Origin of the sequence: Stenotrophomonas sp. Ste86 (assembly GCF_024519465.1) — a bacterium.
Classification (GTDB): Bacteria; Pseudomonadota; Gammaproteobacteria; order Xanthomonadales; family Xanthomonadaceae; genus Stenotrophomonas.
On record NZ_JALJRW010000010.1, the window covers coordinates 1 to 57,671 of the forward strand.

Sequence of the window (57,671 nt, forward strand, 5' to 3'; positions counted from 1 at the left end):
TTGGCGCTGGTCGGTGGGTCGGGCGCTGGGCGCCCATGCCCTTGGAGGCGAAATAAAGGAGGAGGCCGCTCCGCGGCCAGAGGACATTCGCCGGAAAGGGCATGGGGGCCCAGCGCCCGACCCACCGACCACCGCGCCTGGGAAGGGTCAAAGCGCGCTTCATGCTCGCCACGCGGAGGGCAGAAGAGCCGTTCCATTGACCCCGCGGCCGAACAACCGTCGCCGCTACCCGGGCGCGTGTTTGGTGTCGTATGGTTGGGTCAGGTCTTTGATGGGTCTGCCTGCATGCGTGGTGCCGATTGCGATGCTCGAGTGCTGGCGGAACTCATCCGCGACGGATTCGAGGCCTATCATGCGCGCTTTGCGGCGGTGACGCGGCGGGCGCGGGTGCGCTTTGAAACGCGTGACTGGGCCGGCGCGCGCGGTGACGCGGTGGAGCGGATCGGGCTGTATGACCACTGCATCGCGCAGACCGTGGATGCGTTGCGGCGCGCCGCCGGCGATGCCATTGGTACGCGCGCGTTGTGGCTGCAGATACGCCAGGCCTACGCCGTGCTGCTCGATACCCTGATCGATGCCGAGCTGTACAAGACCTTCTACAACACCCTGGCGCGGCGGTTGTTCGCCACGCAGGGCGTGGATGCGGTGATCGAGTTCATGGCGATGGACGTGGAGCCCTCCGACGCGATCACCCATCCGGTGGCGCGGCACAGCTATACCGTGTCGGCCAGCCGCCCCGCCGAAGCGCTGCTGCGGGTGCTGGGCGACTATCGCTTCGATGTCCCCTATGCGCACCAGCTGCGCTGCGCGGCGGCGATCGCGGTGCGGCTGCAGGATGACCTGGCCCATTGGGGCGACTATCCGGTGCGCAGCATCGAGCTGCTGGACACGGTGTTCTACCGCGAACGTCGCGCCTATCTGGTCGGCCGGGTATTTGGCGAGCACCGTTTTTCCCCGTGCGTGATCGTGCTGGTCAACGATGGGCAGGGCCTACGCGCGGAAGCGGTATTGACTGGCCGCCGCGATGTGGCGCATCTGTTCGGGGTCTCGCGCAGCTATTTCCAGGCCGACCTGGCCACGGTCGGCGACGCGGTGGTGTTCCTGCGCAGCCTGCTGCCGGCCAAGCCCATCGATGAGATCTACACCGTGCTGGGCCGCGCCAAGCAGGGCAAGACCGAGCGCTACCGCACTTTCTTCCGGCACTTCCAGGATCATCCGGGCGAGCAGCTGGTGCACGCCGATGGCACGCCCGGCATGGTCATGGCGGTGTTCACCCTGCCCAGCTATCCGCTGGTGTTCAAGCTGATCCGCGACCGTTTCGCCTGGCCCAAGACGATGACGCGCCACCAGGTCGAAGAGAAGTATGCCCTGGTGTTCAACCTCGATCGCGTCGGGCGCCTGCTTGATGCGCAGCCTTATCGCTACCTGCGCTTCCCACGCGCGCGCTTTGCCCCGGCGCTGCTGGAGGAACTGCTGCACCAGTGCAGCGCCAGCGTCAGCGAAGACGGCGATGAGCTGGTGATCGCGCTGTGCTACGTGCAGCGCCGCTTCCGTCCGCTCAACCTGTACCTGCGCGAGCAGGGCGGCGATGGCCGGCGCAACGCCGCGCTGGACTATGCGCAGGCCATTACCGACATGGCGCGCAACAACATTTTCCCCGGCGACATGCTGCCCAAGAACTTCGGCGTGTCGCGCCATGGGCGCGCGGTGTTCTACGACTACGACGAGCTGTGCCTGGTCAGCGAATGCAACTTCCGCGCGTGGCCGACGCCGCGCAACGAAGAAGACGCCTTGGCCGACGAGCCGTGGTTCCAGATCGGGCCGCGGGATGTCTTCCCCGAGCGCTTCTGGATGTTCATGGGCTTGCCGGCAGCCGAGCTGGCCGCCGTGCGCGAGCGCTTCGGGCATCTGTTCGACCCGGCGTGGTGGCAGGGCCTGCAGGCGCGCTTCGCGACGGGCGATTTTCCCGATACCCCGCCTTATGCGGCCAACCATAGGTTGGCATGATTGGCCGGCAGTGCCTGCCTGCGCTACGCTTCGGTGCATCCACAAGGAGCAGGTGCGATGCGTTCATTCCATATTCTTGCGCTGGCCCTCGCCGTCGGCGGTGTCGGTATGTCCATGGTCCCCGATGCAGCCTCGCAATCGCGGCGGGAGGTGCTGCAGCAGGCCGAGGCCAGCATGGTGCTGACTGGCCAGATCGACATCGACGCCGACGGTCGGGTCGAGGCCTTCCAGATGGACAGGCGCGATCAGGTCAATGACATGATCGTGCGCTTCGTCGAGGAGACGGTGCAGACCTGGCGGTTTGAACCTGGCCGCGTGGACGGGCGTGCGGTCAAGGCGCGGACCCCCGTCAGCATCCGCCTGGGCGGCAAGGTGCAGCCGGACGGCCGCCAGCAGGTTTCCCTGCTGGCAGCCAGCTTCGAGCAGTACGACGACACTTCCACCGACAACGTGACACGGCTGAAGCTGCCGCCGCCGGCCTTCCCCGAAGACGTGTACTACGCCGGCGGGCGCGGCGACGTGCTGCTGTTGCTGAAGATCGGTCGCGACGGCAAGGTAATTGACGTGGCCACCGAACAGGTCAACCTGCGCCTGGCCACCACCGAGGCCGGCATGCGCAAGATGCGCGACAAACTCTCGCGGGCCTCGATGGGGGCCGCGCGCAAGTGGACGTTCAAGGTGCCGACCACCGGTGAAAACAAGGACGATGCCAGCTGGACCGTGCGCGTGCCGGTGCGGTTTGCGTTCAATGATGGCCGGGAAGAGCGCTACGGCGTCTGGGATGCGTATATCCCGGGTCCGCGACAGCAGGCCCCGTGGCGCGCCGACAAAGCCCTGGCCGATGACAACGCCGACCTGCTGCCCGCCGGCGGCGTGTTCATGGCCGACGCAGCGCCCAAGGGGCCACAGTTGCTGACCCCGCTCGGTGGCTGATCCGGCGCGCCAGCGCTGGGCCGATGTCGACGAATCGACCTGCGTGGTTTGCTAGGCTGGTGGTCCGATCAAGACAAGGAGTCATGGCAATGTGGTCATCATTGCGTTGGATGTTGGTCGCCGGGATGGGCCTGGCTGGCGTGACCGGAAGCCCCGAAAGGGTCGAGGCGGCTCCCAGCATGCGGGCGTTGCAGGACCAGGTGGAATCGAGCATGCGGATTCACGGCAGCCTCGATATCGGTGCTGATGGACACGTGGTCGCGGTGCGCCTGAAGGACGAACAGGTGATCCCCGCCGGCGTGGTCGGCTTCGTCAAGGAATCGATGGCCGGCTGGGAATTCGAGCCGACGCTGCAGGATGGGAAGGCGGTGCCCATCACCACGCCGGTCTCGCTGCGCGTGGTCGGCAAGGTCCAGGGCGATGGCAGTGCACGGATCGAGATCCGCAGCGCCAGTTTCATGGACTATCGGGAAGACGATCTGACCCGGCCGGCGCGGCTGAGCGGTTCGGTGCCGACCTATCCGGTGCGCACCGCCGGTCGCGGTGCCGCCGCCGACGTGTTCCTGCTGATCCAGGTGGGCCGCGATGGCAAGGTGCGCAATGTCGCCGCCGAGCAGGTCAACCTGCGCGTGCTGGTGCCACCGCGCCAGCTCGACACGGTCCGCACTGCATTTGCCAACAGCGCCATCCAGGCGGTCCGTGACTGGCAGTTCCGCATCCCCACGCAGGGCCCATTGGCCGATCGCGAGACCTGGGTGGTGCGGTTCCCGGTGCGCTACGCCGACCAGCGTCCCTCGGGTGACGTTCCCGCATGGGAACCGTACCTGCCCGGCCCGCGCCAGCGGGCGGCGTGGCAGCAGCCCGAGCGCGTGACGGTAGCGCCGGACGCGCTGGGTGACGGCGTGTATGTGGCCGGCGACACCCGCGGCCCGGTCCTCAAGACGGTGCTCGGCCAGGGCTGAGCCGCCGTCGTCGACGTCGCTGTGGATCAGCGGCGCCGAGGTGGCCCCGGCGCCGCCCGCACCCTCACGCGTGCGGGTACACCACCGTGCGATTGCGGCCCTGTTCCTTGGCCATGTACAGCGCCTTGTCGGCAAGTCGCAGCGCCTGCAGCGGGTCGTCGTGGTAGCTGGGGTAGTGGGCTATGCCGAGTGACACCGTGACCGAGCCGACCTCTTCGAACACCTCGGCCGCCACCTGCAGGCGCAGGCGCTCGGCGATGCGTGCCGAGGCCTCGGTGTCGATGCCCGGCAGCAGGATCAGGAATTCCTCGCCGCCGTTGCGGCACAGCAGGTCGGTATCGCGCGAATCGTCGCGCATCAGCTGCGCGATGCGCAGGATCACCGCGTCGCCCACCGCATGCCCGAAGCGGTCGTTGATGGTCTTGAAGCGGTCGATGTCCAGCGCGATGATCCCGAACGGCTGCCCGCGCGCCTGCCAGTCCTCCAGCCCCTGCTGCAGCCCGCGCCGGTTCTGCAGGCCGGTGAGCGGGTCGGTCATGCTGGCACGGTTGAGCTTGCCGATACGGTCCTGCAGCAGGTTGAAGCTGTACAGCAGCGCCTGCTTGAGCTGTGCCACTTCGTAGTACCAGGCGCGGATGCTGCTGACATGGCGGATGGCGATGCCGGTGTCGCGGTTCTGCACGTTGCGCGCCAGCTGCCACAGCGGCAGCGAGATGCGCCGGGCAAACCACCAGGTGATCAGCAGCGACAGCACGCCCAGCGGTATGGCGTTCCAGATCACCGCTGCCATCAGCGTGGACAGCGCCGACAGCGTCGCCTCGGTCGGACGCTGGGCAACCACACCCCAGCCGACGATCGGCACCGGTGCATAGCCGGCCAGCATCTGCACGCCGTGGCTGTTGCGCACCTGCTGGGCGCCGGAGTGGCCCTTGCTGACCGCCTGCACCACCGGGTTTTCCATCGCGACCTGACCGACCCGGGCCGGCTCGATGTGGTACAGGATGCGGCCGTTGCGGTCGACCACGTACAGGTAGGAGCCATCGCGGTAGTAGTGCTTGCCCAGCAGCGTCTGCAGGATGCTGCGCTCGCGCAGGTAAATGGTGCCGCTGACGTAGCCCTTGTACTGGCCCTGCGCGCTGAAGATCGGGTGCGAGATCGCCACCAGCAGCCGTCCCGTGGCGGACTGGTAGGGATCGCTGATGAACGGCATGCGCCGCGCCAGCGCTTCCTTGTTGCCGCGGCTGTTGAGCACCACGCCCTGCAGGGCCAGGCTCTGCGGCGAGGTAGCCAGCACGGTGCCGGCCGGGTCGACGATCAGCACCGAATTGAAACTGTTGGTCTGCAGCTGCAGGCGCGCCGCCTCGGCTTCAAGTTCGCTGCGGTCGTGCGCGCGCTGGCCCAGCGTGGTGGCGCTGTAGGCCAGCTGCTGCTGCGCGGACTGGATGAAGTTCTGGGTGGTCTCGGCCAGCTTGCTGGCATACACCCGGTTGGCTTCCAGGGTATTGCCGATCAACTGCTCGCGCTGCACCCGGTAACTGGCGTGCAGCGTGTTGGCCAGCGCGATCAGGGCACTGAGCAGGGCCAGGGCAAGGATCAGCTTGCCCAGGTTGAGGCGGGTCGAAAACGGGCGCATGGGGGCGTTCAGACTGGCAGGGTGCAGCGCCAGCCGAGGGACGGATGGAACGGCAACGGTGGAGCAATCAGGAGCGCACGATTTCCCCGCTCCCGGGCGGACTACGGTCACGGCGCGGATTATTGCGGATTCCGCAGCTGCGTGGGTGAAGCGGCTGCGTGCCGCAGCACTCAGCGCTCCAGGCGCTTGCGCAGCACGCTGCGCACGTTGCCGGCCGTGGTGGCATCCAGCGGTGCCAGCACGCCGCGCACGTGTGCGGGAATATGCGCGCGGGTTCCCTCGCCGGCCTCGAACACGTAATGATCGAACACCTCCCGCCAATGCGAGCGTTGCGTGGGTGGCAGCTCGCGCAGGGCCAGCATCGCCAGCATCAGGGCATTCATCGGTGCATCCATCCACGCCGGTACCGGTCGCCACCAGGTGTTGACCAGGACGTTGAACGCCTCCAGGCCTTCCATGTGGTGCCACCACAACGAGGGAATGAACACCGCATCGCCCGGGCCCAGCTCGGCGACCTGGGCCTGTGCGAGCGCCTGGGGGAAGCGCGGGAAGCGCTGCAGGTCCGGCGCGGCGAAGTCGACCAGGCTGACCGCCTGGCCGGCCGGGGTGAAGTCCAGCGGCCCGATGTACAGGTTGTCGATCTGCCCGGGTGGGAACAGCGTCACCCGGCGCCGCCCGGCCGCCACGCAGGCCAGGTTGTCCGGCACGTCCTGGTGGGCGGCGATGCGCGAGCGGTTGCCGATCCAGATGCTGGTCAATGGATCGGGCACGCCGAGCGCGAGCGGATTGGCCGCCGCGAAGCCGGGCAGGAAACTGTCGAGCGTGGTGGAGGCGACGTAGATGGTGGGCGGGGCCGCTTCGCCCTGGTATTTGAGCAGCGTGTCCAGCACTACCTTCAGCGCGATCTGCTCGCGGCGGAAGTTGAAGCCGCTCATGTCCGCGTTGTAGAAGATCCGGCCCTGCGCCTGCGGTGCGGCCGTGGTGGCGGTGACCGGCATCTGGCCATGGTCGAACTGCTTGAGATGGCGCACCGCGGACGCCGCCGAGTCACGCGCGGCGGCCACCATCGGCCAGTGGGCGACCAGTCCGCGCAGCACCTTCGGGGTGGTCCACGACGGCAGAAGCGCGGGCAGTTGCGCCGGATCCAGATCCGGGATCTCGTCGATCGGGCCGGGCAGGGGGGACATGGACATCCTCGGGGGATGGAGGGGATGGCGCCCACCGTAGCGCACGGCAGGCGCGTGAAGCGACCGATCGCAAGGCGGAGCGGCCGCTCGCATGGAGCGGCCGACCGACGGGCGGCCCGGGTGGGATCAGAACTTGTAGCGCACGCCGAACATGTAACGCGGGCCGGTCTGGGTGGCGTAGCGCAGCATGTTGGTGTGGCGCGAGTAAGTGCGCATGGTTTCGTCGGTGAGGTTGATCGCTTCCATGCTCAGGGTGAGCTGGTCGCTGACCGCGTAGCTGATGTTCAGATCCAGCTGGCCATAGGCATCGGTGTAGTTGGGGTTCGGGCCCTGGCCACCGATGCCGTTGAGGAACGTGTCGCGCCAGTTGTAGGCCGCACGCACCTGCCAGTTGTACTTCTCGTAGAACAGCACCAGGTTGGCCGAATCGCTCAGGCCGATCATCGGGTACTGGTCGCCCAGGCTCAGGTTGTCGAAGGTCAGCCCGGACTTCACCTTGGTGTAGTTGGCGGCCAGCCCGAAACCGGTCTGCCCGAACAACTGCTGCACGCTCAGTTCCCAGCCGTCCAGGTGGTCCGAACGCTGGTTGGCCGGCACGGTGATGTCGAACCCGGCCACCGGGTCGCCGGGCTGGCCGACGATGGTGCCGGTGCGCTGCCCGGCCGAGTTGGTGCCGGTGGCGGTCACGCCCGGATCGCCGTCGTGGTTGGCGAAGATGTAATCGCGGATGCACGGCATGTCGGTGACGCCGCAGCCCGATGCCAACGCCTCGTTCCAGTAGGTGCCGCCCACCGGCGTATGCAGCCCGGCGCTGTTGTCGCGCACGATGGTGTTGCTGATGAAGTTCTTGATGTTCTTGCGGAAGAAGCCGACCGAGGCGTAGCTGGATTGGCCGTAGTACCACTCCAGCGACAGGTCGAAGTTGTCCGACAGCAGCGGCTCCAGGGCCGGGTTGCCGCGTGAGCCGGTGCCGCCCTGGGTGCGCACGATGTTGTCGAAGCGCCGACCGCTGTCGATCTGGGTCCAGCCGGGCCGGCCGATGCTGCGGCTGTAGCTGCCGCGCAGCGCGAGTGTTTCGGACAGGTCCAGCTTCAGGTCCACGTTGGGCAGCACGTAGTCGTACTTGCCCTTGCCGCCGATGAAGGTGCCCTCGGCGGCGTAGCCCAGGTTGAACTCATTGGCCGAGCCCCAGTTGATGCTGGTCGGTACGCGCACCAGCGCGGTCGATTCCACCTCGGTCTGCTCGTAGCGCACGCCGGCGGCCACATGCAGCGGCATCGACCCGTCGAAGGTGGTGCGGTACTGCAGGTAGGCGCTCTTGGAGGTTTCGGTGGTGCGGATGTCTTCGGTGTACTCGGTGGGCGCCAGGTAGCAGGTGGGGCAGGGCGGCTCGCCGTTGGCGGCGACCTGGCCGGCGCGCTCGCGCAGGCGGTCGAAGTCGAATACCAGGAACTGCCCGGTCAGGCGCGGATCGCTGTGGCCGGAGAACGCATCGAAGTACCTGGCCATGTCATCGGCGTACCAGATGCTGTCGTCGTAGTCGGCCGGACTGCCCAGGCCGCCCCACGTGTCGCGCTGCATGATCGCCGAGGCCGAGCGGTTCTCCACCTTGGTGTGGCCTACGCCGAAGTCCAGCGCGGAATAGTCGGCGAACTTGAACGTACCGCGGCCCTGGTACTGCTGCACCTTGGATTTGTTGTAGCTGTTCTGGAACACCGAACCGGTGACCAGCGCATCGGCGGCCTGCACGCCGCCCGGCGGCAGCGCGATGTTGATGATCGGCAGGTCGCCGCTGTAATCCACCGTGGTCTTGCCGCGCACGAAGGCGGCCACGCCGAGTACGCCAGCAGAGCCGTACGGGCCATCGGGCTGGGATTCGGCGGTGGAGTTGTGGACGTCGAAGGACAGGTCCAGCGCGTCGTTCACTTCCCAGTCCACGTTGAAGCCGAGCGAGTCCATGGTGTTCTTGGTGGCCAGCTTCATGCCGCCCATCGACACGTCCGAGTTGGTCATGTCCTCGCTGTAGATGATCGGCGCCGATATCGGGCCGTTGGTCCAGGTGCTGTCGCCGGGCCCGTAGTTGAACCACACCGAGAGTTCGCTGCGCTGCTGCTGCACCTTGTTTTCCACGTAGGTGTAATCGAGCGTGGTGGTGATGTTGTCCGCTGGCTTCCACTGGAAGGTGGCCTGGCCGTTGGTGCGCTGGCGCTGCACGCCATTGACGTTGTAGGCGGTGTTCTGCGGGCGCGCGTACACATCGCTGGGGCCGGGGCGGTTCTGGATGCGGTCCGCGTAGCCCTGGCCCGGCTGCGGCAGGGCGCGCCAGTCGCTGCTTTCATTGCCGTAGAAGGTGGCCCAGCCTTCGGCCACGGTGGCCTGGTTGAAGCCGGAGTCGCGCTCCTGGTAGCTACCGCTCAGGGTCACGCCGAAGCGGTCGTCGGCGTAGCGCTGGCTGAAGATGCCCGACAGTTCGCCGGTGACGCTGGAGCCCTGCAGGGTACGCGGCAGGTTGTCGTTGGAGCTGTCGTTGACCGCCTTCAGGCCGAGGCTGATCACCGGCTCGGATTCCAGCGGACGCATCGTCTTGATGTCGATGGTGGCACCGATGCCGCCGGTGGGATTGTCGGCGCGGGTGGTCTTGTACACCTCCACCGCCGAGATCGACTCGGAGGCGATGTTGGCGAAGTCGAACGAGCGCGAGCCGGACAGTCCGCCACCGCCGTTGCCGAGGTTGGAGGACGGCATCTGGCGGCCGTTGAGCAGCACCAGGTTGAAGTCCGGGCCGATGCCGCGCACGGTCACCTTGGAGCCTTCGCCGCTGGAGGTGCGGTCGATCGATACGCCGCTGATGCGCTGCAGCGATTCGGCCAGGTTGGTATCGGGGAACTTGCCGATGTCTTCGGCGACGATACCGTCGACCACGCCCTGGCTGTCGCGCTTGAGGTTCATCGACGAGGTGAGGCTGCCGCGGATGCCGGTGACCTGCACCGCGTCCAGCGTGGTCGGGTCGGGCGCCTCGCCCGTGGCCGGGCGGGTCGGATCCTGCGCCCAGGCAGGGCTGGCCAGCACGGCCAGCAGCGCGGAAGTGAGCATCGCCTTGCGGGGTACGACCTTGTACGTCTTCATGAAAGCTCCCTCCCCAGGGAAATCGATAATGGCGTCCTACGGCGTGATGGCACGGTTCAACCGCACACGGGCCGGATTGGGGGCCATCGTTGACAGCGTTGTCAACAATCGACCCTGCCATTGCGGATCCGCCCGGCACGGGCGCCACGTCCAGCGCTGTCATCCGGGCCGTATCGACGACCGGTAAAGCACCGTGGCGCAGGGCCTGCGGTGTGTTTCCTGCGGTATCCCGTGCTGCCGCTGCAGCACGCAGGCAGCGTTGTGCAGTGCAGAACGAAACTGCGCGGATGCCCGAAGCAGGCCGCCGTGCCGCCCATGTCCGGTCCGCTGACAGCGCTGGACAATCGATGACGAAGCGGGTTCCATGTGTGGCCGCCGAATGGCTGGCATACTCTTCAACAAGGACATGCAATGGACAACCCTGCTGCAGTGCGCGGGCAACACGTGCAAAGCAACCGCGTGGCGCTGACGGTGGTCACCGCGATCTTCTTCATGTGGGGCTTCCTGACCTGCCTCAACGACATCCTCATTCCGCACCTCAAGGCCGCCTTCGCGCTCACCTGGGTGCAGGCGATGCTGGTGCAGTTCACGTTCTTTGGTGCGTACTTCCTGATGTCGCTGCCGGCAGGGCGGTTGGTCGCGGCGGTGGGCTACAAGCGCGGCATCGTGGCCGGGCTGGCCATTGCCGGCGTGGGCGCGCTGCTGTTCTGGCCGGCGGCGCATGCGCATGTGTACGGGTTGTTCCTGGCGGCGTTGTTCGTGCTCGCCACCGGCATCACCGTGCTGCAGGTAGCGGCCAACCCGTACGTGGCGCTGCTGGGACCGGAGCAGACCGCGTCCAGCCGGCTGACGCTGGCGCAGTCGATGAATGCACTGGGCACCACGCTGGCGCCGCTGTTTGGCGGTCTGCTGATCCTGTCGGCCGAACCGCGCACCGATGAAGCCCTGGCGCTGCTGCCGCAGGCAGAGGCGCTGGCTTACCGCGCCGCCGAAGCGCAGTCGGTGCAGCTGCCGTACTTCGGCCTGGCGGTGGCGCTGTTCGTGCTGGCCGCAGCCATCTGGATGTTCCGCCTGCCGGCCATCCCGGGCGTGGAAGAAGGCGCCACCGGCGGGCGCATCCGCGACGCGCTGCGGCATCCGCACCTGCGCTACGGCGTGCTGGCGATCTTCTTCTACGTGGGCGCCGAGGTATCCATCGGCAGCGTGCTGGTCAACTTCCTGTCGATGCCGGGCATCGGCGAAGGGCTCACCGAGCAGGAAGCCACCCGGTATGTGTCGCTGTACTGGGGCGGTGCGCTGGTGGGGCGCCTGGTCGGCACCGTGCTGCTGGCACGGCTCGACCCGCGCCGCCTGCTGGGCATCTTCGCGCTGGTGGTGATGGCGCTGCTGGCGGTCACCATGCTGGCCGGTGGCGGGTTGGCCAAGTGGGCGGTGGTCAGCATCGGGCTGTTCAACTCGATCATGTTCCCGACCATCTTCGCGCTCGCCATCGCGCGGCTGGGCGCGTTGACCGGCAAGGGCTCCAGCCTGCTGGTGATGGCCATCGTGGGCGGTGCGGTGGTCCCGCTGGCGATGGGCTGGGTGGCCGACCACCACGGCCTGCAGCTGTCGTTCCTGCTGCCGATGCTGTGCTACCTGTACATCGTCTTTTACGCGTGGCGGGGCTCGCGCCTTTCCCCCTAGCGGTGCCGCACTGCTCAGCGGCGGCGCGGTGCGTGGGTGGATTCACGCACGAGCACCGCATGGTCCACGGTGACCATGCGGCCGCCGTCCGGGCTGCGGATGCGCTCGATCAGCTGCTCGGTAGCCAGCGTGCCCATGCGTGAGGTGGGCTGCCGCACGGTGGTCAGCGCCGGGTAGATGTGCCCGGCAATGGGCGTGTCGTCGAAGCCGCAGACCGACAGGTCCCTGGGGACGCGCAGGCCCCGTTGGCCGGCCACGCGATAGACCGCGGCCGCCATGTCGTCGTTGGCGGCGAAGATCGCCGTCGGTGGTTGCGGCAGGTCGAGCAGCGCGTTGGCCGCCTCGATACCGGATTCGAACGAGAACTGCCCGCTGGCCACCAGCGCCGGGTCGTAGGCGATGCCATGTTCGCGCAGTGCCTGGCGATAGCCGGCCAGGCGCCACTGGCAGGCGCCGTGCGCGCGCGGCCCCTTGATATGCGCAATGCGGCGGTGGCCTTGTGCAACCAGGTGGCCGATCAGCTCGACCACGGCGGTGGTCTCGTCCATGCGCACGCCGATGCGGCCTTCCGGATGGCGCGGGGCAATGCTGGCGAACGGGATCTCGTGCTCTTCCAGGTAGGCCAGCACCACCGCGTCGTCGGTCAGCGGCGGGATCAGCACCACGCCATCGGGACGCGAGTTCTCGAACAGCGCCGCCAGGTCGGGCAGGGTGCTGCGGCCGACGCCCACCGGCCCCAGGATCAGGTTGTAGTGGCTGGCGTGGCAGGCTTCCAGCATGCCGTTCTGGATTTCCATCAGGTAATTGCGCGAGGGATTGTTGTAAACCAGCGCCAATGCGTAGGAGCGCTGCCCGGCCAGGCTGCGCGCGGACAGGTTGGGCTTGTAGCCCAGCCGCGCCACTGCCGCGGCCACGCGCTCGCGGGTTTCGGTGCGCACGTTGGGCTCGTTGTTGAGCACGCGGGACACGGTCTTGATCGAAACGCCCGCAACCGCGGCGACATCCTCGATTCGACTACGCATGGTGCGGTGGATCCTATGTGGGAGCAGGTCGGCAGAGGCCGATGGTAGTGCGGCGGTGTCGAAACGGTGTTGCCGATGCAGGCGGATGTTGCCATGCCGCGATGGCTTGTGGCGTACCCGTCGATTTCGTGCGGCATCGCAACACTGACAGCCTGATCCACGCATGCGTTTGAGCGCCAGCCCCTGCTGGTGCGGGACCGACGTCGCCATGGCGACGCTGCGCGGTTGACAGCAATGGCCGTGCTTTGTATGACAGCGCTGTCAGCCAGGGGCGTTGAACCGATCCAAATGTCGTCGACACGACGTGCTGCGCGCCGCGCAGCGCGGCCGACGGCGGCAGCGCCCACCCCGATCGCGCGTCATTCCCACCGGAGGTAGATGTCAGTGAACAGCCCCAACAAGACCATCCTTGGTACCTGCCTGCTGTTGGCCCTGGCCGCATCGGTCGCCGCCGCGCCTGGCACTGGCGAGACGCTCAAGGACTGGCCGCGGGTGACCAGCGCGATCACGCCGGATGCCGCCATCGAAGCGCGCGTGCAGCAGATCCTGGCGCAGATGACCCTGGCGCAGAAGATCGGGCAGATGACCCAGGCCGAGATCAAGACCATCACCCCCGAGCAGGTCCGCCAGTACTACATCGGCTCGGTGCTCAACGGCGGCGGCTCGTGGCCGGGCATGGACAAGCACGCCACGGTGGCGCAGTGGCTGCAGCTGGCCGATGCCTACCGCGCGGCCTCGCTGGCCACCGACGCACGCACGCCGGTTCCGGTGATCTGGGGCACCGATGCGGTGCACGGGCACAACAACGTCTATGGCGCGACGCTGTTCCCGCACAACATCGGCCTGGGCGCGGCCGGCGATGCCGAGCTGGTCGAGCGCATCGGCCAGGCCACCGCACGCGCCACCCGCGCCACCGGCATCGACTGGGTGTTCGCGCCCACCCTGGCCGTGGCCCACGACCCACGCTGGGGCCGCACCTACGAGAGCTTCTCCTCCGATCCCGCCGTGGTGCGCGAGTACGCGCGTGCCTACGTCAAGGGCGCACAGGGTCGCTTCGCCGACGATGCCAACGTAGTGGCGACGGCCAAGCATTACATCGGCGATGGCGCCACCGACAACGGCCGCGACCAGGGCGAAGCACTGCTCGACAAGGCGGCCATGATCAACGTGCACGGCCAGGGGTATTACGGTGCGCTCGGTGAAGGCGTGCAGACGGTGATGGCCTCGTTCAACAGCTGGAATGACCGTGCCGGCCGCGTCGACTACGGCAAGATGCACGGCAGCAAGGCACTGCTCACCGATGCGTTGAAGGGCAAGATGGGCTTCGACGGGTTCGTGGTGTCCGACTGGAACGGCATCGCCCAGGTACCCGGCTGCCGCAACGACAGCTGCGCCCAGGCGATCAATGCCGGCATCGATATGGTGATGGTGCCCGACGACTGGAAGGCGTTCATCGCCAACACCACCGCGCAGGTGCAGCGCGGTGAGATTCCGATGGCACGCATCGACGATGCGGTCACCCGCATCCTGCGGGTGAAGCTGCGCGCCGGATTGTTCGAGCACAAACCCTCCGACAGCCGCCATGCCGGGGATGCCAACGCCGTGCAGGATCGTGCATTGGCGCGCCGCGCGGTGCGCGAGTCGCTGGTGCTGCTGAAGAACCAGGACAAGGTGCTGCCGCTGCGCCGCGATGCGCGGGTGCTGGTGGTGGGCAAGAGCGCCGACAGCCTGTCCGACCAGGCCGGTGGCTGGTCGCTGACCTGGCAGGGCACGGAGAACACCAACGCCGATTTCCCGAATGCCGATTCGGTACTCGGTGCGTTGCGTGCCGAGCTGGGCGCGCAGCAGGTGACCTACAGCGCCGATGGCACCGGGCTGGATGCCGGGCAGTTCGACGTCGTGGTCGCGGTGGTTGGGGAGACACCGTATGCCGAAACCAATGGTGACATCCTGTCCTCCGATTCGGTCAGCCACAGCCGCACCTACCCGCAGGATCTGGCCGTGTTGCGCGCGGCCACGGCGACCGGCAAGCCGGTGGTGACCGTGTATTTCTCCGGCCGCCCGATGTACACCAACGACCTGCTCAACCTGTCGCAGGCCTTCGTGGCAGCATGGCTGCCCGGCACCGAGGGCAAGGGCGTCACCGACGTGCTGGTGGCCGGCAAGGACGGCAAGGCGGCGCATGATTTCCGTGGCCGGCTGAGCTTCCCGTGGCCGGGCGTGCCGTGCCCGGCGCCGATCGACCGACCGGATCCCAAGCAGCCGCCGCTGTTCACGCTGGGCTATGGCCTGCATTACGGTGCGGCAGGGAATGTCGCGCGCCTGCCCGAAGCCAACCCGGACAACTGCGGCGACGTGACCACGCTGCCGATCTTCAACCGCGCCGACACGCCGCCGTTCTCGCTGCACGTTGCCGCCGCCGGCGCCACCCAGCCGCTGGGCAATGATCTCAATGCCACGCTGCGGTGGCCGACCGCAGCGCCCGTGGTGCAGGTGCGCACGGTGCAGGTGAACACCCAGCAGGACGCCAAGGAGGTCACGTGGCTGGCGCCGGCGCAGCTCATCGCCCGCAGTACCTCGCGGCGCAACCTCGGCGCACTGGCGCGCAACCACGGCGCGTTGCAGTTCGACGTGCAGCTGGTGCAGCGCCCGGCCGTGCCGGTGAAGGTGACCATGCAGTGCGGTACCGGCTGCGAGGGCGGGGTGGATATCGCACCGCTGCTGGCCAAACTGATGCCGGGGCAGAAGCAGACGGTGACCGTGCCGCTGGCGTGCTTCGCCAAATACGGCGTGGACTTGGGCGCGGTGGACGCGCCGTTCGTGGTGAGTGCGGACAAACCGTTTGCTGCAGCGTTCACCCAGGTGCGGGTGTCGGTGGATGCGGACAAGGCGGAGGGCGCGGTCAGCTGCCCGTGAAGCAACGGTAGAGCCGAGCCATGCTCGGCTGGCGGCCCAGGATGGCCTCTGCGCCACCTTCGTTTCATGCCGGATCGGAGAGCAGCCGAGCATGGCTCGGCTCTACCCTGGTTCGTTTCGTGCCGGATGGGAGAGCAGCCGAGCATGGCTCGGCTCTACCCTGGTCCGTTTCATGCCGGATGGGAGAGCAGCCGAGCATGGCTCGGCTCTACCCCCCGCGCGACGAAAAAGGCCCCGCAGTGCGGGGCCTTTTTCTATCTCGATGCCGCGCCGATCAGCGCTTCATCGAACCGAAGAACTCGTCGTTGGACTTGGTGTTCTTCATCTTGTCGAGCAGGAATTCCATTGCCGCCATTTCATCCATCGGATGCAGCAGCTTGCGCAGGATCCAGATCTTCTGCAGCAGTTCCGGTTCGATCAGCAGGTCTTCGCGACGGGTGCCCGAGCGGTTGATGTCGATCGCCGGGAACACGCGCTTTTCAGAGATGCGACGGCTCAGGTGCACTTCGCTGTTGCCGGTGCCCTTGAACTCTTCGTAGATCACCTCGTCCATCTTGCTGCCGGTATCGACCAGCGCGGTGGCGATGATGGTCAGGCTGCCGCCTTCCTCCACGTTACGCGCCGCGCCGAAGAAGCGCTTCGGACGGTGCAGGGCGTTGGCGTCCACACCACCGGTAAGCACCTTGCCGGAGCTGGGCACCACGTTGTTGTAGGCACGTGCCAGGCGGGTGATCGAGTCGAGCAGGATCACCACGTCTTTCTTGTGCTCGACCAGGCGCTTGGCACGCTCGATCACCATTTCGGCGACCTGCACGTGACGGGCGGCCGGCTCGTCGAAGGTGGAGCTGATGACTTCGCCGCGCACGGTGCGCTGCATTTCGGTCACTTCTTCCGGGCGCTCGTCGATCAGCAGCACGATCAGGTGCACGTCCGGATGATTGGTGGTGATCGCCGTGGCCACCTGCTGCATCATCATCGTCTTACCGGCCTTGGGCTGGGAGACGATCAGCGAACGCTGACCCTTGCCCTGCGGTGCCATCAGATCGAGGATGCGGCCGGTGATGTCTTCGGACGAACCGTTGCCACGTTCCAGGGTGAAGCGCTTGCGCGGGAACAGCGGGGTGAGGTTCTCGAACAGCACCTTGTTCTTGGACGCTTCCAGCGGCTCACCGTTGATGGTGTCCACGATCGACAGCGCGAAGTAACGCTCGCCATCCTTCGGGAAGCGGATGCGGCCGGACAGGTGGTCGCCGGTACGCAGGTTGAAGCGGCGGATCTGGCTGGGCGAAATGTAGGTATCGTCCGGGCCGGCCAGGTAGCTGGCTTCGGCCGCGCGCAGGAAGCCGAAGCCGTCGGGCAGGATTTCCAGCACGCCGTCGGCGGCGACGCCGTCGCCGTGGCGGGTGAGCACCTTGAGCAGGGCGAAGATCACGTCCTGCTTGCGGGCACGCGCCACGCCTTCGGAGATCTGCAGCTGCTCGGCGATTTCCAGCAGCTTCTGCGCCGGCATCCGCTTGAGGTCGCTCAGCGAATAGACCGGGAAGCCTTCAGGCACATTGGCCTGCTGGCTGCGCACGAACGGCTGCTGCGGTTCGTTGTTGTCCTGCGGCATACCGTCATCGTTGTAGCGATCGCCACCGCGGCTGCGGTCACGGCGATTGCGGAAACGGTCGCGGCGGTTGCCCTGGCCCTGACCTTGGCCTTGGCCCTGGTTCTGACCTTGGCCTTGACCCTGGTACGGGTTCTGCCCGCCCTTGGGTGCGTTGTTGCCGTTGCCGTTGCCGTTGTGGTTGCGCTGGCCACCGTCGCCGGTGTCCTGCTGCGCACCGCCCTGGCCCGACGAGGATTCGCCAGCGTGGGGGGCAGGTGCCTGCTGCGGTGCCGACGGCGCGGCGACCGGCGCCGGCGCGTCAGGCGCGGCAGCCAGGGGCAGGGCGGATTGATGCGTGGGAGAAGAACCGGTTTCGGCAGCGGTGTTGGCGGCGGCCTTGGCGACGCGCGGCTTGCGCACGCGCTTCTCGGCAGGCGCGTCGGCGCTCCCGGGTTCGGAAGTAGTGATATCGGACAAGTGCTGGATTCCTCGCTAGAAGGTGCGAGCGCCCGGCAGGGCGGCGAACGTTGGGAAAGGATCTGGAAGGAAACAACGTCCAGAAGATGCGGCGCGCGAATGCGGCCGGATATGCCGACACTAACACCGGCTCGCGGCAGCGCGCAAGCCGGGCGGGGCAGGGTCATTCATGCGGGCGCAGGCCCGCGTGGCAGCCGGAGGGGACCGGCTGCCTGCCAGGGTCAGGCCAGGGCCTTGTCCAGCATGCCGGCGAGCTGGGCCTTGCCCACCGCGCCAACCTGCTGCGCCTGGACTTCGCCGTTCTTGAAGACCAGCAGCATCGGGATCGAGCGCACGTGGTACTTGGCGGCCAGTTCGCGCTGTTCGTCGACGTTGACCTTGGCGATCTTGGCGCGCCCGTTGTAGGCGTCGGCCAGCTCGTCCAGCGCCGGGGCGATCATCTTGCAGGGGCCACACCATTCGGCCCAGAAATCGACCAGCACCGGCTCTTTGGAATCCAGTACTGCGCTTTGGAAGTCAGCGGTGCTGACATGTACAACCTTGTCGCTCATCTTGGTCTCTCGTCTGGAAATGCACCCGGCCGGGCCGGAGGAGGTTGAAGTTGGACGCCACCGACCGGTGCCGTCCGCGTCTGCTGCCTCGTGACCGCACAGGCGGTCAGCGGTGCGCCAGGTGGATGCCTGGTCGCTCACGGCGGGCAGTGTACCGCTAACGTCGCAGGCGGGCAGAGATGGGGTGGAACCGAGCATCCTGTGATTGGCGTCCCGGTTTAATCGGGCAACTGAGGAGGATATGTGGGTGCTGGAGAGGCAGTACCAGCGGGCGCGCGCGTCCCGTTCAACTGGCGGCAGGCGCGGTGAAACCGGTGAAAAAGCGCCCTCTTCGACCCTCTCGTCGACGGCCAGGTCCGGCCCATGGCCGGCGGTCTCGCCGACGGCTGCGACGCCAGAGCCCGGTTTGGCGCCGACATTGCGCTAAACTGCCCCACTGTGCGGCGCCCCAGGACCCGATGGTCCGGCCCCGCCGATCCCGGCGCAGGGCCCGCAATGGCGACGGTGCCCCCCAAGATTGCAAGCCTCCCGCGCACCGCTGCCGGGCAGGCCTTACCAAGACGGACACATGAGCGACAAACCGCTGACCGATTTGACCTTTTCCTCCTTCGAACTGCATCCGGCCCTGCAGGCCGGCCTTGAAGGAGCCGGATTCACCCGTTGCACGCCCATCCAGGCGCTGACCCTGCCAGTCGCACTGCCCGGCGGCGACGTCGCCGGCCAGGCCCAGACCGGTACCGGCAAGACGCTGGCCTTCCTGGTCGCGGTGGTGAACCGCCTGCTGACCCGCCCGGCACTGGCCGACCGCAAGCCCGAAGACCCGCGCGCGCTGATCCTGGCCCCGACCCGCGAACTGGCCATCCAGATCCACAAGGATGCGGTCAAGTTCGGTTCGGACCTGGGCCTGCGCTTTGCGCTGGTTTACGGCGGCGTGGATTACGACAAGCAGCGCGAGATCCTGCAGCAGGGCGTGGACGTGATCATCGCCACCCCGGGCCGCCTGATCGACTACGTCAAGCAGCACAAGGTGGTCTCGCTGCACGCCTGCGAAATCTGCGTGCTCGACGAAGCCGACCGCATGTTCGACCTGGGCTTCATCAAGGACATCCGCTTCCTGCTGCGGCGCATGCCCGAGCGCTCGACGCGCCAGACGCTGCTGTTCAGCGCCACGCTCAGCCACCGCGTGCTGGAGCTGGCCTACGAGCACATGAACGAGCCGCAGAAGCTGGTGGTGGAGAGCGAGTCGATCACCGCCGCCCGCGTGCGCCAGCGCATCTACTTCCCGGCCGACGAAGAGAAGATCCCGCTGCTGCTGGGCCTGCTGTCGCGCAGCGAAGGCGCGCGCACGATGGTCTTCGTCAACACCAAGGTGTTCGTCGAGCGTGTTGCCCGGTCGCTGGAAAAGGCCGGCTACCGCGTGGGCGTGCTGTCCGGCGATGTGCCGCAGAAGAAGCGTGAGAGCCTGCTCAACCGCTTCCAGAAGGGCCAGCTGGAAATCCTGGTGGCTACCGACGTGGCCGCGCGCGGCCTGCACATCGACGGCATCAAGTACGTCTACAACTACGACCTGCCCTTCGACGCCGAAGACTACGTGCACCGCATCGGCCGTACCGCCCGGCTGGGCGAGGAAGGCGATGCGATCAGCTTCGCCTGCGAGCGCTATGCGATGGGCCTGCCGGACATCGAGGCCTACATCGAGCAGAAGATCCCGGTCGAGCCGGTGACCAGCGAGATCCTGACCTCGCTGCCGCGCGCCGCACGCGCACCGGCCGCGCCGGGCGAGGAAGGCGACGACGAGAACGAGAGCGTTGGCCAGATCTTCCGTGAAGCGCGCGAAGCGCGTGCGGCGGAAGAACAGCGTCGTGGCGGTGGCAGCAGCAGCGGGCGCGGCGGCAAGCCTTCCGCCGGCCGTGGCGAGCGCCGCGCGCCCGGTGAGCGCAGTGCCGATGGCAAGCCGCGCCGTGAGCGCAAGCCGCGCGTGGAAGGTGAGGCACCGGTCGTCGTGGCCGATGCAGAGGCCGCGCCGCAGGTTGCGCCGACTGCGGCTCCGACCGCTGCCCCGACTGCCGAAGGCAGTCCGGCCGTGGACGGCGAGCGCGCGCCGCGCAAGCGTCGTCGTCGTCGCAACGGCCGTCCGGTCGAAGGCGCCGAGGGTGCGGCAGCGACCGGCCCGGTGACGCCGGTGCAGGTGGCGGCCAAGCCGATGCGCGGCACGCCGGCTGCCGATCCGAGCGCGTCCTTCCTGACCCGCATCGGTCGCAAGATCCGTCGGATGCTGTCCGGGTCGTAAGACCTGACGCCAGACCTGCGCGGTCCGAGGTCCCGCCCCCTTGGTAAGGGGGTTGTCGCGAAGCGACGGGGATCCGCTGCTGATACTGCGGGGCCCATGGTTGGCGCAGCCAACCGTGGGGCGACAGCGCGAATGCGATGTTGCGTCCCCCGGCCAACGGCCGGCACGATCGATGCACCCCCACCTGCACGTCGTCACCCTCGTCCTGCATAATCAGGGGATGAGCGTCCTGCGTTTTGACAATGTCAGCAAACAGTATGCCGGCGGCCACCAGGCCCTGGTCGACGTCAGCTTTGATGTCGCCCCCGGCGAAATGCTGTTCGTCACCGGTCACTCCGGTGCGGGCAAGAGCACCCTGCTCAAGTTGATCCACCTCGACGAGCGGCCCAGCCGTGGCGCGGTGATCTTCGATGAGCGCAACCTGCTGAAGGTGCGTGGCGGCAATATTCCGCGTCACCGGCGGCAGGTGGGGGCGGTCTACCAGGACCACCGCCTGCTGATGGACCGCAGCATCGCCGAGAACGTGGCGTTGCCGCTGATCCTGCGCGGCACCCGCCGCGCCGACATCGGCAAGCGCGTGCGCTCGGTGCTTGAACGCATGGGCCTGGGCCACCGCGAAAAGGCACTGCCCTCGCAGCTGTCGGCTGGCGAGCAGCAGCGCGTCGGCATCGCCCGCGCGATTGTCAGCGAGCCCAAGCTGCTGGTTGCCGACGAACCCACCGGCAATCTCGATCCGACCCTGGCGGCGGAAATTATGGCGCTGTTCGCCGAGCTGCCCGATCGCGGCACCAGCGTGCTGGTCGTCAGCCATGACCTGGCGCTGCTGCGGCACATGCGCAAGCGCGTGCTGATCCTGGACCACGGCAAGCTGATCGACGACATCTCGCCGCAGGACCTGGCCGAATGAACGCACCCCTCAACAAGGAAGCCGCGGCGCCGTCGCGCCTGGGCGTATGGTTGCACCACCATGGCCACAGCGTGGTGTTCAGCCTGGGCCGCGCCTGGCGCAAGCCGTGGGCGACGCTGCTCACCATCATGGTGATGGCGCTGGCCCTGGCGTTGCCGCTGGGCCTGTCGATCGCGCTGGACAACCTCACGCATTTCGCCGGCAGCGTGCAGCAGTCGCGCGACATCAACCTGTTCCTCAAGCCGGACGTTGCCGCAGCGGCGGCCGGGCAGGTGGCCGATTCGCTGCGCGGTCGTGCCGACGTGGGCAACGTCACCGTGCAGACCCCCGAGCAAGGGCTGCAGGAACTGCGCGAAGGGGCCGGGCTGGGTGAGGCGATCGATGCGCTGCACGACAATCCTCTGCCTACCCTGCTGATCGTGACCCCGACCGCCGGCACCGATGATGCGCGCCTGGCCACCTCGCTGGAGGGCCTGCCACAGGCCGACCTGGTCCAGCACGATGCGCTGTGGCGCAGGCGCCTGGACGCCTGGCTGGGCTTTGGCACGCGGCTGGTGCAGGTGCTGTCGGTGCTGCTGGGCCTGGGCGCGGCGCTGGTGGTGGGCAATACCGTGCGGCTGGACATCCAGGCGCGCCGCGACGAGATCGGCGTGCTGCAGCTGCTGGGCGCCAGCGATGGCTTCATCCGCCGCCCGTTCCTGTACCTGGGCGCGTGGTACGGACTGGGCGCCGGTGCACTGGCGTTGGGCCTGATCGGCGTGGCCGGGCTGGCGCTGCGCCCGCCGCTGGCCGCGTTGTCGGAAAGTTATGCCAGCCCGTTCGTGCTGCATGGGTTGGACCTGCTGCATTCATCGTTCGTGCTGGTCGGCACCGTGGTGCTGGGCTGGCTGGGCGCGTGGCTGGTGACGGGGCATTTCCTGCGCCAGACCCGACCGACCGAAACCTGAGGCCCGCATGCGCCCGCAAGCCCTGAAGCACCTGGTCGACGATGCACCGCGCGTGATGGTGGTCGACGGTTCCAAGCTGGTCCGCAAGTTGATTGCCGATGTGCTGCAACGCGAACTGCCGGACGTGGACGTGGTGGGCTGCGCAAGCATCGAAGAGGCGCGCAGCGCGCTGGCGGCCGGGCCGGTGAACCTGGTCACCACCTCGCTCACGCTCAGCGACGGCGATGGCCTGGCGCTGGCACGTCTGGTGCGCGAAACTGCCGGGCAGGCCTATGTGCCGGTAATCGTGGTGTCCGGCGATGCGCAGCAGCACCTGGAGCAACGCCGCTTCACCGAATACGTCACCGACTATTTCGACAAGGCACTGGGGCATGAAGCGCTGGCCACCTTCATCCGTGGCTACGTGCAGCCGGAGACCATTCCCGGCGCGACCATCCTGTATGTCGAGGACAGCCGCGTGGTTGCCGAGGCGACCAAGCGCATGCTCGAACGCCAGGGCCTGCGCGTGCTGCACGTGATGACCGCCGAAGAGGCCTTCGCGCTGCTCACCGCCGAATCGCTCGGGCGCAGCAGCCACCGCATCGACCTGGTGCTTACCGACGTCACCCTCAAGGGTGAGCTCAGCGGCCTGGATGTTGTCGAGCGCGTGCGCGTGGACTTCGGCTACGGCAAGCGCCGCCTGCCGGTGCTGGTGATGACCGGCGACGGCAACCCGCTCAACCAGTCCGGCCTGCTGCAGGCCGGTGCCAACGATCTGGTGCAGAAGCCGATCGAAGAACGCCTGCTGGTGACCAAGGTGCTGTTCCAGCTGCGCCTGGCCCGGCTCAACGACAAACCCGTGGTGCGATGAACGACGAGGCAACCTCGAGCATCCAGCTCGAACCGAGCTGGAAGGCCCGTATTGGCGAGTGGCTGCTGCGTCCGGAGATGCGTGAGCTGTCCAGCTTCCTGCGCCAGCGCAAGGCCGCCGGTGCGCATGTATTCCCGCCCGGCCCGCAGATATTCGCGGCCTTTGACGCCACCCCGTTCGAGCAGGTCAAGGTGGTGATCCTCGGCCAGGATCCGTATCACGGTGTTGGGCAGGCCCATGGCCTGAGTTTCTCGGTGATGCCCGGCGTGCCGGTGCCGCCGTCGCTGCTCAACATCTACAAGGAACTGGAGGCCGACCTGGGCATCCCGCGCCCGGACCACGGGTGCCTGCTGCCGTGGGCGCGCCAGGGTGTACTGCTGCTCAATGCGGTGCTCACCGTGGAAGAGGGGCAGGCCGGCGCGCACCAGAAGCGCGGCTGGGAAGGGTTCACCGACCACGTCGTGGACACCCTCAACCGCGAGCGCGAGGGCCTGGTGTTCATGCTGTGGGGCAGTTACGCGCAGCAGAAGGGCAAGGTGATCGACACCGGTCGCCACCGCGTGCTCAAGGCGCCGCATCCGTCGCCGCTGTCGGCGCACCGCGGCTTCCTCGGCTGCCATCACTTCTCGATGGCCAACGCGTACCTGCAGCGCCGTGGGCAGACCGCGATCGACTGGTCTTTGCCGCCGCGCGCGGCGCTGTAACCCGCGCTGGCCCCCGGCCGACGGCCGGGATGCGCGGCGATCACCACGCCGCGACGATTATCTCAATCGGTCAGCATTTCCATGATCGCGCGCGCCACCTGGCGTTTGCGCGCCGGCATCCGTCGCAGCAGCGAGAGAATCTCGGTTTCCTGGACGGTGCGTGCCGCCTCCACCGGCGCCGGCTCGGGGAGCGGCAGTTCGGCGCCATCGTCGGGACGGCCGGGACCGCGCCCCGTGGCCAACCATTCAAAATGGACTTGCGTCACAATTGCGACGCGTGAAAGATGTTGGACGCTCGGGGATGTGCCGCCTTCCCGTTCCCATTGCGCCACGGCGCTACGGCGCACGCCGGTTTCCAACGCCAACTGTGTCTGGGACAGGCCAGCCGTTAATCGGGCCCGCCGGATTCTGTCGCACATCGCCTGCATTTACTGCCCCCTTTCCCTGTTAGGTAAGCACGGCTTCCCTGAAAGCAATTCTTTTGTCCTGTGTACAGAACTGCTTCCGCTTGCTGCTGCAGCAGGGGGAATGGTTGGACGCTGACCCGCCGGCAAGCGTCGCTTCCCCCGTGTTTCACGCCGCCTTGATTTGACGGACTTTTAGTTACCCCGCATTAATCGTCCCGAACCGGACATAAACGGATTCCCAAGCGGGAAACGACACCGGCAGCTGACGATCAGAACGGCGACGGAATAAATCCATCGCCACGGTCGGCCGCTGCTCAAAATCGGCGGGGACGCACGTATGGTTAATGTGAAAGGCGTGAAAGTTTCGTCATTGCGATGGCAGGCATGGGTGCTGATCGCAATACTGGCGGTGCTTTCATGCCTGGGCCGTGCGCAGGCGCAGTCGGCCTGTACGGCCGGTGCCTGCGTCAGCGCCGGGCCCCGGCTGGCCTCGGTCGATTCGACCCAGAGCCCTGTTCTCAATCTGTTGTTCGGCGCGCTGCTGCCGGGCACGACGGTCAATCTGAGCGTGGCCGACTGGAACAACCTGGCCGGCGCCAGAATCAACCTCAACGCGCTGCTGACCCAGCTCAACGGCGGCGTGGTAGTCAGCGATCCCAGCCAGGTTCTCAACGCCAGCATCACCCTGGGCCAGTTGCGCGCGGCGATGGTGCAGGTGCTGCAGGCCGACGGCCAGACCGCGGCGGCCAACGTACTCAACGCGCTGCCGCTGGGCGTGGCCGGTACCTCCGGCAGCATCCGCCTGGCCGACCTGCTGCAGATCGCGTTGCCCACCGGCTCGCTGGCCACGGTGAACTTGAACGTGCTCGACCTGCTGACCGGCGGCGTGCAGCTGTACAACTTCCGCAACGTGTTGACCACGCCCACGCCGATCACCGTCAACACCGCCGCGCTCGGCCTCAATGGCGTGGCCAACGTGCGGTTGTGGCTGCAGGTGGTGGAGCCGCCGGTCTACACCTGCGGCGCGGTCGGTGCGGCATTCCACAGCGCGGCGATCCGCATCAAGCTCGACCTCGACCTTGTGCAGGGCCTGAACACCGGCACCCTCAGCGCCGCGCTCAGCGGGCTCAATCTGCTGGGGGTGTCGTTGTCCAACACCAGCATCAGCGCCAGCGTGCTGCACCTGCAGGTGTACGCCGACGTGGCCCGGGCCGAAGGCTCGATCTCGGCGATCAACCTGGTGGGCAATGCGGTCACGCTGCAGGCGCGCCCCGGTTTGGTGAACCTGTATGTCGGTCAGATCAGCGATGCGACCTTCTTCAACCGCAGCACGGTGCTGACCTCCACCGCGCTGAGCGCGGCGACGCTGACCTCGCTGAGCGTGAGCGTGCGGGTGTCGGCCAACGTCCTCGGCATCCTGACCCCCATCGCCGACGTGACCGTGCCACTGACGGTGACCATCCGTAGTTACGCCACCGCGACGCCGGGCCTGCAGAGCGCGAGCTTCACCGGCCCGTACCCACAGACCCGCACGCTCACCGCCGGGACGGTCAGCGCCGCGACGATGGTCTCCACGCTGGTCAACTCGCTGAGCATCCAGGTGACCAGCGGCAATCCGACGGTGACGCTGCTGGCCGGCATCGCCTTGCCGCTGCCGGTGGCCGACCTGGTCAACGGCATCGTCAACGCGCTGCTGACGCCGATCCGCACGCAGGTTAACGCCCTGGTCACCCCCGTGCTGACCGCACTGCTGGGCGGACTGGTAGACAACCTGCTGGCGCTGCTGGGCATCCGCATCGGCCAGGCGGTGTTCACCGTGGAAGGCGTGACCCAGGCGTGCGCAGCTACCCTGCAGCTGGTCAAGGACCTGCAGCCGACCAGCGACACCGGGCGCTTCAACCTGTCCATCACCTACAACGGCAGCACCGTCGGCTCTGCGAGCAACGTCGGCAACAACGGTGCCACCGCTGCCGTCATCACCGTACCCGGCGGCAGCTACGCGCTGGCCGAGGCGGCGGCTGCCGGCACCACGCTCACGCGCTACGCCAGCAGTTGGCAGTGCCTGGACCAGAACAACGCGGTGGTGTCCTCCGGCACCGGCGGCAGCTTCACCCTGCAGGCGCCGGCGATGACCGCCACCGCGGTCACCCTGGTGTGCCGCATCACCAATCGAACGCGACAGGCCGACTTGTCGATCACCAAGAGCGATGGCAGCGGCAGCTACACGCCGGGCGGCACGGCGACCTACACGCTGCTGGTGAGCAATGGCGGTCCCGATGCGGTCACCAATGCGGTGGTCACCGACACCCTGCCCAACGGCACCACATTGCGTGGCGCGTGGACCTGCAGTGCGTCCACCGGCAGCGCCTGCGCGGTGGCCACGGGTGGGGCGGTGGGCGATGGCGCGGTCAACGTCGGGGTGAACCTGATCAATGGCGGGCAGGCAACGATCAGTGTGCCGGTGAGTTTCAGCAGCAACCCGGGCGCGTACTGACGCGCGCGGTGGCAGTGCAGTGGGCGCGGGGATGACCTCGCGCTGGGGATGGACAGGATCATCGTGACCGACCGGCCCGCAAGGGCAGGGCGAACGCTTTCGAGGATGAGCGCATGGCAGCAACCGGCAAGCAGGGCAGGGCAGGCAGGGCATCGGCCCGCATCGCATGCGCGATGGCCCTGTTGATGGTGCTGCTGCCGCCGCCGCTGCTGGCCCAGGGTTACCCCAACCCACTCAACAACACTGCCAGCGTGACGGCGCCGACGGATGTGTCCGATCCCACGCCGGGCAACAACAGCGCCACCGATACCAACGCACTGGCGCTGCAAGCGCAGTTGAGCGTGACCAAGACGCTGCTCAGCGCCAGCCCGGTCGCCGCGGGCGGGGCCGTGCAGTACCGCATCCAGGTCAACAACGCCGGGCCGTCGGCAGCGTCAGCCGTCGGCGTGGTCGACAACGTGTCCGCGCTGCTCACCAATGTCAGCTGGACCTGCCAGGGCACCACCGCGGCATCGTCATGCGCGCAGTCCAACGGCACCGGCAACGCGATCAACGTGCAGGTCAACGTGGCCGTGGGGGACAGCGTGGTGCTGCTGGTCAACGCCACCGCACCGACCGCCACGCCGGCCACGGTGCCGGCCAACAGCGTGGCGCTGGTGCTGCCGCCAGGCACGACCGATCCGACCCCGGGCGACAACACCGCCACCACGCCGGCGGTGCCGGTGCAGCCCAACGCGCTGGTGGCCAACAACGATACCTTCGCCACGCCCATCTCCTCGACCACCGGCGGCAACACGCCGACGGTGCTGGCCAACGACACGCTCAACGGCGCGCCGGTGAACGGTACCAACCTGATCATCGCGCTGCAGAATGCGCCGGCCGGCTTCACCATCAACGGCGCCGGTGTGATTGCGGTACCCGCGGGGGCGACGGCGGGCGCGACCAGCCTGACCTACCAGATCTGCGAGAACGCCTCGCCGTCCAACTGCGCCACCGCCATTGCCAGTGTCATCATCGGTCCCACGGCGGTGAACGACAGCTTCAACGCCACCGGTGGCGCGCCGTCGTTGAGCGGCACCGTAGCGGGCAACGACAATGCACCGGCCGGTGCGCAGTTCAGCGTGACCGGTACGCCGCCGGCCGGGCTCACCCTCAACAGCGACGGCAGCTTCGCCTATGCACCTGCCGGCGGCATCGCCGCGGCAACCTCCTTCCAGTACCAGGTCTGCCTGCCGGCACCGAACGGTGGCGTGTGCGCGACGGCGACCGCGTCGATCGTGGTCAATGCCAATGCGCTGGTCGCGGTCGATGACACCTTCGCCACGCCGATCCCGCCCGGCGCCGGTGGCGTCACCCCGAGCGTGCTCGGCAACGACACCTTCAATGCCGGTGCAGTGCCCACCGCGCAGGTCACGCTGAGCCTGGTCGGTGCGCCGGCCGGTGTTGCGATCAACCCCAACGGCACGATCCAGGTGCCGGCCACGGCGGCCGCCGGTCCTCTGGCGCTGACCTACCGCTTCTGCGAGATCGTACTGCCGGCCAACTGCGCCACCGCCACCGCCACTCTGGTCATCAGCCCCGATGCGGTGAACGACACGGTCACCACGCCGGGCGGCGGTCAGCCGGCGACCGGCAGCCTGGCCGGCAACGACACCATCGCCAGCGGTTCCACCTACACGCTCGGCATCGCACCGACGCGCGGCACGGCCGTGGTCAATGCCGATGGCACCTTCACCTACACCCCCACCAACGCCAACACCGGGCCGGACAGCTTCACCTACCAGGTGTGTCTGCCGGCACCGAACAACAGCGTGTGCGATACCGCCACGGTCAGCGTCAACGTACAGGGCAACGTGATCGTCGCGGTGAACGACACCTTCGCCACGCCGCTGCAGCCCGGTGCGACCAGCCCGGCCAGCCTGCTGGCCAATGACACCCTCAACGGTGCGGCGGTGGTGCCAGGCACGGCCAGCCTGGTGCTCACCGGTGCGCCGGCCGGCTACACCGTCAACGCCGCTGGACAGGTCGTGATTCCGGGCGGCGCGGCGGCCGGCGAGGTGACCTTCAGTTACCAGCTCTGCGAACAGGCCACGCCGGGCAACTGCGCTACGGCCGATGTGCAGTTGGTGATCGCCCCCGATGCGGTCGATGACACGTTCGCGGCCACGGCGGGCATCGCGTTGACCGGCACCGTGGCCGGCAACGACAACGTGTCTGCCGGTGCGCAGTTCAGCCTGCTGGCCGGGGCCGCGCACGGCAGCGTGGGCGTCAACGCCGATGGCAGCTTCAGCTATACCGCGCAGGCGGCCTACACCGGGCCGGACAGCTTCCGTTACCAGGTGTGCCTGCCGGCACCGGATGCGTCGGTCTGCGATGCCGCGTCGGTGACGATCAACGTCAGCCCCGGCGCGATCGTCGCCGGCAACGATGACTTCAGCAGCGCGCCGCTGACCGGTGCAGGTGGGCTGACCGCCAGCGTGCTGGCCAACGACACCCTCAACGGCGTCGCCATCCTGCCGGCGCAGGCCACGCTGTCGTTGATCAATGCACCGCCGGCCGGTTACACGCTCGAACCCGACGGCCAGTTGCAGGTGCCCGCCGGTGCGCCGGCCGGCCCCGTCGGCCTGACCTACCAGCTGTGCCAGGCCGGCACCGGCAACTGCACCACCGCGACCATAGCCGTGGTGATCGCCCCCGATGCGGTGGCCGATGCATTCACCACGCAAGTCGCTACAGCGCTCAACGGCACTGTGGCGGTCAATGACAACATCGCTGCCGGTACCACCTTCGCCACCACCGGCGCAGTGCCGCCGGGCCTGGTGTTCAACACCGATGGCAGCTTCACCTATACGCCGCCAGCGCAGTACACCGGTACCACCACGTTCCTCTATCAGGCGTGCCTGGCCGCGCCGCTGGCGGGTGTCTGCGATAGCGCCACGGTCACCCTCAACGTCAACGCCGGCACCCTGGTGGCCAACGATGACGATTTCCGCGCGGCGATCATCAACCCGGCCAGCGGCGGCACCACCAACAGCGTGCTGGGCAACGACACCCTCAATGGCGCGATTCCGCCTGCGCCTGCCGATGTGATCCTGTCCCTCATCGGTGCGCCGGCGGGGTATGTGCTCAACAGCAACGGCACGATTTCGGTACCCGGCGGTGCGGCGGCCGGCGCGGTCGATTTCTCCTATCAGTTGTGCGAAGCCGCGCTGCCCGGCAACTGCACTACGGCGGCGGTGCGCCTGCTGCTGGCGCCGGTTGCGGTCAACGACACCTTCAGTACGCCGGTGGGTGTTGCACTGACCGGCAGCGTGGTCGGCAACGACAACGTGCCTGCCAATGCCACCTTCAGCCTCAGCGGCACCGCCCCGGCCGGGCTGGTGTTCAATCCCACCGGTGGCTTCACCTACACGCCGCCGGCGGGCATCCAGGGCGCGGTCACCTTCGCCTACCAGGCCTGCCTGCCGGCGCCTGACACCAGCGTGTGCGCCGGGGCCTCGGTCACCGTCAACGTCAACGCCGGCACCCTGGTCGCCAACGACGATGACGTCCGCGCCACGCCGATCAATCCCGGCACGGGCGGCAGCACCGCATCGGTGCTCAACAACGACAGCCTCAACGGCAGCGTGCCGCCGGCCTCGGCCGACGTCCTGCTGAGCCTGGTAGGCGCGCCATCGGGCTACACCCTGGCGGCCGATGGCACATTGACCATCGCCAGCGGCGTGCCGGCCGGTGCGGTCACGCTGACCTATCAGCTGTGCGAGGCTGCGTTGCCGACCAATTGCGATTCGGCGCAGATCCGCCTGGTGGTCTCCCCGTTGGCAGCCGCCGACGTGTTCTCCACGCCGGCCGGGCAGTTGCTGGCCGGCAATGTCGGCAGCAACGACAATGCGCCGGCCGGTGCGGTCTTCAGTGTCACCGGTGCCGTTCCGGCGGGCCTGCAGTTCGGCCCGGATGGCACGTTCCTGTACACCCCACCGGCTGGCGTTACCGGGCCGGTCGGTTTCACCTACCAGGTGTGCCTGCCTGCGCCGGACAACGCCCAGTGCAGCACGGCCAGCGCCACCATCAACGTCAACGCCGGCACCCTGGTGGCACGGGACGATGATTTCACCGCCACCCCGCTCACGCCCGGCAATAGCAGCGGCACCAGCGTGCTGCTCAACGACACCCTCGATGGCGTCACCCCGCCAGCGGCCAGCAGCGTGATCCTGAGTCTGGTCGGTGCGCCGGCGGGCTACGCGCTGGATGCCAACGGCCTGCTGCAGGTGCCTGCCGGTGCGGTCGGCGGCGCCACCGTGTTGGCCTACCAGGTCTGCCAGAGCGTGCTGCCGAGCAACTGCGCCAGCGCGACCATCCGCCTGGTCGTGACCCCGTCGGCGAGCAACGACACCTATTCCACCGCGGCCGGGCAGGCGCTCAACGGCAACGTGGGCGACAACGACAACGTGCCCGCCGGCGCACTGTTCACCGTGACCGGCACCGCGCCCTCCGGGCTGACCTTCAGCGCGTCGGGCAGCTTCAGCTATGTGCCGCCGGTCGGCACCACCGGCGCGGTGGGCTTCGATTACCAGGTCTGCCTGCCGGCACCGAATGCGGCGCTGTGCGCGACCGCGCGCGCCACCCTCAACGTCACCGCCGGCACGCTCGCGGCGATCAACGATGACTTCAGCAGTACCCCGATCAATCCGGTCAGCGGTGGCAGCACCCCCTCGGTGCTGGCCAACGATTCGCTCAACGGCACCACCCCGCCGGCGGCGGCCGATGTGCTGCTGACCCTGCAGGGCGCGCCGGCCGGGCTGGGCATCACCCCCGAAGGCGCGGTGACAGTGGCGGCCGGTACCGCGGCCGGGGTGAAGAACCTGATCTACCAGCTGTGCGAAGCAGCGGCACCGGCCAACTGCACCACCGCCACGATCCGCCTGCTGGTGGCGCCCTCGGCAGTGGACGACGCGCTGTCCACGCCGGCCGGGCAGGTGCTCAACAGCTCGGTGGCCACCAACGACAACGCACCGGTCGGTGCGCGCTTCGAGGTGGTGGGCACCGCGCCGACCGGCCTGGTGCTGGCCACCGACGGCACGCTGACCTATACGCCGCCGGCCGGCTTCAGCGGCGCGGTGAGCTTCACCTATCAGGTCTGCCTGCCGGCGCCGGATGCGGGCGTCTGCGCCACCGCCACGGCCACGCTCAACGTCAACAGCGGCACGCTGGTGGCCGTCGATGACACCTTCCCCACGCCGATCGCGCCGGGCGCGCCTTCGCCGAGCGTCCTTGGCAACGACACCCTCAACGGCACCACGCCGCTGGCCACCGAGGTGGTGCTGTCGCTGGTCGGCGCGCCGACCGGCTTCAGCATCGCCGGCGATGGCACGGTGAGCGTGTCTGCCGGGACCGCCGCCGGTGCGACCACGCTCACCTACCAGATCTGCGAGGCGGCCGCGTCGACCAACTGCGATACCGCCAGCATCGCGCTGATCGTCGCCCCGGCACCGGTCAACGATGCCTTTGCCGTGCAGGCCGGGCAGACCGTCAGTGGCAGCGTCGCCGCCAACGACAACCTGCCGATCGGCGCGCTCTACACGGTGCAGGGCACGTTGCCGGCCGGGGTGACGCTCAATGGCGATGGCAGCTTCAGCTATACGCCGCCGGCCGGCACGACCAGCCCGGCCAGCTTCGACTATCGCGCCTGCCTGCCTGCACCGAATGCGGCGGTCTGCGGCACGGCGACGGTGACGTTGAACATCAACAACGGGACGCTGGTCGCCAACGACGACAGCTTCGGACCGATCGCACCCGGCAGCAGCACGCCCAGCGTGCTGGGCAACGACGCGCTCAACGGCGTGAGCCCGCCGGCGCCGGCGAATGTGTCGCTGTCGCTGGTCGGTGCGCCGACTGGCTTCACGATCGATCCCAACGGCACGGTAGCGGTGGCCGCCAGCGCGCCCACCGGTGCGATCACGCTGACCTACCAGCTCTGCGAAACGGCGGCCGCCAACAACTGCGATACCGCCAGCATCGCGCTGGTGGTGCGTCCGGCCCCGGTGGACGATGTGATTGCCGTGCAGGCCGGACAAGCCAATACCGGCACCGTGTCCGGCAACGACAACATGCCGGCCGGCTCGACCTGGAACGTGGCATCGCCGCCACAGGGGCTGGCCTTCAACAGCAACGGCAGCTTCACCTACACCCCGCCGGTCGGCACCATCGGCCCGGTCACCTTCACCTACCAGGCCTGCCTGCCGGCACCGGATACCACCGTGTGCGGCACGGCCACCGCAACGTTGAACATCGCCGTCACCGCCATCGTGGCCAATGACGATACGTTCGCTACGCCGATCTCCACCGGTTCGGCCACGCCCAGCGTGCTGGCCAACGATGCGCTCAATGGCGTGACCCCACCGGCGGCGGCGAGCGTGCAGCTGCTGCTGGTCGGCGCACCGGCCGGCTTCGTGATCAACAACGATGGCACCGTGCAGGTGCCGGCCGGGGTCATCGCCGGTGCCACCACGCTGACCTATCAGCTGTGCGAGGCCGCCTCGCCGATCAACTGCGCCACGGCCACGATCCGGCTGGTGGTCACGCCCGCGCCGCAGAACGATGCGTTCGCCGTGCAGGCCGGCGGCACCCTCGCCAACGGCAGCGTCGCGGGCAATGACAGCATGCCCGCCGGCTCGACCTGGGCGGTGCAGGGCACCCCGCCAGCCGGGTTGCTGTTCAATCCCAATGGCACCTTCACCTATACCCCGCCGGTGAACACTACCGGGGCAGTCACCTTCACCTACCAGACCTGCCTGCCCGCACCCAACGCCGGTGTGTGTGGCATCGCGACGGCGACGTTGAACGTCAACCTGGGCACGCTGACCGCCGGCGATGACAGCTTCACCGGCATTGCAGCCGGTGGCACCACGCCGAGCGTATTGGGCAACGATGCGCTCAACGGCGTCAGCCCGCCGGCCCCGGCCAGCGTGCAGCTCACCCTGGTCGGTGCGCCGACCGGCTACGCCATCGCCGCCGATGGCACGATCAGCGTGCCGGCCGGCGTGACCGCAGGGGCGGCCACGCTCACCTATCAAATCTGCGAGACCGCCGCGTCGACCAACTGCGATACCGCCACGGTGGCGCTGGTGATCACCCCGACACCGCAGAACGATGCGTATTCGGTGCAGGCCGGCGGCACGATCAGCAATGGCAACGTCGCGGCCAATGACGACATGCCTGCGGGGTCCAGCTGGGCCGTGCAGGGCACCGCCCCGGCGGGGCTGACCTTCAACGCCGATGGCACCTTCACCTACACCCCGGCGGTGGGCACGACCAGCCCGGTGAGCTTCAGCTACCAGGCCTGCCTGCCGGCCCCGAACGCGGCGCTGTGCGGCGTCGCCAGCGTCACCCTCAACATCAACGCCGGCACGCTGGCGGCGGTCGATGACACCCTCAGCGGCGTTGCCGCCGGGACCACCTCGGCAGCCAGCGTGCTGGCCAACGACACGCTCAACGGCACCCGTCCGCCGCTGCCGGGCGATGTGGTGCTCAGCCTGGTCGGCGCGCCGGCCGGCTTCGCCATCACCGCCACCGGCACCATCAGCGTGGCCACCGGAGTGGTCTCCGGGCCCACCGCGATCACCTACCAGATCTGCGAAGCCGCCGCGCCGACCAACTGCGATACCGCCACCGTCACCGTCATCGTGACCCCGACGCCGCAGAACGACGCCTTTACCGTGCAGGCCGGGCAGACGCTGAGCAACAGCGTGGCCGGCAACGACACCATGCCCGCCGGTGCGGTCTACACGTTGCAGGGCACGGCGCCCGCCGGCCTGTCCTTCACCGGCAGCGGTGCATTCACCTATACCCCGCCGACCGGCACGCCAAGCCCGGTCAACTTCACTTACCAGGCCTGCCTGCCGGCACCGAACGCGGCGCTGTGCGGCACCGCCAGCGTGGCCATCAGCATTGGCACCGGCACGCTGCTGGCCGGCAACGACACGCTCAGCGGCGTCGCCCCCGGGACCACCTCGGCGGCCAGCGTGCTCGCCAACGACAGCCTCAACGGCGTGTCGCCGCCGGCCGCCGGCAGCGTGCTGCTGAGCCTGGTCGGTGCACCGGGTGGCTTTGCGATCACACCCAACGGCACGATCAGTGTGCCCACCGGCGTCAGCGCCGGCCCCACCACGCTCACCTACCAGATCTGCGAAGCCGCCGCGCCGGGCAACTGCGCTACCGCCACGGTGACGGTGATCGTCAGCCCGACGCCACAGAACGACGCGTTCGCGGTGCAGGCCGGGCAGACGCTGAGCAACAGCGTGGCCAGCAACGACAGCATGCCGGCCGGGTCGAGCTGGGCCGTGCAGGGCATGCCCCCGGCGGGGCTGTCGTTCAATCCCGATGGCAGCTTCACCTATACGCCACCCGTCGGCACTGCCAGCCCGGTCGCCTTCGTCTACCGCGCGTGCCTGCCGCCACCCGACAACAACCTGTGCGGCACCGCCACGGTCACGCTCAACATCAACAACGGCACCCTGAGTGCCGGGGATGACACGTTGGTGGGTGTATTGCCGGGTGCCACCACCGGCGCCAGCGTGCTGGCCAACGACAGCCTCAACGGCGTATCGCCGCCGGCTGCGGCCGACGTGCTGCTGACCCTGGTCGGTGCGCCGGGCGGCTTCACCCTCAACCCCGATGGCACCGTCAGCGTGGGCGCGGGCGTCACCTCCGGCGCCACCACCGTGACCTACCAGATCTGCGAAGCCGCCGCGCCGAGCAACTGCGATACCGCCAGCGTCACCGTGGTGGTCACCCCGGCACCGCAGAACGACGCCTTCGCCGTGCAGGCCGGTCAGACCGTGTCCAACACCGTCGCAGCCAACGACAACACGCCGGCCGGCGCGGTCTTCACCCTGCAGGACAGCGCGCCGGCAGGACTGACCTTCAACAGCAGCGGCACGTTCACCTATACGCCGGCCACCGGCGTGGTCGGTGCGGTCAGCGTCGCCTACCAGGTGTGCCTGCCGGCGCCGAATGCCAGCCTGTGCGGCCGCGCGATCCTCACCCTCAACATCAACAATGGCCTGCTGGTGGCCGGCGATGACACGCTCACCGGGGTCGCACCCGGCACCACGTCCGGTGCCAGCGTGCTGGCCAACGACAGCCTCAACGGCGTGTCCCCGCCCGCGCCGGCCGACGTGCTGCTCACGCTGGTCGGTGCACCGGCAGGTTTCAGCATCACCCCGGCCGGCACCATCAGCGTGTCCAGCGGCGTCACCTCCGGCGCTACCCCGCTCACCTACCAGATCTGCGAAGCGGCCGCGCCCGCCAACTGCGATACCGCCAGCATCACCGTGGTCGTCAGCCCGGCGCCGCAGAACGATGCCTTCAACGTGCAGGTCGGGCAGACGCTGAGCAACAGCGTGGCCAGCAACGACAGCATGCCGGCCGGTGCGGTCTATACGGTGCAGGGCACGGCGCCGACCGGGCTGGCCTTCACCAGCAGCGGTGCGTTCACCTATACCCCGCCAGCGGGCACGCCCAGCCCGGTCGGCTTCACTTACCAGGCGTGCCTGCCCGCACCTTATGCGGCGGTGTGCGGCACCGCCACGGCGACCATCAACATCAACAACGGCACCCTGGTAGCCGGCGATGACGTGCTCACCGGCGTGGCAACCGGCTCGACCTCCAGCGTCAGCGTGCTCGCCAACGACCGCCTCAACGGGGTCAGCCCGCCGCTACCGGCCACCGTGCTGCTCAGCCTGGTCGGCGCGCCGTCCGGCTTCACCATCACTTCCGATGGCACCATCAACGTGGGCACCGGCGTCACCTCTGGCGCTACCACGCTCACCTACCAGATCTGCGAAGCCGCCGCGCCGGGCAACTGCGCTACGGCCACCGCCACCGTGGTGGTCACCCCGGCACCGCAGAACGACAGCTACACGATCCCCGCCGGCCAGCCGGGCACCGGCAACGTATCGCTCAACGACAACGTCCCGGCCGGTGCGCTCTACACGCTGACCAGCGGTGCGGTCGCCGGGCTGGTGTTCAACGCCGATGGCAGCTTCCGCTACACCCCACCGTCGGGCACCACCGGGCCGGTGAACTTCACCTATCGGGTCTGCCTGCCGGCGCCGTATGCCACCCAGTGCGGCGATGCCAGCGTCACCCTGACTCTGTCCGGCTCGGCCAACGTGGTGCTGGCGGTCAACGACGACTTCACCAGCACACCGGTGGACCCGGCGGTGGGCGGCACCATCGCCCGCTCGGTGCTGGACAACGACAGCTTCAACAACGTTTCCCCGCCGCCGGTGGGCAGCGTGGTCGCCAGCCTGACCGGCAGCACGCCGGGGTACACCATGAACAACCAGGGCCAGATCATGGTCGCCGCCGGCGTGCAGCCGGGCCAGGTGCAGTTGGCCTACCAGCTGTGCGAAAACGGCGTGCCCACCAACTGCACCACTGCCATTGCGACCGTGCGCGTGCAGGGCGCGGTCGGTGCACTGTTGGCGGTGGACGACAGCGGCGGCCCGGTCGGCCCTGCGGGTCAGGCGCGCCTGTTGAACGTGTTCACCAACGATACGTTCAACACCGCACCGCTGGACCCGGCACAGGTCAGCTTCGCCCCGGTGGCCACCAACGCGCTGAGCGTCAGCGCCGACGGCTGGGTGGACGTCGCCGCCGGCCTGGCCGCTGGCAGCTACAGCACCTCCTACACGATCTGCCTGCTCAACCAGCCCACCGTGTGCGACACCGCGACCGTGAGCGTGACCGTCATCGCCGCCGCACCGGGCGTGGACGCCGAAGATGACCGCGTCCAGCTGCCCCAGGATGGCGTGATCGAGATCGACGTGCTGGGCAATGACCGGGTCAATGGCACCCCGATCGATCCGGATACCGTCACCGTGACCATCACCGCGCCGCCGCCGTACGGCACCGCCACGGTGATGCCGCGTGCGCGCATCCGCTTCGCCGCGCTGGCCAATTTCTCCGGCGTGCAGGGCTTTGACTACCAGGTCTGCGATATTGCCGATCCGGCGATGTGCGCCTCGGCCACGGTGACCGTCACCGTTGATCCGAACGTGCTGACCCTGGTGGACGATGCGGTGACCGCGCAGACATCCGGGCCGGTGACGATCGATGTAATGGCCAACGACAGCGCCCGCACCGCGGTGCTGGACCGGAGCTCACTGCAGGTGATCACCGCGCCGGCGCATGGCAGCGTGCAGTGCACCAATGGTCTGTGTATCTACACACCCGCCGCCAACTTCGCCGGTACCGACAGCTTCCGCTATCGGGTCTGCGACATGTCCATCCCCACCGCGCTGTGCGCCGAGGCCAACGTCGCGGTCACCGTGGCCGGCCAGCAGGCCGTGCTGCGCCTGACCAAGGTGGCGGCCAAGCGCAGCGCGCAGATCGGCGACCTTGTGCGCTACACCGTCACCATCGACAACGTCGGCGAGGTCGACGCCAACGGCGCCACGCTGCTGGATACGCTCCCGCCTGGCTTCACTTTCGTCAGCGGCGGTTTCGCGGTGCAGGATGCCGACAACGATGCGCGCACCAGCGGCGTGCAGCCGCTGCGCATCGACGGCATCGACGTGCCGGTGGGCGAACGTGCCACCGTGGTGTACTACCTGCGCGTTGGCGCGGGCACCGGCACCGGCGTGCATACCAACCGCATCACCGCCATCGACGGCGAAAACCGCAGCATCGGCAACGTCGCCTCGGCCGAGGTGGATGTCACCACCGATCCGCTGCTGGATGAAAGCCTGATCGTCGGCAGCGTGTTCGATGACCGCAACGGCAATGGCATCCAGGATGCAGGCGAACGCGGCATTCCCGGCGTGCGCGTGGCGGCGGTGGAAGGCCTGCTGATGGAAACCGATGCGTTCGGTCGCTACCACCTGGTCGGCATCCTCGGCGGCCAGGCACGTGGGCGCAACTTCATCCTCAAGGTCGATCCGTCCACGCTGCCGGCCGGGGCGATGTTCACCACGCCCAACCCGCTGGTCCGCCGTATCACCCCCGGGCTGCCGGCGCGCTTCGACTTCGGCGTGCGCATGCCCGACGGCGTGCTGAGCACGGCGGCACCGTCCCAGACGGCAACGCCCCGACCGGCGCGGATCGAACTGGGCCAGGCGCTGTTCGCGCCGGGGAGTGCGCAGCTGGCGGCCGACCGTGCCCCGGTGCTGGACACCGCCGCTCAGGCGCTGGTCGCACGCGGTGGCGGCAGGCTGCTGCTCACCGCCGCACGCGGTGAGGAAGCACTGGCCGGCCAACGCGCCCATGCGCTGCAGGTTGCACTGGCCGCGCGCGTGCCGGCTGCGGTGGCGCACGCAACCCGCATCGAGGTGCTGGCCGCTGACGGCAGCGTGCTGCAGCAGCTGCGGCTGGACGATCCCCCCGAGCTCCCTGCCAACACCGATTCTGCCCGCAGGGAGGACCGCTGACCCATGGACATGACCCTGAGCCAGACACCGCTTCGCACCCTGTTGCTTCGTCATGCCGGCGCCGGTGTGGCGGCCGTGCTGCTGACCCTTGCGCCGGCGATGGCGCAAACGGCATCACCGCCTGCCAGCATCCAGTGCGACGCGGAGAGCTGCCGCAACGCCGACGGCCTGCTGCTGCGCATCGCCGACGACGCCGAAGCCCCGGTCCTGCCGTTGCCCGGTCGTCTCGCTCCGGCGCCAGCCGAGGCGGTGCCGCTGACGCCAGCGACCACGCCCGATGTGGCGGCACCGGGCGGCCAGTTCATGGCCGAGCTGCCCAACGGTGGCGTGGTGTGGGCCACCGAAGATCCCACCATGGTGCCGCCCAGCCTGAGCGTGCAGGCGGCAGCGACGGTACCGTTCGAGAACGGCCGGGTGATCCGCCCGCTGCGTTTCCACAGCTACAACAACTACGCCTCCTTCATCCAGAAACTGGAGGTCACCCTGTACCGCGGCACCGATACCGACCTGGTCACGCCGCTGGCGCGTATCACGCTGCCGTCGGACTATGTCGGCGATGCCGAGTGGAACGGCGAGATGCCGGGCAACATCAAGCTGCGCACCGGCGATGAGCTGATCTACGTCGCGCGCGCCTACGGCGCCGGCGGGTCGTTCGATGAAACCCGCATCCAGCGCATCCAGCTGGTGACCCCGGCCGATTTCGACCGTGGCCTGCAGATCACCCGCGAAAACGTGCAGAAGACCCTGGGCCAGGCACTGGACGGCGACAGTGCGCAGGACCTGCAGCTGAGCAACAGCATCTACGGACAGAGCACGCTGCGCCTGCAGAACATTCCCATCCACGGCTCGCGCGTGCGCCTGTACGGCCGCAACCTCGAACCGAACAGCCGGGTGCGCATCAACGGCCAGGACTTCCCGGTCGACCTGGAGCAGAAGTTCGCCGCCGAGTTCCTTGAGCCGGTCGGCCAGCATCGCTACGACGTCAGCGTGGAATCGCGCGATGCGCCGTCGGCGCGGCGACAGCTGGACGTGGATGTCACCGGTCGCTATCTGTTCCTGGTCGCCATCGCCGATGTCACCGTCTCCAAAAACAGCGCCAGCGGCAACCTGCAGCCACTGGCCGCCGATGATCGCGACGACGACGGCTTCCTCAGCGAGGGGCGGCTGGCGTTCTACCTCAAGGGCAAGATGCGCGGCAAATACTTGGTGACCGCACAGGCCGATACCCAGGACCGCGAGCTCAAGTACCTGTTCCGCGATTTCACCCAGGCCGACGCGCAGGACGTGTTCCGCCGCCTCGACCCGGACCTGTATTACCCGGTGTACGGCGACGATTCCACCACCTACCGCGACGTGGACACGCAGGGGCGCCTGTACCTGCGCGTGGACTGGGACCAGAGCCAGGCGCTTTGGGGCAACTACGCCACCGGCATCACCGGCACCGAATATGGCCAGTACGTGCGCTCGCTGTACGGCGGTGCGTTGAACTGGCGCTCGCTGGCCGCCACCCCGCTGGGTGATGCGCGCTCGCAGCTGAAGCTGTTCGGCTCCGAGGCGCAGTCCGCGCCGGGCCACAGCGAGTTCCTCGGCACCGGCGGCAGCCTCTACTACCTGCGCCACACCGACGTGCTGCCCGGCTCGGAGCAGGTGGTGCTGGAAGTACGCGACCGTACCACCGGCCGCACCGAAACCCGCGCCAGCCTGCAGGAAGGCGTGGACTACGAAATCGACAACCTGCAGGGCCGCCTGATCCTGACCCGCCCGCTGGCCCAGCTCACCCGCGAGAATGTCCGCAGCATCACCCGCGACATGCCGCTGGATGGCTACGACCAGCTGCTGCTGGTGGATTACGAATACGTGCCGCTGGGCTTCAGCAGCGACGATGTCACCTACGGTGCGCGCGGGCGGCAGTGGATCGGCGACCACGTGGCGATCGGCGGCACCTGGATCGACGAGAACCGCAGCGGTGAGAACTACAGCCTCAAGGGCGCCGACCTGACCCTGCAGGCCGGGCGTGGCACCTACCTGAAGGTCGAGCAGACCCGCACCGACGCCACCGCCGCACCGGTGTTCTACTCGGACAACGGCGGCCTGAGCTTCATCCGCCGCAACCCGTACGAAGGTCGGCGCTCGGGCACGGCCAGCGCGGTGGAAGCGCGCGCCAACCTGCGCGAACTGGGCTGGACCGCCCGCGACTGGAGCGTGGGCGCGTGGTGGCGCGACGTGGATGCCGGCTTCTCGGTAGCCCGCCAGGACACCGGCCAGCCGATCCAGGAATACGGTGCGGAATTCCTCGGCTACCTCACCGACGATCTCAGCCTGTATGGCCGGCATACCCGTACCGAGCAGGGTGACCTTGCGCTGGAGCAGAGCCAGCTCACCGCCGAGTGGCGGCTGGGCAACGACGGCCAGCTCACCGGCGAACTGCGCCGCGTGCGCGAAGAGCAGGAACGGCAGGACGTGTCCGCGCTGCTGGCGGCGATCGGGTATCGGCAGCGCTTCGGCTCGTCATGGGAGCTGTACGGCACCGGCCAGGTGACCCTGGATGACGACGGCGGCGCGTACGAGAAGAACGACCTGCTCACCCTCGGTGCGCGTTATCTGTTCGGTGATCGCAGCAGCGTCGGCGCGGAAGTGAGCGGCGGCAGCCGCGGCCATGGCGCCAAGGTCGATGGCGAATACCGCATGGCCCCGGACCACAGCCTGTACGGCAGCTACAGCTACAGCACCGATCGCACCGGCACCGATCCGTTGTTCGACACCGGCCTGCAGAGTGGCTGGACGCTGGGCCAGCGCTGGCGGTTGAGCAACCAGGTCAACGTCTACAACGAAAGCCAGTACCTCAAGGATCGCCGCCAAGACAACGCCGGGCTGGTGCACACCTTCGGCATGGACTTCTATCCCGCGCAGGGCTGGAACCTGGGCTTCACCGTCATGGATGGCGAACTGGATTCAACCGTCGGCCGTATCGACCGCCGCGCCTACAGCGTCAGTGGCGGGCGTACCGATGCGGTGGCGCAGTGGAGCAGCAAGCTGGAGTACCGCCGCGACAGCGGTGCCGAGCAGCGCGAGCAGTGGGTGACCACCAACCGCCTGCTGTACAAGCTCAACGAAGACTGGCGTTTCGCGCTGCGGGCCAACTATGCCGACACCGACGACCGCATCAATCCGCTGGCCGATGCCAAGCTGGTGGAAACCAACGTGGGCTTCGCCTGGCGTCCGCACGACAGCACCGGCTGGGCGGGCTTCGGCAAGTTCACCTATCTCTACGACGTGGCCTCGCTGGGCCAGGAAGGTGGCAACCTGTATGACCAGCGTTCGCAGGTGCTGTCGCTGGAAGGCATTCGCCAGCTCGGCGCGCGCTGGGAACTGGCCGGCAAGCTGGCCTCGCGCTGGGGCGACTACCGCACCGGTCGCGGCGAGGGCGCCTGGCTGGACAGCCGCGCCGACTTCGCCGCCCTGCAGCTGCGCTATCGCCTGTTCGAGAAGTGGGAAGGGTTGGCCGAACACCGCTGGTTGAAGGTGCGCGACGGTGGCGTGCGCAAGGGCTGGCTGGTGGGGCTGGATCGACGGGTAGGGGAGAACTTCAAGGTCGGAGTGGGCTACAACTTCACCGAGTTCAGCGATGACATGACCGAGCTGCGGTATGACCAGAAGGGGTTCTTCTTGAATATGGCGGGGTATTACTAGGCGTCGGTGGTGGTCTTCGCTGGGCTGTTGGTAGAGCCGGGCCATGCCCGGCTGGGCCGCCGACCCACCATGCCTCGGTCAATCACGTTGGGGTGTGGATCCGGCCATGCCGGGCTGGGCTTCTGACCCACCTGGCGTTGGCTGACTTGCCATGCCAGGTGGCTTCGTCCTTCTCTGGCCTGCCACGCATCCATCTTCGGCATTGACTGGCCTGCCACGCATCCATCTTCGGCATTGACTGGCCTGCCACGCATGGCGTGGCACTACCGGAGATGGCGGCTTCGGCGGTCGGTTCGGTTCGCTGTTGGTAGAGCCGGGCCATGCCCGGCTGGGGGCTTCGGCGGTCGGCTTCGGTTCGCTGTTGGTAGAGCCGGGCCATGCCCGGCTGGGGCCACCGAACCACCATGCCTCGGTCAATCACGTTGGGGTGTGGATCCGGCCATGCCGGGCTGGGCTACCGACCCACCCGGCGTTGGCCGGCTTGCCATGCATGTGGCTTCGGGATTGTCTGGCCTGCCACGTATCCATCTTCGGCATTGCCTGGCCTGCCACGCATGGCGTGGCACTACCGGAGATGGCGGCTTCGGCGGTCGGCTTCGGTTCGCTGTTGGTAGAGCCGGGCCATGCCCGGCTGGGCCACCGACCAAGACTGCATCGCCTCGGGCCTTCGGAGGCGGCGTGCCTGAACATCGGGCAACCTTTTCCGGCTGAATGGGCGACGGCGGCGAGCCCGTTCAGCCAGAAAACACGCTCCATCGTCTCATTAAACAGATCAAGCTATTGATTTAAAAGGATTGTTTTCCCAATCCACCCCCTCTCGCCAGTGTCATCATTTCGCGGTACGTTAGACGAGTGATCGGTGCCAGCGTCCCATTAACAGAACGCTGGAACTTCTTTCCCCTTTAGCAGTCCAAATGCCGGACTGCTAAGATGAGTGCTATGAGCCAGAACACCTCTACTGCCCTTGTGGCAAACAATCTCCCGATTCCCAGTGCGCTCGGTTCGCTGGACGCCTACATCGGTGCCGTGCACCAGATCCCGGTGCTGTCGGTCGATGACGAGCAGGATCTGGCCCGTCGCTTCCGCGACGAGCTGGATCTGGACGCCGCGCGCGAACTGGTCCATTCCCACCTGCGCTTCGTAGTGCACGTGGCCCGTGGCTACAACGGCTACGGCCTTGCGCTGGGCGACCTCATCCAGGAAGGCAACATCGGCCTGATGAAGGCCGTGAAGCGTTTCGACCCGGACATGGGCGTGCGCCTGGTGTCGTTCGCGGTGCACTGGATCCGTGCGGAAATGCACGAGTTCATCCTCAAGAACTGGCGCATCGTCAAGGTCGCCACCACCAAGGCGCAGCGCAAGCTGTTCTTCAACCTGCGCAAGTCCAAGACCCGCCTGGGCTGGATGAACGCGGCCGAAGTACGCGCGGTGGCCAAGGACCTGAACGTCTCCGAGCGCGAAGTGCTGGAAATGGAATCGCGCCTGTCCGGTCGCGATATCGGTTTCGACGCGCCCAGCGATGAAGACAACGAAAACGCGCCGCCGTCGCCGGCCGCCTACCTGGTGGCCGACGCGGAAGATCCGTCGATGGCCTACGAGCGCGCCGACAGCGAAGACAACAAGCTGCAGCTGCTGCGCGAAGGCATGGCCGAACTGGATGCGCGCTCGCGCGACATCATCCGCCGCCGCTGGCTGGACGCGGACAGCAAGGTGACGCTGCAGGAGCTGGCCGACGAGTACGGCGTGTCGGCCGAACGCATCCGCCAGGTCGAAGCGAACGCGCTGAAGAAGATGAAGGCGCTGTTTACCGCTTGAGTGACTGAGTCGTTGACTAACGTTAAATAATTTCAGCAACGTGATAATACATGTCACGTTCGCTGATGTGATTCACGATCCGATGCCAGTTCTCTGGCATCGGATTTTTTTTGCTTAGCCGAATTCGAAGCAGCCTTCTAACGATAGAGAAACCCGACTGACTGCTCCGGCATTCCAATCGTCTTGGTACTCGTGGCCGCGTGACGGGAATGCCTTGCAGACCTGCTTGTTGCGAGCTACGCGCCTGTCATCTTTGTGATATGAATTCGGAGCCTCAGGCGGAGGCTCTTTCAGGGAATGGAAAGGATGGCAGGATTTAACAATGGCGGCGACGACTTGGTCTTTGCGAGCCATGGGAAAAATAAGAAGGTTATTCCAGCGTCGACTTCGCTACTCGCCTTGCTGTGCTACGCGATGGTGATCGTCCTGTCATCGATTTGGCCTGCTAGCGCCCAGACGGTCACCTATATACATACCGATGCTCTAGGTTCGGTCGTGGCTGAGTCTGACGCAAGCGGAAATGTGACCAGGAGATATGACTACGAGGCCTATGGGGCGGTCGTGGGCGACGAGGTTCCTAATGGGCCTGGTTACACCGGGCATGTGAGTGATCCGGCTACCGGCCTGAGCTACATGCAGCAGCGTTACATGGATCCGCAGTTGGGCGTCTTCCTGTCGGTAGATCCCGTGTCTGCATATCAGCAGCCTGTGGTGCAGTTCAACCGGTACCGATACGCAAACGGGAACCCATACAGGTTTACAGACCCGGACGGGCGAAACGCTGCAGCTTTGGTGCCATTGCTGATCATACCAATCGTGGTTGGCGCTACGTACTACGCGACGACGACACCGGAGCGACGTGCTGAACTTGGCAACAAGTTGGAGGGGGCTATAAAGGGCTTGGTGCAAAAGGCCGAGCCGGCTACTCCGGAACCTGCACTTCAGGACGGCGGGTCGATAGCGGGCGATACAAAGACGGGAAGCGAAGGAGGGACAAGTGGAAAAGCCGTGGGTGGCGAGCGGGGAACCATTTACGTTGATTCGAAAGGCAACGCCATCCCGACACCTCCGGGTGGCAAGATTGAAGGCTAACCAGATGGGCGGTTTGTACAAGCCAAGGGCCCTGACGGCAGTCCGACTGGGGTTCGGATCGATGGCGGCCACAAACCTTCTACTCATCCCGATCCAAGAGCACAGCAACCTCATGGTCATGTGCCGGGTGTCACCAACGCCGACGGCACCCCATGGCTCCCGTTGAAGAAATAGGAGAAAATTGATGCTGAACGATCAAGATGTGGAACAGAGTATTTATTACGCGACAATGCTTGTCAGGCGTTTCGTATGTTGCGAAATTTCTGCACGTTCATTCGTTGAGAACTACGGGAACTTTTACTACTACGAGGCTCTGGATGGTCATGAGGCCTCCAGTGCACTGAATCCTGCGGAGTTGGCAAAGCTAAAGTTCGCGGTCGAGCTCCACCGACGGATACAAGAGCAGGTGGTAAATGCCTTGGTACTTGATTCACCGCTCTCTGCCGAAGCATTGAAGGCGGCAGGCAGGTTGCTTGAGCCTGATGCACGTGCTCACGCGCAGTCGATTTGCGCCGAAGTCGGCCTTGACGCTCTCCTTGCGTCGATGAGCGTGGAGCAGGACGCCGGCCGGATGGCCCCATGATGGATGGTGGCTCCTGATTTCTACGTCTGGTCGGCGCCGGGACGGAAAATCATGCGCTGACTGCAAGCCAGCGCATGAGACTATCCAGGGCTCAACCGCGCTCCCGCGCGATCGCCCGCCAACCGATGTCGTTGCGGTGGAACTCGTTTTCCCAGCTGACCGCGGCAACGCCGGCGTACGCGTTGGCCTGCGCATCGCCTACGCTGTCACCCAGCGCCGCCACGCACAGCACCCGGCCGCCCGCGCTCAGCACCTGGCCCTGCGCGTCCAGTACCGTGCCCGCATGGAACACCTTGGCGCTCGTCGGCACCGCATCCAGCCCGTGGATCACATCGCCGGTGATCGGGGTTTCCGGGTAGGGCGATGCGGCCATGACCACGCCCAGCGACGGACGCCGATCCCACTGCGCTTCCACCGCGTGCAGGCGTGCATCGATGGCCGCGTCGAGCAGGTCCACCAGGTCCGACTGCAGGCGCAGCATCACCGGCTGGGTTTCCGGGTCGCCGAAGCGCACGTTGAATTCGATCACCTTCGGCGCGCCGTCGGCATCGATCATCAGGCCTGCATAGAGGAAGCCGGTGAACGGAATGCCGTCGGCGATCATGCCCTGCACGGTCGGGTTGACCACCTCGCGCATCACGCGGGCGTGCACCTCATCGGTCACCACCGGGGCCGGCGAGTACGCGCCCATGCCGCCGGTGTTGGGGCCGGTGTCGCCGTCGCCGACCCGCTTGTGGTCCTGCGAGGTGGCCATCGGCAGCGCGGTGGTACCGTCCACCATCGAGATGAAGCTGGCTTCCTCGCCGTCGAGGAATTCCTCGATCACCACGCGTGCGCCGGCATCGCCGAACGCGTTGCCCGAGAGCATGTCGCGCACGGCGTCCTCGGCCTCGGCCAGGGTCATCGCCACGATCACGCCCTTGCCGGCGGCCAGGCCGTCGGCCTTGACCACGATCGGCGCGCCCTTCTCGCGGATATAGGCCAGCGCCGGTGCCACCTCGGTGTGCACCGCGTAGAACGCGGTGGGGATGTTGTGGCGGGCCAGGAAGTCCTTGGCGTAGGCCTTGCTGCCCTCCAGCTGGGCGGCGGCGGCGGTCGGCCCGAAGATGCGGTGGCCAGCGGCGCGGAAGCGGTCGACCACGCCCGCCACCAGCGGCACTTCCGGGCCGACCACGGTCAGGCCGATGCCTTCGGCGGCAGCCAGGGCCAGCAGGCCGTCCAGGTCGGTGACCTTGACCGGCACGTTGCGGCACTTGGCTTCGGTCGCGGTGCCGGCGTTGCCGGGGGCCACCAGGACCTCGCGCACCTTCGCGGACTGGGCCAGCTTCCAGGCCAGGGCGTGTTCACGGCCGCCGGCGCCGATGACCAGGATCTTCAATGCACTTCTCGCGTAAGGGGGCAGGACCGCGATTTTACGCGGTGCGGGCCGGTGCTGCATGGCACCGGGCCAAGGCGTGGTTACCCCTCGCAGTCCTCTCGCTGCAGGTCGGCGGGCACCGCATAGCGACGCGTGCCCGGTTCGTACTCCAGCCGGTGGTCCTGCCGTCCATCGCCGCTGCAGCCCTGGCCGCGGCCGCGTACCGTCAGCGGCCAATACCCGGCCACGTCAGCGCCGCTGCCCACGGCAATGGCGAAATCCAGGTCGAGGGTCGGCGCATCGCAGGGCGTTGTCGCTTTCCCGCAGTCCGTGGCGGCGCGGTTGTCGATGTGTTCGTACAGCACTGCGACCTCGCGCAGGCGATCGTCGTGCACGGCGATGTAACTGCGCGATACCGTTGCGGTGCCGCGATGGAGCCCGGCATGGGTAATGCGGAAAGCGTGGCGCTGCGGACCGAGCTGATCGATCTGGACCGTACCGGGCGCGCCCCTGCGGCCGTACTGGCCCTGCAGCCGTTGCGCGATCACCCACAGCGGTCGGTCGACGCCGAGAGTCTCGGAGAACGCACGCTCGTTCTCGTCCTTGCCGAACAGCGGCGTCTGCCCATCGCGCAGCACGTACAGATCCACCCGGCCGGGTTCGACGCTGGCCGCGTCATCCAGGGTCTGGCACACCGCCAGCAGGTGCTGCACATGGCCATCTGTGTCGATCGTGGCACGTGCACAGACCTGGCGCGTGACCGGGCGCTGCGCTTGCACGTCGGTGTCGTCCCAGCGATCCTGCCAGGGCGCGTCCAGCCGGGCACTGGCGCCGTAGCGATCGTGCAGGAATTCCAGCAGGCGCTGCGCATCGGTACCGCTGGGGTAAAGCGTGTCCTCCACCGCCACCGTGCTGTCCAACACCCGGCGGGGCGTGTCGTTGACGGCAGGTGGGTCGCCGCAGCCGGCCAGCAGCGCAGGCAGCGCGAGCGCCAGCAGCCACCGGCATGCGCGACGCCCGCGCGTCACTGACAGCTTTCGCGCTGCAACGCTTCGGGGAACGTGTAGGTCCAGGTTTTGGCATCCAGGCTGAACCGATGCTCGGCGCGCACTTGTTTGCCGCCGCAGCCGCTGCCGGTTTCTTCGATCACCAGCGGCCAGGTGCGGGCGCTGCGGTCGCTGTCATCGAAACGGTAGGCGAACGCAATGTTGAACATCCGGGTGCGGCATTCTTCGGCAAAGTCGGCATCGTCGCAGTCGTAGGCGGCGCTGTTGTCGATATGGCTGCGCAGGGAGCCGGCGTCGACCAGGCCCTTCGGACCGGGCAGGATCAGCGTCTGCGTTTCCAGGGAGTAACCCTGGCCGTACCAGCCACTCTCGTTGCGGAAGCCGTAGAAGTCGCTGCCGGCGCGGATCACCTGCACCGTGCCGGGACGACCGCTGCTGCCGTAGGTGCCGCCGGTGAGTTCGGCGGCTACCTCGAAGCTGTCGCCGCTTGGGCGCAGCACGTAGAAATCGATCGTGCCGGGGTCGGCATGGCCGGCGTCCGCCAGCTCGCCGCATACCGCCAGCAGCTGCTGCCAGCTGTCACCACTCACCACCGGCTGCTCGGCACAGACCTGCAGATCGGTCGGGCGGCTCTCGTCGTCCTGGGTCCACTGGCCGCGCCACTGTTCGGAGAGCCGGGCGGCCTTGCCGTAGCGCGCGGTCAGGAACGCCTGCAGCCGCGCGGTGCGGCTGACATGGGCGACCGGCGCGGCAGGCGCAGCCGCAGGAGCGGCCGTTGCCGCCGGTTGCGCCGGGGCGGGGTCGGCGGCCGGCTTGCAACCGGCCAGGACCGCGCTGGCGCCGATGGCCAGCGCGAGCAGGGACTTCAGGGGTGATGCGGACATCCGTGTCGCTCCTTGGATCAATGCCGGAAGTGGCGTACGCCGGTGAACACCATCGCCAGGCCGTGCTCGTCGGCCGCCGCGATCACCTCGTTGTCGCGCATCGAGCCACCCGGCTGGATCACCGCCTTGATGCCGGCGGCGGCCGCGGCATCGATGCCGTCGCGGAACGGGAAGAACGCATCGGAGGCCATCACCGAGCCCTCCACCACCAGGTTCGCATCGGCCGCCTTGATGCCGGCGATGCGCGCCGAGTACACCCGGCTCATCTGGCCGGCACCGACACCGATGGTGCGGTTGTCGCGGGCGTAGACGATCGCATTGGATTTGACGAACTTGGCGACCTTCCAGGCGAACAGCAGGTCGGCGAACTGCTTGTCGGTCGGTGCGAGCTTGCTCACGACCTTCAGTTCGTCACGGCTCATGCCACGGTTGTCGGAGGACTGCACCAGCAGGCCCGAACCAATGCGCTTGGTGTCGTACTGGTTGCGACCGTCGCCATGCGGGATGCGCAGCACGCGCACGTTGGCTTTCTTCTGTGCATATTCCAGCGCGGCCGGCTCGAAGTCCGGGGCGATCAGCACTTCCACGAACTGGCGGTCCAGGATCACCTGGGCGGTGGCGGCATCCAGCGGTGTGTTGAAGGCGATGATGCCGCCGAATGCGCTGGTCGGGTCGGTCGCATAGGCCAGCTCGTAGGCATCGCCGTTGCCGGCGCCCACGGCCACGCCGCACGGATTGGCGTGCTTGACGATGACGCAGGCCGGCACGTCGAACTGGCGTACGCACTCCCATGCGGCATCGGCGTCGGCCAGGTTGTTGTAGCTCAGTTCCTTGCCCTGCAGCTGCTGGAAGGTCGCCAGCGTGCCGGCCACCGGGGACAGGTCGCGGTAGAACGCGCCGCTCTGGTGCGGGTTCTCGCCGTAGCGCAGGTCCATCACCTTGGCGAAGCTTGCATTCATCTGTGCCGGGAATTCAGTACGGACCGGCACGGCGGTGTCGGTGGTGGCCACCGCCGAGAGGTAGTTGCTGATCGCCGCGTCGTACTGGGCCACGCGGTTGAACGCGGCCACCGAGAAGGCGAAGCGCTTGGCCGCCGACAGCTGGCCATCGTGGGCGGCCAGCTCGGCCAGCAGTTCGGCGTACTGCGATGGGTCGGTCGCCACGGCGACGCGGGCGAAGTTCTTGGCCGCCGAACGCAGCATCGCCGGGCCACCGATGTCGATGTTCTCAACGGCGTCTTCCAGCGTGCAGTCGGCCTTGGCCGTCACCGACTCGAACGGGTACAGATTGAGCACCAGCAGGTCGATCGCGCCGATGCCGTGTTCGGCCATCACCGCCTCGTCCAGCCCGGCGCGGCCGAGCAGGCCACCGTGCACCAGCGGATGCAGGGTCTTGACCCGGCCGTCCATCATTTCCGGGAAGCCGGTGACATCGGCCACGTCCTTGACCGCCAGGCCGGCCTCGCGGATCGCCTTGGCGGTGCCGCCGGTGGACAGCAGCTCCACGTTGCGGGCGGCCAGGGCACGGGCGAGGTCGATCAGACCGGTTTTGTCGGAAACAGACAGGAGGGCCCGGCGAACGGGCAACAGATCAGCAGTCATGGGGACAGGGCAATCGGCAGCGGAGCGGGGCCGATATTGTAGGCGGTGGGGGCCGGCGAGGGGGCCGCCCGGCGGATATCGACGCCGCCGGCCGCGTCCGGCACAGCCGCCGGGCCGGCCACGGGCCAGGCGCTGTGTGGCCCGGCGTGGCCTGACGGCGGGAAGCACCAGCGCTGGCCGGAAGCGCGGGGCGATAGGGTAGGCTGCGCGTTCTGCCAGGGATTTGCAGGTCCAGATCGTGTCGACAGCAACAGGGAAGGGGGTGCTGCTTGCCGGCATTGCGGCGTGGGCCAGCCTGATGGGCGCCGCGCAGGCGCAGGACGCAGCCAGCGTGGCCGAGGCGCCGGTGCGGGTGGTGGACGTGGCGATGGCAGCGGCGTCGGCGCGCGACGCCTCGGGCGCCGACGCGCCGGCCGATGCCGACGGGACCAGCAGCGAGGATCTGGAGCAGCAGGCCAACGCGGCCTACGAGGCGCAGGACTGGCCCGTCGCCAGGCGGCTGATCGACCAGGCCATCGTTCTGGATCCGCAGCAGGCCCGCCTGTACCGCCTGAAGGCCTACATCGCCGCGGCGACCGACGACAACGCCGGGGTACTGGCCGCCGCCGCACAGGCGCTGCAGGCCGCCCCGGCCGACGCCGAAAGCCTGCAGCTGCAGGGCACCGCCAAGGCCAAGACCGGCAACACCGCGGGCGCGCTGGCCGACTACGCGGCGGCGCTCCAGGCCGGTGGCCACGCCAGCAGCCTGTTCCGCAATTACCTGTTCCTGCTCAACCAGCAGCACGACAACGCGCGCATGTTGGAGGTGTTCGCCGCCTACGAGCGGGCCTATCGCGCTGACCCGGAGAGCACCGGGCAGGAGGCCGACATCCTCTTCCACGCCGCGCAGGCGTATCACCACCTGGGCCAGCCACGGCGCGCGCTGGAGCTGCTGGACCAGGCGATCGCGCAATCGCCGCAGGTGGCCGGCTACTACGGCAACCGCGCACTGGCCCAGCACGCGCTGGGCCGGTCCAGCCAGTCGCTGGCCGATGATGGCCAGGCCATGCGGCTGGCGCCGACCGAACCGCTGTATCCCTACAACCGTGGCGTGACCCGATTGGACATGGGCGACGCGGCCGGCGCGCTGCAGGACTTCAAGGCGGCCCTGGCGCTGGGCAAGGAGGATGCCGATACCTGGCTCAACATCGGCGTAGTCCAGGAGCGGCTCGGCCGCACCCGCGAAGCGCTGGCCGCCTACGACCGTGCGCTGGCAAAGGACCCGCGCAACCCGCGGGTGTTGACCAACCGGCTGTCGCTGCTGGGCCAGGGCGGCAAGGGCGACCGTGCGGCCGTGGCCGCGCAGGCCGGTGCGCTGCCGGCAGAAAACCAGGCGCAGCTGCTGTTCAACCAGGGCCAGGCGCAGACCCGGGCAGGGCAGTGGCAGGCCGCGGCGGACCTGTTCGCGCAGGCGGTGCGGCTGGATCCCGGCCTGGATACCGGCTGGCTCAACCTGGGCGTGGCGCAGGCCAGGCTGGGGCAGCACCAACGCGCGCTGGACACGTTCAACGACTACATCCAGCGCGCCCCGCTCAAGACCATCGGCCTGCTCAACCGCGCCAATGTGCTGCATGAACTCGGCGATGATGGCGCGGCCGAGAAGGACCTGCTGCGAGCCGCAGAGCTGGAGCCAGGCAACCTGGACATACAGCAGCGCCTGGCCTACCACTACAGCCGCACCGGGCAGACCGACAAGGCGCGGCGTTACTACGCCCAACTGGTGACGCTGCCCGGCAACCTGTCGCCTGATGCCTTCATCAACTACGCGGCCATGCTGCTGCAGCTGGGCGATACCCGCGAGGCGGCGGTCGTGGCCGGCAACGGCGTGGCACGCTTCCCCGACAACTATGGCCTGCGCCTCAACCAGGGCAGTGCACTGGGTGACAGCGGCCAGCATGCCCTGGCGGTGGACGCCTACCGCGCGGCGATGCGGCTGCAGCCCAAGCGCCTGGACGCGCACTTCAACCTGGGCAACCTGTACCTGCAGCAGCTCAAGCAGCCGCGCAAGGCCGTGCAGGAATACCGCACCGCGCTGACACTGCAGTCGGCGCCTGACCTGGACGCTACCGCGCAGCGCGAACAGCGCATGAGCATCCATCTCAACCTGGCCAGCGCGCTCAGCGACAGTGGCGATGCCGCCGGCGCACGCGCCGCACTGCAGGCCGGCATCGACGAAGCGCCCGAGGACTACCGCCCGTGGTTCAACCGTGCCGCGATGGCCTTGTCCGCCGGCGACCCCGCGGCGGCCACGCCCGACTTCGAGGCGGCGTGGGTGCGCCTGGACGCACTGCAACGCGCGCAGCCGCCGCAGGCGCAGCCTGACCTGGACCTGCTGGAGCACGCTGGCTACGTACTGTTCCACCTGGGCCGCACCGGCGAGGCTGCCCTGCGCATGCAACAGCTGCTGCAGGCGCAGCCGGACAACATCGACGCGCAGCGCAACTACGGCTTCATGCTGCTGGACCTGGGCCGCCCGCAGGACGCAAAGCGCCTGTTCGAGCAGGCCTTCACCCGCGAGCCGGACGACGTGGACGGTTGGCTGGGGCTGCTGGCGTGCGCGATGCTCGACAGCGACCCTGCCCACCTGACCCGCCTGAAGCAGCAGTTCGGCCAGCGCTTCGACGGCCGCTACCGGTTGTCCGACGATCTGCCGACCCGGCTGATGCGCAACGAAGGCTATTGGTATTCACCGCGCTTCGTGCAGCTGTGGCGGCAACTGATGGCAGCAGGATGAGCGCACCCGGCAACGAGGCAAGTCCCTGCCGTGGCAGGCACCCATACAGTGGAACAGGTCAGGAGAACGTTGCGGTATGTCGATCTATGCATTGAAGGGGCGTTTCCAGGATCTGCTGCGCCCGGGCGTACGGGGTCTGTACCGGGCGGGCGTTACCGCCAACATGGTGACCGTCGCTGCCGCCGTGGTGTCGCTGGCCGTGGCGGTCGCGGTCTACGCGTGGGCACCGGCGCAGCCGCTGTGGTACCTGGCGTTGCCGGTATGGATGCTGCTGCGCATGGCACTCAATGCCGTGGACGGCATGCTGGCGCGCGAGTTCGGCCAGCAGTCGCGGCTGGGGGCTTACCTCAATGAACTGTGCGATGTCCTGGCCGATGCGGCCCTGTACCTGAGCCTGCTCAGCCTGCCCGGGGTCGATCCGACCGCGATCTGGGTGCTGACGTGGCTTGCGGCGGTTTGCGAGTACGCTGGCGTCCTGGGGCTGATGGTGGGGGCCAGTCGGCGCTACGACGGACCCATGGGGAAAAGTGACCGCGCCTTCGTGATCGGCCTGGTCGGCGTGCTGCTTGCAGTGGGCTGGATCGGCGGAGCGGTGGTGAGCGGCGTGGCGTGGGTGGCAGCGGCGCTGTGCCTGCTGACCGCGTGGCGGCGGATGCGCAACGGATTGGCGGAGCAGGCCTGATCGGCACTGCGGGCAGACACACAACGGAGTAAGGCATGCGCGTACAGGAACACCTGCAATTCCACAGCTTCGATGGCCAACCGCTGTTTTACCGGCATTGGCCGGCTGCCTCGTCCGCCGCGCCGCGCCGTGCGCTGGTGCTGCTGCACCGCGGCCATGAGCACTCCGGCCGCGTCGCCCACCTGGTGGACGAACTGGACCTGCCCGACACCGAGGTATTCGCCTGGGATGCGCGCGGCAATGGCCAGTCGCCCGGTGAGCGTGGCGATGCGCCGGGCTTCGAGGCGCTGGTGCGTGACCTGGACAGCTTCATCGCGCACATCGGCCAGCAGCATGGCATCGGTGTGGAAGACATCGCGATCATCGCCCAGAGCGTCGGCGCGGTGGTCGCTGCGACCTGGGTGCACGATTACGCACCGCCGCTACGTGCGCTGGTGCTCGCATCGCCGGCGTTCAAGGTCAAGCTGTACGTGCCGCTGGCGGTGCCCGGGCTGAAGCTGATGCAGAAGCTGCGTGGCAACTTCTTCGTCAACAGCTACGTCAAGCCGCAGTGGCTCACCCATGATCCCGGGCGCGTGGAAAGCTACCGCACCGATCCGTTGATCACCCGACCGATCTCGGTCCGGGTGCTGCTTGGCCTGTACGAGGCCGCCGACCGCGTGGTCGGCGATGCGCAGGCGATCACCGTGCCAACCCAGCTGCTGGTGTCCGGCGCGGATTTCGTGGTGCATCGTGCGCCGCAGGACCGCTTCTACGAGCGCCTGTCCTCGCCGATCAAGGAACGCCACCTGCTGCCGGGTTTCTTCCACGACACCCTGGGCGAACGTGACCGCGCGCCAGCCATCTCCTCCATCCGCCGTTTCATCAGCGAGCGCTTCGCCCAGCCGCTGGTACGACCCAGCCTGCGCGACGCGCATCGCCACGGGCCGACTTTCGACGAGGCCGAAATCCTGTCCTGGCCGCCGCAGCGCAACAGCGCCAAGGACGCCTACTGGCGCTTCACCCGCGCCGGGCTGCGCTTCGGCGGCAGGCTGTCCGAAGGCATCGCGCTGGGGCTGGAGAGCGGCTTCGACTCGGGCAGCACGCTGGACTACATCTATCGCGACCAGGCGCGCGGCAGCGGACCGCTGGGCCGCATGATCGACCGCAACTACCTGGACGCGATCGGCTGGCGCGGCATCCGCATCCGCCGTACCCACGTGCGCGAGCTGCTGCAGCTGGCCGCCCTGCACCTGCATGGCGAAGGTCGCCCGGTGCGGGTGCTGGACGTGGCCGCCGGCCACGGTCGTTACGTGCTCGACGCGCTGGCACAGGGTGAACACCGTGCGGAGGCGATCACCCTGCGCGATTTCAGCGAGCGCAACGTCATCGACGGTCGCAAGCTGATCAGCGCGTTCGGCGCCGACGACATCGCCACTTTCGAGCAGGGCGATGCATTCGACGCGGCCTCGCTGGCGGCGCTGCCGGTGGCGCCGACGCTGTCCACGGTATCGGGCCTGTATGAACTGTTTGCCGATAATGACGCGGTGCTGCGCTCGCTGCAGGGCATCGCCGCGGCGATGCGCGAAGGCGGCTACCTGGTCTACACCGGCCAGCCCTGGCACCCGCAGCTGGAGTTCATCGCCCGTGCGCTGACCAGCCACCGCGAAGGCGCGGCCTGGGTGATGCGGCGCCGCACCCAGCAGGAAATGGACGAACTGGTGCGCCTGGCCGGCTTTGAGAAAGTCACCCAGCGCATCGACCGCTTCGGCATCTTCACCGTCTCGTTGGCACGGCGGGTGCTGCCATGACCGAGGGCGCGCGGCCATGGCGACGCGCGTTGGTCTGGCTGGCGCTGCTGGGGCCATTCTTCTTCCTCAGCTACGGCCTGGCCAATGCGATGGCCGGGCGCCTGCCGTACGTGCCCTCGATCGTGTTCGACTGGGAAGCGAAGATCCCGTTCCAGGCCTGGACCATCGTCCCGTACTGGTCCATCGACCTGTTCTACGTGGCGTCGTTCTTTATCTGTACCCAGCGCGCCGAACTGGACATGCACGCGCGGCGGTTGTTCACCGCGCAGTTGCTGTCGGTGGGCTGCTTCCTGCTGTGGCCGCTGCGCTTCAGCCTGGAGCGCCCGGAGACCGGCGGCGTGTTCGGCTGGCTGTTCGACGTGCTGCTGGGCTTCGACAAACCCTTCAACCAGGCACCGTCGCTGCACATCGTGCTGCTGGTGGTGCTGTGGGTGCGCTTTGAGCAGCACCTGCGTGGATGGTGGCGCAGCGCACTGCATGTGTGGTTCGCGCTGATCGGTATTTCCGTGCTGACCACCTGGCAGCACCACTTCGTCGATGTGCCTACCGGCGTGGCCGTGGGCTGGCTGTGCGTATGGCTGTGGCCGGTGCACGGACGCTCGCCGCTAGCCCACTGGCAGTGGACGGCCGATGCTGCGCGCTGGCGGCTGGCCGCGCTGTACGCACTGGGCAGCGCGCTGTGCGCCTCGCTGGCGCTGACCTTCAGTGGCTGGGTGCTGTGGCTGGGCTGGCCGGCGCTGTCGCTTGCGCTGGTTGCACTGGGCTATGCGGCGTTGGGCACGGCGGTATTCCAGAAGCAGGAAGACGGGCGCCTGAGCATGGCCGCGCGCTGGTTGCTGGCGCCATACCTGTTGGCGGCGTGGTTGAACGCGCGCTGGTGGACGCGACGTGCGCCGCAGCCGCAGCTGGTGATCGATGGGGTGTGGCTGGGGCGCATGCCCGATGCCGGTGCGGTGCTGACGATGCCGACCGTGGTCGATGTCTGCGCCGAGCTGCCGTTCCGCAGCAGCGTGCGCCATTACCGCAGCGTGCCGATGCTGGACCTGGCCACGCCCTCACCGGACGCCCTGCGCCGCGCCGCCGATGCGATCACGCACGGGCATCGGCGTGGACAGGTGCTGGTGTGCTGCGCGTTGGGCTATTCACGCAGTGCCGCAGCGGTGGCGACCTGGCTGTGCCGCAGCGGCCATGCCGACAGCGCCGATGCGGCGATCCGGCTGCTCCGCCTGGATTGTCCGTGGATCGTGCTGCATGAACGGCATCGCGCTGCGATCGCACT

Annotated in this window: 31 protein-coding genes (1 of these 31 running past the window's edge); 20 read left to right on the forward strand and 11 right to left on the reverse strand. The window is 67.8% G+C overall.

The features are described 5' to 3' along the window. Positions 1 to 285 precede the first annotated feature (285 nt). From aceK to NR101_RS10680, 3 genes are all read left to right on the forward strand, one after another. Positions 286 to 2,007, forward strand: coding sequence for a bifunctional isocitrate dehydrogenase kinase/phosphatase (gene aceK / locus NR101_RS10670; RefSeq protein WP_256776693.1), 1,722 nt, complete (start codon positions 286 to 288; stop codon positions 2,005 to 2,007). A gap of 57 nt (positions 2,008 to 2,064) precedes the next feature. After that, positions 2,065 to 2,940: an energy transducer TonB gene (locus NR101_RS10675; protein ID WP_256776692.1), complete on the forward strand. Its 876-nt coding sequence runs from the start codon at positions 2,065 to 2,067 to the stop codon at positions 2,938 to 2,940. Between the two features lie 179 nt (positions 2,941 to 3,119). Next, a complete protein-coding gene (locus NR101_RS10680) occupies positions 3,120 to 3,902 on the forward strand; it encodes an energy transducer TonB (RefSeq protein WP_256776691.1) in 783 nt (260 codons plus the stop codon). 64 nt (positions 3,903 to 3,966) lie between these two features. Here NR101_RS10680 and NR101_RS10685 read toward each other — a convergent pair whose 3' ends face one another. The 3 genes from NR101_RS10685 to NR101_RS10695 form a co-directional block, all read right to left on the reverse strand. Further along, positions 3,967 to 5,535 (reverse strand): sensor domain-containing diguanylate cyclase, encoded by a 1,569-nt coding sequence (locus tag NR101_RS10685; protein ID WP_256776690.1) that lies wholly within the window; start codon positions 5,533 to 5,535, stop codon positions 3,967 to 3,969. 170 nt (positions 5,536 to 5,705) lie between these two features. Beyond that, the gene (locus tag NR101_RS10690) at positions 5,706 to 6,722 is read right to left on the reverse strand and encodes a cupin-like domain-containing protein (RefSeq protein ID WP_256776689.1); all 1,017 of its coding nucleotides are present in this window, start codon (positions 6,720 to 6,722) and stop codon (positions 5,706 to 5,708) included. Positions 6,723 to 6,848: 126 nt separating this feature from the next. Further along, the gene (locus NR101_RS10695) at positions 6,849 to 9,848 is read right to left on the reverse strand and encodes a TonB-dependent receptor (protein WP_256776688.1); all 3,000 of its coding nucleotides are present in this window, start codon (positions 9,846 to 9,848) and stop codon (positions 6,849 to 6,851) included. A 411-nt stretch (positions 9,849 to 10,259) separates the two neighbouring features. On the opposite strand from NR101_RS10695, the gene NR101_RS10700 reads away from it, so the two are divergent. After that, complete coding sequence (locus tag NR101_RS10700) at positions 10,260 to 11,531, forward strand: sugar MFS transporter (RefSeq protein WP_256776687.1); 1,272 nt, start codon at positions 10,260 to 10,262, stop codon at positions 11,529 to 11,531. A gap of 14 nt (positions 11,532 to 11,545) precedes the next feature. On the opposite strand, the gene NR101_RS10705 is transcribed toward NR101_RS10700, so the two are convergent. Beyond that, on the reverse strand, positions 11,546 to 12,553 hold the full coding sequence (locus NR101_RS10705) for a LacI family DNA-binding transcriptional regulator (protein WP_256776686.1): 1,008 nt from the start codon (positions 12,551 to 12,553) through the stop codon (positions 11,546 to 11,548). 378 nt (positions 12,554 to 12,931) lie between these two features. On the opposite strand from NR101_RS10705, the gene NR101_RS10710 reads away from it, so the two are divergent. Continuing rightward, positions 12,932 to 15,469, forward strand: a complete 2,538-nt coding sequence (locus NR101_RS10710) for a glycoside hydrolase family 3 protein (RefSeq protein ID WP_256776685.1) — start codon at positions 12,932 to 12,934, stop codon at positions 15,467 to 15,469. A gap of 274 nt (positions 15,470 to 15,743) precedes the next feature. Here the strand turns inward: NR101_RS10710 and rho are convergent, their stop codons facing one another. Together rho and trxA are read right to left on the reverse strand one after the other, a co-directional pair. Beyond that, a complete protein-coding gene (gene rho, locus NR101_RS10715) occupies positions 15,744 to 17,537 on the reverse strand; it encodes a transcription termination factor Rho (protein WP_256776684.1) in 1,794 nt (597 codons plus the stop codon). 221 nt (positions 17,538 to 17,758) lie between these two features. After that, positions 17,759 to 18,088 carry a thioredoxin gene (gene trxA, locus NR101_RS10720; protein ID WP_256776683.1) on the reverse strand — a complete coding sequence of 110 codons (330 nt, stop codon included), beginning with the start codon at positions 18,086 to 18,088 and terminating at the stop codon, positions 17,759 to 17,761. Between the two features lie 568 nt (positions 18,089 to 18,656). Here trxA and rhlB point away from each other — a divergent pair. The 5 genes from rhlB to ung all read left to right on the forward strand — a co-directional run bounded on the left by rhlB (position 18,657) and on the right by ung (position 23,786). Next, on the forward strand, positions 18,657 to 20,378 hold the full coding sequence (gene rhlB, locus NR101_RS10725; protein ID WP_256776682.1) for an ATP-dependent RNA helicase RhlB: 1,722 nt from the start codon (positions 18,657 to 18,659) through the stop codon (positions 20,376 to 20,378). Positions 20,379 to 20,598: 220 nt separating this feature from the next. After that, positions 20,599 to 21,285 carry a cell division ATP-binding protein FtsE gene (gene ftsE / locus NR101_RS10730; RefSeq protein ID WP_256776681.1) on the forward strand — a complete coding sequence of 229 codons (687 nt, stop codon included), beginning with the start codon at positions 20,599 to 20,601 and terminating at the stop codon, positions 21,283 to 21,285. Further along, positions 21,282 to 22,232, forward strand: a complete 951-nt coding sequence (ftsX, locus tag NR101_RS10735; protein WP_256776680.1) for a permease-like cell division protein FtsX — start codon at positions 21,282 to 21,284, stop codon at positions 22,230 to 22,232. The genes ftsE and ftsX overlap by 4 nt, the downstream gene beginning before the upstream one ends. A gap of 7 nt (positions 22,233 to 22,239) precedes the next feature. Then, positions 22,240 to 23,082, forward strand: a complete 843-nt coding sequence (locus NR101_RS10740) for a response regulator (protein ID WP_256776679.1) — start codon at positions 22,240 to 22,242, stop codon at positions 23,080 to 23,082. Next, the gene (gene ung / locus NR101_RS10745) at positions 23,079 to 23,786 is read left to right on the forward strand and encodes a uracil-DNA glycosylase (RefSeq protein ID WP_256776678.1); all 708 of its coding nucleotides are present in this window, start codon (positions 23,079 to 23,081) and stop codon (positions 23,784 to 23,786) included. The genes NR101_RS10740 and ung overlap by 4 nt, the downstream gene beginning before the upstream one ends. Positions 23,787 to 23,848: 62 nt before the next feature. Here ung and NR101_RS10750 read toward each other — a convergent pair whose 3' ends face one another. Further along, on the reverse strand, positions 23,849 to 24,214 hold the full coding sequence (locus NR101_RS10750; RefSeq protein WP_306175497.1) for a helix-turn-helix transcriptional regulator: 366 nt from the start codon (positions 24,212 to 24,214) through the stop codon (positions 23,849 to 23,851). 367 nt (positions 24,215 to 24,581) lie between these two features. Here NR101_RS10750 and NR101_RS10755 point away from each other — a divergent pair, with 367 nt between their 5' ends. The 6 genes from NR101_RS10755 (at position 24,582) to NR101_RS10785 (ending at position 46,298) form a co-directional block, all read left to right on the forward strand. After that, a complete protein-coding gene (locus NR101_RS10755; RefSeq protein ID WP_256776677.1) occupies positions 24,582 to 26,687 on the forward strand; it encodes a hypothetical protein in 2,106 nt (701 codons plus the stop codon). A gap of 113 nt (positions 26,688 to 26,800) precedes the next feature. Further along, complete coding sequence (locus NR101_RS10760) at positions 26,801 to 39,118, forward strand: Ig-like domain-containing protein (protein ID WP_256776676.1); 12,318 nt, start codon at positions 26,801 to 26,803, stop codon at positions 39,116 to 39,118. 3 nt (positions 39,119 to 39,121) lie between these two features. Further along, the gene (locus tag NR101_RS10765) at positions 39,122 to 42,808 is read left to right on the forward strand and encodes a TonB-dependent receptor (protein WP_256776675.1); all 3,687 of its coding nucleotides are present in this window, start codon (positions 39,122 to 39,124) and stop codon (positions 42,806 to 42,808) included. A gap of 939 nt (positions 42,809 to 43,747) precedes the next feature. After that, the gene (gene rpoH, locus NR101_RS10770) at positions 43,748 to 44,623 is read left to right on the forward strand and encodes an RNA polymerase sigma factor RpoH (protein WP_038685839.1); all 876 of its coding nucleotides are present in this window, start codon (positions 43,748 to 43,750) and stop codon (positions 44,621 to 44,623) included. Between the two features lie 306 nt (positions 44,624 to 44,929). Further along, on the forward strand, positions 44,930 to 45,715 hold the full coding sequence (locus NR101_RS19010; RefSeq protein WP_306175498.1) for an RHS repeat-associated core domain-containing protein: 786 nt from the start codon (positions 44,930 to 44,932) through the stop codon (positions 45,713 to 45,715). A 184-nt stretch (positions 45,716 to 45,899) separates the two neighbouring features. Further along, positions 45,900 to 46,298: a hypothetical protein gene (locus NR101_RS10785; protein WP_256776674.1), complete on the forward strand. Its 399-nt coding sequence runs from the start codon at positions 45,900 to 45,902 to the stop codon at positions 46,296 to 46,298. A gap of 91 nt (positions 46,299 to 46,389) precedes the next feature. Here the strand turns inward: NR101_RS10785 and purD are convergent, their stop codons facing one another. The 4 genes from purD to purH form a co-directional block, all read right to left on the reverse strand. Next, on the reverse strand, positions 46,390 to 47,676 hold the full coding sequence (gene purD, locus NR101_RS10790; RefSeq protein ID WP_256776673.1) for a phosphoribosylamine--glycine ligase: 1,287 nt from the start codon (positions 47,674 to 47,676) through the stop codon (positions 46,390 to 46,392). Between the two features lie 80 nt (positions 47,677 to 47,756). Then, positions 47,757 to 48,683 (reverse strand): hypothetical protein, encoded by a 927-nt coding sequence (locus NR101_RS10795; RefSeq protein WP_256776672.1) that lies wholly within the window; start codon positions 48,681 to 48,683, stop codon positions 47,757 to 47,759. Next, complete coding sequence (locus tag NR101_RS10800; RefSeq protein ID WP_256776671.1) at positions 48,680 to 49,546, reverse strand: hypothetical protein; 867 nt, start codon at positions 49,544 to 49,546, stop codon at positions 48,680 to 48,682. Before NR101_RS10800 ends, NR101_RS10795 begins: the two co-directional genes overlap by 4 nt. A gap of 17 nt (positions 49,547 to 49,563) precedes the next feature. Next, positions 49,564 to 51,147 carry a bifunctional phosphoribosylaminoimidazolecarboxamide formyltransferase/IMP cyclohydrolase gene (gene purH, locus NR101_RS10805; RefSeq protein ID WP_256776670.1) on the reverse strand — a complete coding sequence of 528 codons (1,584 nt, stop codon included), beginning with the start codon at positions 51,145 to 51,147 and terminating at the stop codon, positions 49,564 to 49,566. Positions 51,148 to 51,385: 238 nt separating this feature from the next. On the opposite strand from purH, the gene NR101_RS10810 reads away from it, so the two are divergent. From NR101_RS10810 to NR101_RS10825, 4 genes are all read left to right on the forward strand, one after another. Then, complete coding sequence (locus NR101_RS10810) at positions 51,386 to 53,920, forward strand: tetratricopeptide repeat protein (protein WP_256776669.1); 2,535 nt, start codon at positions 51,386 to 51,388, stop codon at positions 53,918 to 53,920. A gap of 76 nt (positions 53,921 to 53,996) precedes the next feature. Then, the gene (locus NR101_RS10815; RefSeq protein WP_256776668.1) at positions 53,997 to 54,602 is read left to right on the forward strand and encodes a CDP-alcohol phosphatidyltransferase family protein; all 606 of its coding nucleotides are present in this window, start codon (positions 53,997 to 53,999) and stop codon (positions 54,600 to 54,602) included. A 35-nt stretch (positions 54,603 to 54,637) separates the two neighbouring features. Beyond that, positions 54,638 to 56,392, forward strand: coding sequence for a bifunctional alpha/beta hydrolase/class I SAM-dependent methyltransferase (locus NR101_RS10820; RefSeq protein WP_256776667.1), 1,755 nt, complete (start codon positions 54,638 to 54,640; stop codon positions 56,390 to 56,392). Next, positions 56,389 to 57,671: the 5' portion of a phosphatase PAP2/dual specificity phosphatase family protein gene (locus tag NR101_RS10825; protein ID WP_256776666.1), read on the forward strand. Its footprint extends 49 nt past the window's final position; 1,283 of the gene's 1,332 nt are visible here — the first part of the coding sequence; its start codon is at positions 56,389 to 56,391; the stop codon falls past the right edge of the window. Before NR101_RS10820 ends, NR101_RS10825 begins: the two co-directional genes overlap by 4 nt.

Bases quoted from the DNA above. Each gene is read 5' to 3' on its own strand.
- aceK (WP_256776693.1), top strand. From the start codon at position 286: ATGCGTGGTGCCGATTGCGATGCTCGAGTGCTGGCGGAACTCATCCGC.
- purH (WP_256776670.1), bottom strand. From the start codon at position 51,147: ATGACTGCTGATCTGTTGCCCGTTCGCCGGGCCCTCCTGTCTGTTTCC.
- NR101_RS10800 (WP_256776671.1), bottom strand. From the start codon at position 49,546: ATGTCCGCATCACCCCTGAAGTCCCTGCTCGCGCTGGCCATCGGCGCC.
- NR101_RS10765 (WP_256776675.1), top strand. From the start codon at position 39,122: ATGGACATGACCCTGAGCCAGACACCGCTTCGCACCCTGTTGCTTCGT.
- NR101_RS10740 (WP_256776679.1), top strand. From the start codon at position 22,240: ATGCGCCCGCAAGCCCTGAAGCACCTGGTCGACGATGCACCGCGCGTG.
- ftsE (WP_256776681.1), top strand. From the start codon at position 20,599: ATGAGCGTCCTGCGTTTTGACAATGTCAGCAAACAGTATGCCGGCGGC.
- NR101_RS10675 (WP_256776692.1), top strand. From the start codon at position 2,065: ATGCGTTCATTCCATATTCTTGCGCTGGCCCTCGCCGTCGGCGGTGTC.
- trxA (WP_256776683.1), bottom strand. From the start codon at position 18,088: ATGAGCGACAAGGTTGTACATGTCAGCACCGCTGACTTCCAAAGCGCA.
- NR101_RS10815 (WP_256776668.1), top strand. From the start codon at position 53,997: ATGTCGATCTATGCATTGAAGGGGCGTTTCCAGGATCTGCTGCGCCCG.
- NR101_RS10705 (WP_256776686.1), bottom strand. From the start codon at position 12,553: ATGCGTAGTCGAATCGAGGATGTCGCCGCGGTTGCGGGCGTTTCGATC.
- NR101_RS10785 (WP_256776674.1), top strand. From the start codon at position 45,900: ATGCTGAACGATCAAGATGTGGAACAGAGTATTTATTACGCGACAATG.
- NR101_RS10710 (WP_256776685.1), top strand. From the start codon at position 12,932: ATGTCAGTGAACAGCCCCAACAAGACCATCCTTGGTACCTGCCTGCTG.
- NR101_RS10680 (WP_256776691.1), top strand. From the start codon at position 3,120: ATGCGGGCGTTGCAGGACCAGGTGGAATCGAGCATGCGGATTCACGGC.
- NR101_RS19010 (WP_306175498.1), top strand. From the start codon at position 44,930: ATGGCAGGATTTAACAATGGCGGCGACGACTTGGTCTTTGCGAGCCAT.
- rpoH (WP_038685839.1), top strand. From the start codon at position 43,748: ATGAGCCAGAACACCTCTACTGCCCTTGTGGCAAACAATCTCCCGATT.
- rhlB (WP_256776682.1), top strand. From the start codon at position 18,657: ATGAGCGACAAACCGCTGACCGATTTGACCTTTTCCTCCTTCGAACTG.
- NR101_RS10685 (WP_256776690.1), bottom strand. From the start codon at position 5,535: ATGCGCCCGTTTTCGACCCGCCTCAACCTGGGCAAGCTGATCCTTGCC.
- NR101_RS10750 (WP_306175497.1), bottom strand. From the start codon at position 24,214: ATGCAGGCGATGTGCGACAGAATCCGGCGGGCCCGATTAACGGCTGGC.
- NR101_RS10700 (WP_256776687.1), top strand. From the start codon at position 10,260: ATGGACAACCCTGCTGCAGTGCGCGGGCAACACGTGCAAAGCAACCGC.
- NR101_RS10690 (WP_256776689.1), bottom strand. From the start codon at position 6,722: ATGTCCCCCCTGCCCGGCCCGATCGACGAGATCCCGGATCTGGATCCG.
- ftsX (WP_256776680.1), top strand. From the start codon at position 21,282: ATGAACGCACCCCTCAACAAGGAAGCCGCGGCGCCGTCGCGCCTGGGC.
- NR101_RS10695 (WP_256776688.1), bottom strand. From the start codon at position 9,848: ATGAAGACGTACAAGGTCGTACCCCGCAAGGCGATGCTCACTTCCGCG.
- NR101_RS10820 (WP_256776667.1), top strand. From the start codon at position 54,638: ATGCGCGTACAGGAACACCTGCAATTCCACAGCTTCGATGGCCAACCG.
- ung (WP_256776678.1), top strand. From the start codon at position 23,079: ATGAACGACGAGGCAACCTCGAGCATCCAGCTCGAACCGAGCTGGAAG.
- NR101_RS10760 (WP_256776676.1), top strand. From the start codon at position 26,801: ATGGCAGCAACCGGCAAGCAGGGCAGGGCAGGCAGGGCATCGGCCCGC.